42 protein-coding genes and 2 tRNA genes (2 of these 44 running past the window's edge) are annotated in these 57,671 nt (G+C 67.2%); 16 read left to right on the top strand and 28 right to left on the bottom strand.

The genetic code is table 11. From position 1 onward, the window contains the following. On the bottom strand, positions 1-9,414 hold the 5' portion of the coding sequence (locus tag HUW53_RS06795) for an autotransporter outer membrane beta-barrel domain-containing protein (protein ID WP_237344998.1). Its footprint begins 351 nt before the window's first position; the window shows 9,414 of its 9,765 coding nt (coding positions 1-9,414); it begins with the start codon at positions 9,412-9,414; its stop codon lies off the left edge, out of view. 1,372 nt (positions 9,415-10,786) lie between these two features. After that, positions 10,787-10,862 (bottom strand) — tRNA-Lys (locus HUW53_RS06800). 158 nt (positions 10,863-11,020) lie between these two features. Between HUW53_RS06800 and HUW53_RS06805 the strand changes: the two genes are divergently transcribed. After that, entirely contained in the window at positions 11,021-12,199 is a 1,179-nt protein-coding gene (locus HUW53_RS06805) for a M20 aminoacylase family protein (protein ID WP_237344999.1), read from the top strand. Between the two features lie 119 nt (positions 12,200-12,318). Here HUW53_RS06805 and HUW53_RS06810 read toward each other — a convergent pair whose 3' ends face one another. Next, on the bottom strand, positions 12,319-13,890 hold the full coding sequence (locus HUW53_RS06810) for a methyl-accepting chemotaxis protein (protein WP_237345000.1): 1,572 nt from the start codon (positions 13,888-13,890) through the stop codon (positions 12,319-12,321). Positions 13,891-14,433: 543 nt separating this feature from the next. Here HUW53_RS06810 and HUW53_RS06815 point away from each other — a divergent pair. Further along, a complete protein-coding gene (locus HUW53_RS06815) occupies positions 14,434-15,615 on the top strand; it encodes an MFS transporter (protein WP_237345001.1) in 1,182 nt (393 codons plus the stop codon). A 494-nt stretch (positions 15,616-16,109) separates the two neighbouring features. On the opposite strand, the gene HUW53_RS06820 is transcribed toward HUW53_RS06815, so the two are convergent. The 10 genes from HUW53_RS06820 to HUW53_RS06865 all read right to left on the bottom strand — a co-directional run bounded on the left by HUW53_RS06820 (position 16,110) and on the right by HUW53_RS06865 (position 29,310). Next, complete coding sequence (locus tag HUW53_RS06820) at positions 16,110-18,158, bottom strand: c-type cytochrome (RefSeq protein ID WP_394085366.1); 2,049 nt, start codon at positions 18,156-18,158, stop codon at positions 16,110-16,112. A 398-nt stretch (positions 18,159-18,556) separates the two neighbouring features. Next, entirely contained in the window at positions 18,557-19,465 is a 909-nt protein-coding gene (gene oxyR / locus HUW53_RS06825) for a DNA-binding transcriptional regulator OxyR (protein ID WP_237345002.1), read from the bottom strand. Positions 19,466-19,539: 74 nt separating this feature from the next. Next, positions 19,540-21,123 (bottom strand): alkyl hydroperoxide reductase subunit F, encoded by a 1,584-nt coding sequence (ahpF, locus tag HUW53_RS06830; protein WP_237345003.1) that lies wholly within the window; start codon positions 21,121-21,123, stop codon positions 19,540-19,542. Positions 21,124-21,249: 126 nt separating this feature from the next. Continuing rightward, the gene (gene ahpC, locus HUW53_RS06835; protein WP_237345004.1) at positions 21,250-21,813 is read right to left on the bottom strand and encodes an alkyl hydroperoxide reductase subunit C; all 564 of its coding nucleotides are present in this window, start codon (positions 21,811-21,813) and stop codon (positions 21,250-21,252) included. 275 nt (positions 21,814-22,088) lie between these two features. Beyond that, on the bottom strand, positions 22,089-23,018 hold the full coding sequence (locus tag HUW53_RS06840; RefSeq protein WP_237345005.1) for a DMT family transporter: 930 nt from the start codon (positions 23,016-23,018) through the stop codon (positions 22,089-22,091). 260 nt (positions 23,019-23,278) lie between these two features. After that, positions 23,279-24,649 (bottom strand): glutamate--cysteine ligase, encoded by a 1,371-nt coding sequence (locus HUW53_RS06845; protein WP_237345006.1) that lies wholly within the window; start codon positions 24,647-24,649, stop codon positions 23,279-23,281. Between the two features lie 222 nt (positions 24,650-24,871). After that, positions 24,872-25,855, bottom strand: coding sequence for an AI-2E family transporter (locus tag HUW53_RS06850; RefSeq protein ID WP_237345007.1), 984 nt, complete (start codon positions 25,853-25,855; stop codon positions 24,872-24,874). A gap of 143 nt (positions 25,856-25,998) precedes the next feature. Further along, positions 25,999-26,799 (bottom strand): SDR family NAD(P)-dependent oxidoreductase, encoded by an 801-nt coding sequence (locus tag HUW53_RS06855; protein ID WP_237345008.1) that lies wholly within the window; start codon positions 26,797-26,799, stop codon positions 25,999-26,001. Continuing rightward, positions 26,796-28,091 (bottom strand): capsule biosynthesis protein, encoded by a 1,296-nt coding sequence (locus HUW53_RS06860; protein WP_237345009.1) that lies wholly within the window; start codon positions 28,089-28,091, stop codon positions 26,796-26,798. The genes HUW53_RS06855 and HUW53_RS06860 overlap by 4 nt, the downstream gene beginning before the upstream one ends. A 109-nt stretch (positions 28,092-28,200) precedes the next feature. Beyond that, complete coding sequence (locus HUW53_RS06865) at positions 28,201-29,310, bottom strand: polysaccharide pyruvyl transferase family protein (protein ID WP_237345010.1); 1,110 nt, start codon at positions 29,308-29,310, stop codon at positions 28,201-28,203. A gap of 199 nt (positions 29,311-29,509) precedes the next feature. Between HUW53_RS06865 and gatB the strand changes: the two genes are divergently transcribed. Continuing rightward, positions 29,510-31,000 (top strand): Asp-tRNA(Asn)/Glu-tRNA(Gln) amidotransferase subunit GatB, encoded by a 1,491-nt coding sequence (gene gatB / locus HUW53_RS06870; protein WP_237345011.1) that lies wholly within the window; start codon positions 29,510-29,512, stop codon positions 30,998-31,000. Positions 31,001-31,059: 59 nt separating this feature from the next. Here the strand turns inward: gatB and lipB are convergent, their stop codons facing one another. Beyond that, complete coding sequence (lipB, locus tag HUW53_RS06875; RefSeq protein ID WP_370877782.1) at positions 31,060-31,788, bottom strand: lipoyl(octanoyl) transferase LipB; 729 nt, start codon at positions 31,786-31,788, stop codon at positions 31,060-31,062. A gap of 299 nt (positions 31,789-32,087) precedes the next feature. Here lipB and HUW53_RS06880 point away from each other — a divergent pair. Then, positions 32,088-32,172 (top strand) — tRNA-Leu (locus HUW53_RS06880). A gap of 375 nt (positions 32,173-32,547) precedes the next feature. Further along, positions 32,548-33,270 carry a hypothetical protein gene (locus HUW53_RS06885; RefSeq protein ID WP_237345012.1) on the top strand — a complete coding sequence of 241 codons (723 nt, stop codon included), beginning with the start codon at positions 32,548-32,550 and terminating at the stop codon, positions 33,268-33,270. A gap of 103 nt (positions 33,271-33,373) precedes the next feature. On the opposite strand, the gene HUW53_RS06890 is transcribed toward HUW53_RS06885, so the two are convergent. Beyond that, positions 33,374-34,186, bottom strand: coding sequence for a polysaccharide deacetylase family protein (locus HUW53_RS06890; protein WP_370877781.1), 813 nt, complete (start codon positions 34,184-34,186; stop codon positions 33,374-33,376). Positions 34,187-34,446: 260 nt separating this feature from the next. On the opposite strand from HUW53_RS06890, the gene mgtE reads away from it, so the two are divergent. The 5 genes from mgtE to HUW53_RS06915 all read left to right on the top strand — a co-directional run bounded on the left by mgtE (position 34,447) and on the right by HUW53_RS06915 (position 41,088). Then, positions 34,447-35,862, top strand: coding sequence for a magnesium transporter (gene mgtE, locus HUW53_RS06895; protein WP_237345013.1), 1,416 nt, complete (start codon positions 34,447-34,449; stop codon positions 35,860-35,862). A 176-nt stretch (positions 35,863-36,038) separates the two neighbouring features. Beyond that, positions 36,039-38,204 (top strand): putative bifunctional diguanylate cyclase/phosphodiesterase, encoded by a 2,166-nt coding sequence (locus HUW53_RS06900; protein ID WP_237345014.1) that lies wholly within the window; start codon positions 36,039-36,041, stop codon positions 38,202-38,204. A gap of 240 nt (positions 38,205-38,444) precedes the next feature. After that, positions 38,445-39,317, top strand: a complete 873-nt coding sequence (gene folD / locus HUW53_RS06905) for a bifunctional methylenetetrahydrofolate dehydrogenase/methenyltetrahydrofolate cyclohydrolase FolD (RefSeq protein WP_307499923.1) — start codon at positions 38,445-38,447, stop codon at positions 39,315-39,317. Between the two features lie 51 nt (positions 39,318-39,368). Continuing rightward, complete coding sequence (locus HUW53_RS06910) at positions 39,369-39,749, top strand: 4a-hydroxytetrahydrobiopterin dehydratase (RefSeq protein ID WP_237345015.1); 381 nt, start codon at positions 39,369-39,371, stop codon at positions 39,747-39,749. 265 nt (positions 39,750-40,014) lie between these two features. After that, positions 40,015-41,088: an NAD(P)H-dependent flavin oxidoreductase gene (locus HUW53_RS06915; RefSeq protein ID WP_237345016.1), complete on the top strand. Its 1,074-nt coding sequence runs from the start codon at positions 40,015-40,017 to the stop codon at positions 41,086-41,088. A 140-nt stretch (positions 41,089-41,228) separates the two neighbouring features. On the opposite strand, the gene HUW53_RS06920 is transcribed toward HUW53_RS06915, so the two are convergent. From HUW53_RS06920 to HUW53_RS06940, 5 genes are read right to left on the bottom strand one after another with little or no spacing between them, the layout of a single operon-like run. Further along, on the bottom strand, positions 41,229-41,948 hold the full coding sequence (locus HUW53_RS06920; protein WP_237345017.1) for a (5-formylfuran-3-yl)methyl phosphate synthase: 720 nt from the start codon (positions 41,946-41,948) through the stop codon (positions 41,229-41,231). Next, positions 41,945-42,505 (bottom strand): DUF447 domain-containing protein, encoded by a 561-nt coding sequence (locus HUW53_RS06925; protein ID WP_237345018.1) that lies wholly within the window; start codon positions 42,503-42,505, stop codon positions 41,945-41,947. The genes HUW53_RS06920 and HUW53_RS06925 overlap by 4 nt, the downstream gene beginning before the upstream one ends. Next, positions 42,498-43,928 carry a DUF6513 domain-containing protein gene (locus HUW53_RS06930; RefSeq protein ID WP_237345108.1) on the bottom strand — a complete coding sequence of 477 codons (1,431 nt, stop codon included), beginning with the start codon at positions 43,926-43,928 and terminating at the stop codon, positions 42,498-42,500. The genes HUW53_RS06925 and HUW53_RS06930 overlap by 8 nt, the downstream gene beginning before the upstream one ends. Positions 43,929-43,944: 16 nt before the next feature. Continuing rightward, on the bottom strand, positions 43,945-44,517 hold the full coding sequence (locus tag HUW53_RS06935; RefSeq protein ID WP_237345019.1) for a flavoprotein: 573 nt from the start codon (positions 44,515-44,517) through the stop codon (positions 43,945-43,947). 15 nt (positions 44,518-44,532) lie between these two features. Next, on the bottom strand, positions 44,533-45,177 hold the full coding sequence (locus HUW53_RS06940) for an amino acid kinase family protein (protein WP_237345020.1): 645 nt from the start codon (positions 45,175-45,177) through the stop codon (positions 44,533-44,535). Positions 45,178-45,398: 221 nt separating this feature from the next. Between HUW53_RS06940 and HUW53_RS06945 the strand changes: the two genes are divergently transcribed. From HUW53_RS06945 to HUW53_RS06965, 5 genes are all read left to right on the top strand, one after another. Beyond that, positions 45,399-45,866, top strand: coding sequence for a c-type cytochrome (locus HUW53_RS06945; RefSeq protein WP_237345021.1), 468 nt, complete (start codon positions 45,399-45,401; stop codon positions 45,864-45,866). A 436-nt stretch (positions 45,867-46,302) separates the two neighbouring features. Further along, positions 46,303-46,818, top strand: a complete 516-nt coding sequence (locus HUW53_RS06950) for a flavin reductase family protein (RefSeq protein ID WP_237345022.1) — start codon at positions 46,303-46,305, stop codon at positions 46,816-46,818. Between the two features lie 45 nt (positions 46,819-46,863). After that, positions 46,864-48,348 (top strand): 4-hydroxyphenylacetate 3-hydroxylase family protein, encoded by a 1,485-nt coding sequence (locus tag HUW53_RS06955; protein ID WP_237345023.1) that lies wholly within the window; start codon positions 46,864-46,866, stop codon positions 48,346-48,348. A gap of 40 nt (positions 48,349-48,388) precedes the next feature. After that, complete coding sequence (locus HUW53_RS06960; RefSeq protein WP_237345024.1) at positions 48,389-48,769, top strand: cupin domain-containing protein; 381 nt, start codon at positions 48,389-48,391, stop codon at positions 48,767-48,769. Positions 48,770-48,834: 65 nt separating this feature from the next. Next, the gene (locus HUW53_RS06965) at positions 48,835-50,208 is read left to right on the top strand and encodes an amidase (protein WP_237345025.1); all 1,374 of its coding nucleotides are present in this window, start codon (positions 48,835-48,837) and stop codon (positions 50,206-50,208) included. A gap of 299 nt (positions 50,209-50,507) precedes the next feature. On the opposite strand, the gene HUW53_RS06970 is transcribed toward HUW53_RS06965, so the two are convergent. The 8 genes from HUW53_RS06970 to HUW53_RS07005 all read right to left on the bottom strand — a co-directional run bounded on the left by HUW53_RS06970 (position 50,508) and on the right by HUW53_RS07005 (position 56,982). After that, positions 50,508-50,891, bottom strand: a complete 384-nt coding sequence (locus HUW53_RS06970) for a FlxA-like family protein (protein WP_237345026.1) — start codon at positions 50,889-50,891, stop codon at positions 50,508-50,510. Positions 50,892-51,018: 127 nt separating this feature from the next. Then, a complete protein-coding gene (locus HUW53_RS06975) occupies positions 51,019-51,690 on the bottom strand; it encodes a GntR family transcriptional regulator (protein ID WP_237345027.1) in 672 nt (223 codons plus the stop codon). 80 nt (positions 51,691-51,770) lie between these two features. After that, a complete protein-coding gene (locus HUW53_RS06980; RefSeq protein ID WP_237345028.1) occupies positions 51,771-52,457 on the bottom strand; it encodes a DUF2848 domain-containing protein in 687 nt (228 codons plus the stop codon). 93 nt (positions 52,458-52,550) lie between these two features. Continuing rightward, positions 52,551-53,723, bottom strand: coding sequence for an ABC transporter substrate-binding protein (locus HUW53_RS06985; RefSeq protein WP_237345029.1), 1,173 nt, complete (start codon positions 53,721-53,723; stop codon positions 52,551-52,553). A gap of 35 nt (positions 53,724-53,758) precedes the next feature. Then, positions 53,759-54,487: an ABC transporter ATP-binding protein gene (locus HUW53_RS06990; RefSeq protein ID WP_237345030.1), complete on the bottom strand. Its 729-nt coding sequence runs from the start codon at positions 54,485-54,487 to the stop codon at positions 53,759-53,761. 1 nt (position 54,488) lies between these two features. Beyond that, positions 54,489-55,250, bottom strand: coding sequence for an ABC transporter ATP-binding protein (locus HUW53_RS06995; protein WP_237345031.1), 762 nt, complete (start codon positions 55,248-55,250; stop codon positions 54,489-54,491). Next, positions 55,247-56,098, bottom strand: a complete 852-nt coding sequence (locus HUW53_RS07000) for a branched-chain amino acid ABC transporter permease (RefSeq protein WP_237345032.1) — start codon at positions 56,096-56,098, stop codon at positions 55,247-55,249. The genes HUW53_RS06995 and HUW53_RS07000 overlap by 4 nt, the downstream gene beginning before the upstream one ends. Next, a complete protein-coding gene (locus tag HUW53_RS07005) occupies positions 56,098-56,982 on the bottom strand; it encodes a branched-chain amino acid ABC transporter permease (RefSeq protein WP_237345033.1) in 885 nt (294 codons plus the stop codon). Before HUW53_RS07005 ends, HUW53_RS07000 begins: the two co-directional genes overlap by 1 nt. 457 nt (positions 56,983-57,439) lie before the next feature. Between HUW53_RS07005 and HUW53_RS07010 the strand changes: the two genes are divergently transcribed. Continuing rightward, positions 57,440-57,671, top strand: the beginning of a protein-coding gene (locus HUW53_RS07010) for a TauD/TfdA dioxygenase family protein (protein ID WP_237345034.1). The gene runs 671 nt beyond the window's last position; only the first 232 of its 903 coding nucleotides appear in the window; it begins with the start codon at positions 57,440-57,442; its stop codon lies off the right edge, out of view.

The following is a 57,671-nucleotide window of genomic DNA, read 5'->3' on the forward strand; positions in this document are numbered from 1 at the left end:
GCCCAGCCGGCCAAAGCTCTCATCGGCCCCGCCGAGCCACAGGCCCATCGGCTGGAACGCGGCGAACGGCGTCAGGTTGAGACCCGCTGCGGCCAGGGCAAACCGATAGCCCATCTCAATCCGCGCGCCAAAGAGGGTGCCGTCGAAGCCCGTGTCGGCCGAATAGCTCGATTGGAACAGTGTGCGGTCGAAGCCGGCGTGGGCATAGCCGAGGGTGGCGATGGCCGAGACGTAGCTCGCTCCCGACGTGTACATGCCATAGAGGCTGGCGCCGCCGTAATTGGTTGTGACGCTTGCGTTCTCGCCTGCCACCGAGAGGCTGGCGGTGGAGAGTGTCACGGCCGCTCCCAACAGCACGGGCAAATCAGCCCATTCTCCATCCAGCCCGACGCTGCCACCGAAGGTGGAGCCCGAGAGGTTGCCACCGGTGGTGAGGCTGCCAGCGGTGCCTGCCCAGAGATAACGGGCCGCGCTGATCGCCGCGTCGTCGTCGCCTTGCGGCCCCGACGCAACAGGTGCGCCGCCGCCGGCACTGGAAGCCGAGCGCAGCCCCGAGCGCCAAAGGTCGAGTTGGCTGGTCACTGAGGCGATCGTGTTCGAGGCTGCATTGACCATGGTCTGAGGCACCATGGAAACGGCGCCGCCGCCGACCGTCTCGTAAGCCGATTCAAGATCCGCCGTTGTGCCCACATTCAGCAGTTGGGGCACGATTTCCTGAAACACGGACGATGAGCCGCGCGCCTGGATCGTGCTCACCAGCGCACCGATCACCTGCCCCTGGTTGGAGAGGCCGGCGGGCGTGAAATCCACGCTGGTGCCGAGTGTCAGGCCGGATGTGGAGGTCGAGAGCGTGAAATCCACAATGGCCGTATCGCCGGCGGTCCGAAGGTTCGAGGCCGACACCCCACCGAGCGCGGTCAGGATGGTCTGGTCAAAATGGCCTGACACGACACGGCCGGTGTTGGAGAGGCTGCCGCGCACCGTTCCGGAAAGATCGGCGTGGCCGGTGATGTCCAGCCGGTCGGTGCGGCCGGCGAGGAGATCGGTGCGCACCGAAAGCACGCCACTTTGCGTCTGAATGAAATTGCCGGCGATCGAGGTGCCGCCGAAGGTCAGCGCGGCGGAACGCAGGGTGCCGGAGTTGGTGAGCGTACCGCTGACGCCGCCGAGATCCAGCGTGGAGCCGGCCCAGATCGTACCCCCCACTTGGTTCTCGACGCGGTTTGCCTCACCCTGTGCGAGCGAGAAATTGCCGATGATCGTGCCGGCGTTGACCACCTCCGCGAAGCCCCCGCTGGCCTTGATGACCAACCCTTCGCCGCCCTCGACGGTGGCGAGCGTGCCGGCACTGTGGATGTGAGTCTCGGTTCCGTCGCTGGTGATGGCGGTGCCGCCGGCCCCACCGATGACGTTCGCCCCTGCCGCGACGGTGATGTCGGGGTCGCCACTGCCCTGGGCGTAGATGGCTGTAGCTCCCGTGCCCGTTGTCACCACCGAGCCGCCCGTCTCGATATTCACCACCACTACGCCGGTTACCTCCTCCATGGTGGTGCCATTCATGACGAGCCCGCCACCATAGCTCGCCGACTGGGCGATGATGCCGTTGGCTCCCGTGCCCGACGTGGTGATGGGCGCGCTCACATTGACGGTAACGGCGCCACCGTTACCGGCCCCCCCGGACGGGGCGGTGTAGGTGAGGGCGGTGTCGTTCGTCACCGCCACGCCACCGCCACCGCCGATGGACTGGGCCAGAACGCCCACCGCATTGGTGCCGCTGGTGGTGACGGCGGCGCCCACGTCCACGTTCACGCTGCCGCCGTCGCCGGACGTGCCCGCGAAGCTGACGGTGGAATTGGAACGGCCGAGGCCGCCGCCGCCGCCGATGGACTGCGCGACGATGCCGATGGACGAGGACCCGGTGGTGATGATCTGGCTCGATGTGGTGACGCTCACCGTTCCGCCGTTCCCGCCGGAGCTGCCGCCCAGGATCAGCGAGTCCGCCTTCATGGTGGCGATGCCGCCGCCGCCGCCGATGGACTGCGCGACGATGCCATAGGCGGCGTTACCGGTGGTGGAGATGGTCCAGCCGCCGATGGCGGACACGGACACGCTGGCACCATTGCCGCCTGCCGACCCGCCCAGAGTCACGGAGCCCGCAAAGGACAGGCTCGCCTGATCCGCCGTCGGCAGGCCTGCCATGCCGCCACCGCCGCCGATGGACTGGGCGACGATGCCTATGGCAAGCCCGCCGCTGGTGCTGACGTTGGTGCTGACGTTCAGCGTCACCGCGCCGCCATCACCGCTGGTGCCGCCGCTGGCGCCCAGCACGGTCGTGTGCTGTGTGTTGACCGATGTCGTCCCGTCGCCGATCAGCAGGACGCCCGCGAACCCGCCGCCGCCGGCGACGGACTGGGCGACGATGCCGTGCGATTCCTCGCCCGTGGTCGCAACAGACCGATAAGTGTCGACGCTCACCTGCCCGGCATCGGCAGACAAGCCATCCGTTCCGCCAAGGGACAAGGTCACATTCCGGCTGGCAAGGCTACCGGTCACCGCCGCGATTCCGGAAGCGACCCCGCCGCCCCCGGCGATCGACTGGACCAGCACCGCCGGGGCAAAATCGCCGGTGGTGGAGGTGGTTACCCAATTTTCGAGACTGACCGCTCCGCCGGCTCCGCCGCTGCTGCCCCCCAGGAGAAGGGTGCTTTGATAAGCGGCGCTGCCGGACCCGTTGGCCTCCGAGGCCATGGCCGCGCTGCTGCCGGCGGTCCCGCCGCCGCCACCGACGGACTGCACCAGCAGCCCGATGGCGCCCGCTCCCGACGTGGCAACCACCGCGTCATCGGTCATCACGCTGACATTTCCACCCGCACCAACGCCCCCGCCGAGCGCGAACGTGGTGGTGACGCTGCCCGCGCCGGTGGCGCCGTCATTGCTCACGTCGGCGATGCCGCCGCCGCCGCCGATGGACTGCGCGACCAGGGCGTAGGCATTCACCCCCGTGGTGACAAGGCTCGGCCCCCCGTCCGGGCTGTCGCTGAAATTCGCGAAGACCCCGCCCCCGTTCCCGCTCGCGGAGCCGCTGGCGCCGAGGGTCAGGGTGGCGGTCACCGTGCCCAGGGCCGCGCTCGTGGTGGTGGCGACAGAGGCGATGCCGCCGCCCCCGCCCACCGACTGGGCGACCAGGGCGGCCGCATTGGCGCCCGCCGTGGAGACACTTTCGAGCATGTTCGCGGAGACATTGCCGCCATCACCGTCGCCGCCAGAGGCGCCCAGGGCCAGCGTCGTCGCCGCGTCTCCGTTGGACCCGCTGGAAAAGGCCGCGCCGGCGACACCGCCGCCCCCGCCCACGGATTGCGCGAGGATGCCGGCCGCCCCCGCCCCCGTCGTGATCACGTTCGCCGACGCGGTCGCGGAGACGATGCCCGCGTTCAATCCGCTCCCGCCCGAAGCGCCCAGGGTCATCTCCATGGACGCATCGCCGCTGGTGGCCGTGGTCGAACTGACGTCCCCGACGAGGCCGCCGCCGCCGCCCACGGATTGCGCGAGGATGCCGTGCGCGAGCGCCCCCGAGGTGGAAATGGCGCCGCTCTGGGTGACGGTCACGGCATTGCCCGTGCTGTCCGTGGCGGATGAAGTGCCCAGCGTGAAGCTGAGCAGATAGGTCGCATTGGCCGTATTCGTCGTGCCGGAGCCGCTGATGCCGCCGCCACCGCCCAGCGACTGGGCGACGATGCCCACCGCTTGCGCCCCCAATGTGGTGATGGGCGTCGCCGAAGTGACCGTCACGAGCCCGCCCGAGCCACCATTGCCCGATGAGCCCTGAGCAATGGCGACGCCAATGCCCGCATCGGTGATGACGCTGGACCCCGTGGTGGCCGAATAGGTTTCTCCGCCCGTGCCGGTGACATATTGATAGGTATTCGCCGTCGAGGTGACGAAGGAGCCGGCAGAGCCGCCGCCTCCGCCTACGGATTGCGCGACGATGCCATAGGACTGGGCGCCGGATGTCCAGATGCCCGGTGTCACGCCGAAGGCATCCACCCCTGCCGTCACGTTCACCGTCACCGTGCCGCCGTCACCGCCGCCCGTGCCCGAGCCGCCGAGCCCCAGGGCGAGGGACGCGGTGGTCACCCCGCCCAGCGAGGAGGCGGCGTTGCCGCCATTGCCGCCGCCGCCGCCAACGGACTGGGCCAGGATGGCCGCCGAATTGTTGCCCAGGGTCACCAGGGTGCCCTGGGTGTCCACGCTCACCGTGCCACCGGGCGCCGCGCTGCCGCCGTCGCCGCCGAGCGACATGGAGGTGCTGAATTCGTTGGCGGAGGAATGGTATCGCGAAGAGCCGCCATTGCCGCCGCCACCGCCCACCGACTGCGCAACGATGGCCGGGGAATTGTCGGGGTCTTCCACCGCCGCCTCAGTATCGCTGGTCAGCGGCGTTCCCGTCACGATCACCGCGTAATTGGTGATGCTCACCGCCCCACCATATCCGGCGCCGCCGCCGGAGCCGCCAATGCTGAGCCCGACCGCATCGCCGGTGGAGTCGATATAGGTCTGCGATCCCTTGCCCTGCTTGTTGTCGAAGGCCACCCCCGACGATGACCCGGCGCCTTCGAGCTGGCCGGCGAAGTTCAGCCCGAGCGCGGTGTAGGCTTTAGCCTCTGTGGTGGACAGGGTCACCTTGACTTGGGTTATGGTCGACACGCTGGTGGAGCCGCCATTGCCGCCACCGCCGCCCACCGACTGGGCGAAGATGCCAGGCGCCGAGGCGCCAAGGGTGTTGATGTAGGAACCTAAGCCTTCGGCACCCGACACGACGGTGACCGCGCCACCGACCCCGCCACTGCCACCCGTGCCGCCGATCGCCATCGCCGCAACGCCCCGCTGGCGCGACGATGTGCTGTTGGAGTTGCCGCCCTTCACCGAACTGACGGCCGAGCCGCCATTGCCGCCGCCGCCGCCCACCGACTGGGCGATGATGCCGGCCGATTGGGTGCCCAGCGTCTGGATGTTGCTACCGGATTGCACATAGACCGTGCCGCCATTGCCGCCGTCGCCGCCGGACCCGCCAATGGTCAGCGACGCCCCATAGGTCTTGCCCGCGGAATTGGCGACACCATTGCCACCATTACCGCCGCCGCCGCCCACCGATTGGGCGAACACCGCTGGGGACAGAGTTCCAGACGTCTGGATGGACATGGCACTGACGGTGACCGCGTTGCCATCGCCCCCGGCGCCCGCCGCGCCGCCGACGGAAAGCGAGGCGGCCGTGACATTCTTGGACTTGCTGGTGCTTTGCGTGGGCGTCGCGCCGAAATAGCTGGACGCGATCCAATAGGCATAATCGGTGTCTTCCACGGCCTCGCTGCCTGCCGAACCCGCCGCCGCGATGATGACCTGCGCGGCGGCGCTGGTCAGGAGGCTGTTGGCGTCGGTCGTGCTGGCCCCGCCATTGCCGCCGCCGCCACCGATGGACTGGGCGATGATGCCAGCCGAATAATCGCCATAGGTGACGATGGGATTGGCCTGATCCACCTCCACGGTGCCGCCATTGCCGCCGCCGGTGCCGTCCCCGCCAATGGCGATCTCGGCGGTGTAATTGGAGCTGTATTTCTTGTATTGGCTGTAGGCTTCCGAAGCCCCGCCATTGCCGCCGCCGCCGCCCACGGACTGGGCGATGATCGCCGGCGACTGGTCGCCATAGGTCACGATGCCGCCGCTCAACCTCCCCACGGTGAAGGACACCAGGACCGCGCCGCCATCGCCGCCCGCGCCGCCCGTGCCGCCGATGGCCAGGGACAGGGACACCTCGTTTGCGGTGGACATGGAATCGGCGGAGCCGCCATTGCCGCCCGATCCGCCGATGGACTGGGCAAGGATACCGGGCGCGAAGGATGTCAGTGTGGTGGTGTCAGAGGTCAGTGCCGTGCCCGTCTGGATGTAGCCATTCCCGTTGTAGTCCGGGGCCACGGTGACGGTCACGTCGCCCGCATTTCCACCCGACGCTCCGTCGCCGCCCAGCGTGAGCGACATGGAGTAACCCGACGCGCTCGGGGTATAGGAGGTGCCCTCAACGCCCACGCTGGAGAGGCTTTCGGCACGGCTCTCGCCCCCGTTGCCACCCGCTCCGCCGATGGACTGGGCCACGATGCCGGCGGAGAGCAGCCCCTGCGTATAGATGTTGCTGTTGGTGGAGACGCTGACATCCCCGGCATTTTGCCCGGAGCCGCCCGTGCCGCCGAAGGCAGAGGCATCGCCGATGCTCATCTCGCCGCCGTTGCCGACACCATAGGCACCAGCGAGCGCATAACCGCCCGACCCGCCCGACCCGCCAATGGATTGAGCCAGGACGCCGATGGACTGATCCTGAGCGGTGGTGATCACGCCGCTGAGAGTAACGGTGACGTCATCGGAGGCTCCGCCGGTTCCACCGCCGGCGCCGATGGCAAAGCTGGCCGCCGACTGCATGGCCAGCGTCGCACCCGCGCTGAAGCCGCCATTGCCGCCATTGCCGCCAATGGACTGCGCGACCACACCGGGCGACAGCAGGCCATCGGTGGTGACCGCACCCGTGACGGTGACGGTGGTTGTCCCCGCGACCTTGCCGCCCGCACCGCCCGTGCCACCGACACTGAGCGTGACCGCCGCGTCATCACCCACCTGTGCCGCCACGTCCCAGCCGCCATTGCCCCCCGCTCCACCAATGGACTGGGCGAGCACGCCGGGGGATTGACTGCCGGCCGTGCTGATCGAGGCTGCGATGACCCCGACGCCGTAGGAGATGCCGCCGGCCCCGCCGCCGCCACCGATGCTGATCGAGGCCGCGGTCCCACCGGACAGGCCGCCGGCAACGGCAAGCCCGCCGTTTCCGCCCGCCCCGCCGATGCTCTGGTCGATCACGCCGGCCGAGAGGGCGCCTGACGTGGTGACCGATCCGTACGTGTAAGCATAAGCGACCCCGCTGGTGCCGCCCGTGCCGCCGCTGCCGCCAAGAGCGAGCGAAAGGCTGCCGCTGGCCATGGAGCCGCTGACCGCGAAGCCGCCATTGCCCCCCGAGCCGCCCAGCGCCTGCACCACGACGCCCGGCGCATTCCCCGCCGTGCCCGCCTCCGAGATGATATTGCCGTAGCTGAGAACCCCGACCTCGTTGCCGAGCGAGCCGGCGCCGCCGCCGCCGCCAATGGCGAGGCTCGCGCCGTTGGAATCCGAGATGTTGCCGGCGATGGCGAAGCCGCCGGCGCCGCCGCCGCCGCCGATGGATTGGGCGAGCACCACCGGCGCCCCGCCGCCATAGGCCGCGAGCTGGCCGTAATTATAGACGTTGACGGTCCCCGCCGCGCCGCCGCTGCCGCCCGTGCCGCCGATGGACACGGCTGCGCCGGACGTGAGGGACACATCAGCGTCCACCGAAACCCCACCCACGCCGCCACCGCCGCCAATGGACTGGGCGATCAGGGCACTGGCGCCATAGCCATAAGTGGTGATATTCGCCGAGCCGTAGGCTGAATTGACCGAGCTGTCCTCGTTATAGACAAGGACGGTGCCGCCGGTGCCGCCCGACCCGCCCGAGCCGCCGATGGCAAGGCCCACCGAATAGTCTTCCCCGCCCGCCGTCACCGCGATCGCTTCGCCGCCCGCGCCGCCACCACCGCCGACGGATTGCGCGACGAGGCCGTGCGAGCGCTCACCATAGGTGGTGATGACGCCGCCGGGATTGTCGGCGACCACGGATCCACCGTTCCCTCCGGTGCCGCCCGACCCGCCCAGGGCCAGCGCCACCGTGCCGCCGCTGGACAGGCTGCCGGTGATCGCGGCGCCCGCCGCGCCACCACCCCCGCCGATGGACTGGCCCATGATGCCGGCGGAATCATCGCCATAGGTGAGAATTTGCACGCCGTTCGTGGCGGCATAAATCGAGCCGGCCGACCCGCCGGTGCCGCCCGATCCGCCGTCGGAGCCGCCAAGCGACACGCTGAACTCACCGAAGGCCGAGGCGGACAGGCTCACCGCGTAGCCGCCATTGCCGCCGCCCCCGCCAATGGATTGGGCGAGAATGCCCGGCGAGCTGGAGCCGAGGGTCGCGATCGTCGAGGATGGAAAGGGACCGCCAATGGTGGGGTCAGCAAAGGTCAGCGAGGCGCACGCATTGTTGGCGGAGGTGTGCCCGGTATAGGTGTCGCAGTTCGTCGCCACCGCACCGCCGGAGCCGCCCGAACCACCGGAACCACCATGGCTGATGGACGTCGCGGCGCCGGCCACCGTCATGCTGAAGGCCACCGCGCCGCCGGCATTGCCGCCGCCGCCGCCGATGGATTGGGCGAGGATGCCGGCCGAGTTGATTTCCGCCGTGGAGATGGACCCCACATTGTCCACCACGACCGCCTCGGCGCTGCCGCCGCCGCCGCCCGAGCCGCCCAGCGCCACCGAGGCCCCGGCCACCGCCGAGGCCGAACCGGAGAGGCCAAAGCCACCGTTGCCGCCGCCACCACCGAGCGACTGGGCGAGGATGCCGTAGGACCCGCCGGCCGTCGTGGACGATGCGACGATGCCGTTGCAGGTTCCCGTACAGATGTTACCTTCATTCACCACCAACACTTGGCCGCTGGTGCCGCCTCCTCCGCCCGAGCCGCCGATGGCCACGGCCAATCCAGGCGCGCCGCTGAAGGCCATGCCCCCGGCGCCGCCGGCGCCGCCCACGGACTGGGCTACGATGGCGGCGGAGGAGGCCCCGGTGACCGTGATGTCATCATAATTGATGACCAACACCTGCCCGGCATTGCCCGCCGGCCCGCCCGAGCCGCCGAGCGCGACGAGCCCGGCGGCCACGCCCGCATCGCCGCCGCCGCCGCCCACGGACTGGGCGAAGATGCCATGGGAGCCGGCCGCCCATGTGGTGATCGTCGCCGTATGCGCCGTGCTGTTCGGACCCAGGGTGCTGACGCTGACGCCGGAGCTGTCTCCGCCATATCCGCCGCCGCCGCTCACCCCGCCGAACCAACCCGACGCCGAGCCGCCATCGCCGCCAACGCCGCCGATACTTTGCACGAAGACGGCCGTGGCCGTCGCCGACGACACGGAGGCGTAATTCAGGAGCTGGACGTTACCACCCGTTCCGCCGGCGCCCGCCTCGCCGCCATCGCCGGAACTCAGCGAGCTGTCCTCATCGCCGCCATCGCCGCCCTGGCCGCCAATGCTTTGCAGCCAGATGCCATAGGCGCTGGAGCCGGTGGTCGCGATCGGCAGGGCATTCTGGAGAAGGACGTCGCCGCCGTCCCCCCCCTTTCCGCCACCGCCGCCACTATAACTGGTGGAACCGGTGTCGCCGCCATTCCCGCCCTTCCCCCCCTGGGAATAGGCGACGATGCCGGAATAGGTGAAATAATAAGTCCCTGAGGGGACCGCACTGAAAGACACGCCATAAAGCTGCGTGATTAGGTTGACATCTCCGCCGGTGCCTCCTGAGCCGCCGGGGTAGCCACCATAGCCGCAGTCGGCTCCCGAGCCGCCATTGCCGCCCTTTCCGCCGACAGAGCTGGCAGAAACGAAGGTTCCGTCATAGGTCGAGCCAGCAGCCCCAGTGTATCCTATACTGGCATTTACGACGTCCCCTGTTCCTCCGGTGTCTCCGCCCCCCGGCTTATCCAAGCAAGCATCGCTCATGCTCGCGTCTTTGCCATCTTTGCCGTTCGATCCGATTAAGGCAATGCTAGCGTAAGGCGTTGCGACGGAAGGCGTCTGCGCGGAAGCATGGACACTCAAGGCACCCACAGCCACCGAGGCCAAGAGTGTTGCTCGGGCGGACGCCAGAATGGCCCGCCCCTGACGCAGGTTGTCATAAATCATCGCAATAGCCGCCCTTGCCCGGAGTTGCTGACTTGGCGCTAGCCAGATCGACGCTGTCCGCTCAAGTGAGTTTTAAAGCGGGAAGCCAATTCTCGGGACAATGTATATTTTTGACCGCAGTGCACACATCAATATAATAAGTTGACTAAATATATTTTGCATTCAAATTTCTTCTCAAAAAGATTTAAGTTTGTCGGCTTATGAAATTGTGATTATTCGTGCGCAATGTGTCGCACTGTAAGCGGCTGGTTGGGTTGCGGCCCTCCCATGTTCCGCCCTTCATTCCGATGCCGTCGGAGACTTCGGATGATATCGGCGCTGTGGTGGTGGGGCGCAATAAGCGGCCGGCGAACCGGTCGGCGGACGCCGCCGGTTGTCTGGGGCCATCGGGGCCTGTGGCCAGCCCTACCATCCGGCTGCGATCAGCCGTGTCCGCGCGCCGAACGGAGCATCCGAGCGTTCGTTGCGGGGACACCGGCGGAACACACAAGGTGGAGTGTCGAACTGTCGGCCTGAAGGAGCCCTTGTGCCGCCGCCAAACATGCGCAGATCCGGTTCAACGTCGGTGATCGCCGATGGCGAGGATTCTCTCTGCGTTTCGCTGTGTTCCGTCACGGACGATGCCGCTGTGTTCCGTCACGGGCGATGCCGCTGGGTTGACGCGCGTGGCGGGCGGAGCGGGGGGGATATGCCGGCGATATCTGCCCTTAACCGAAACGAAGCTCCGCGATGGCGGTGGGAGGTCTCGGCTTAGAGTCTTTTCAAGAGAGATAGATTCTGGTTCGCATAAAAATGCGAGATGCAAATATTTAGAGCGGTCGCGGCCAGCCAGTGCGAGCGGAAAACGCTTTAGCGTGCGGCCGATATCCTTCAGCGTCTGCCAGGGCCGGGCCTTCGCGAACGGATATCCTTAATTCTTCAATCGTTAGATAATCGATTCATGTGGTGAGCCCGTCGGGATTCGAACCCGAGACCCCATGATTAAAAGTCACGTGCTCTACCGGCTGAGCTACGGGCTCACTGTTGGCAGTGGTTAGGCCGGCAGCGGCTCGGGGTCAAGGCCGCCGCGCCGGGGTTGGCTGATCCGGCGAAAGGCCCTGTGAACATCCTCAGGTCCGTTGACCCCGCGCGCCATGGTGCGCACCATGGCCAAACACCCCTCGGGCCTGGGATCGGTATGCCGCTCAACAACCGCATCGCCGCACGCGTGGAAGACATCGTCCAATGGCGTCGGCACCTGCATCGCCATCCGGAGCTCGAATACGACCTGCCGGAAACCAGCCGTTTCGTGGCCGAGCAATTGCGCGCCTTCGGGTGCGACGAGGTCGTGACCGGCATCGGCGGCACCGGCGTGGTGGCGGTGATCCGCGGCCAGGGCGAGGGGGCGCGCATGATCGGCCTCAGGGCCGACATGGATGCCTTGCCGGTCACGGAGGAGACCGGGGCGGAGCACGCCTCGCTGACCCCCGGCCGCATGCACGCCTGCGGACACGACGGTCACACCGCCATGCTGCTGGGCGCCGCACGCCATCTTGCGGAGACGCGCGGCTTCACCGGGACCGCAGTGCTGATCTTCCAGCCCGCCGAGGAGGCCGGTGCCGGCGCCAAGGCCATGATCGACGATGGCCTGTTCCAGCGCTTTCCGGTGGACGAGGTTTACAGCCTGCACAATCTGCCCGGCCTGCCGGTGGGCCATGTGGGCGTGCGGGACGGCGGGATCATGGCCTCGGCCGATCGGATCGAGATCGATATCCTGGGCTGCGGTGCGCACGCCGCGCGCCCCAATGAGGGGGTCGATGTGGTGCTGACCGGCGCCGCCATCGTCACCGCCCTGCAGCAGGTGGCCGCGCGCAATGTGGACCCCCAGAAGTCCGCCGTGGTGTCCATCAGCGTGTTCCAGGCCGGCGAGGTGGACAATGTGCTGCCGCCCATCGCGCGCCTGATCGGCACCGCGCGCACCCTCGACGGGGATGTGCGCGTTCAGGTGAAGGCGCGGGTCCGCGCCATTGCCGAGGGGATCGCGGCGGCCTATGGCGCGCAGGCGCAGGTGCGCTTCATGGAGGGATATCCGGTGACGCGGAATCATCCCGCCCAGGCGGCATTCGCGGCCGAGGTGGCGCGCGAGGTCTGCGGCGACCATGCGGTCGATGCGAACGCCGAGCCCATGCTCGCGGCGGAGGATTTCGCGTTCATGCTGGAGCGGAAGCCGGGCGCCTATCTCTTCCTCGGCAACGGGCCCTCCGCCGGCCTGCATCACCCGGCCTATGACTTTGCCGATGCGGCCATCGCTTATGGCGCTTCGTTTTGGGTGCGGCTGGTGGAACGGGCCTTGCCCTGTACCGCGCAAGATCGCTGAGGGGGCAGCCCCGCACCGGGGGACCCCATGTCGCCGAGACCGGGTCGCGGTTCCCGCTCTCGGCGTCTGAAGGGGCCAGCCCTTGGGCGTCGGCGCGCGTGGCGTGCCGCCGCCGCTCCTCAGGCTGCGGCAAAGCTGGTGACGAAGCTGTCCACCGCCGCGCGCAGTTCGTGCGCCTGCTCGGAAAGGCCGCTGGAGAGCGTCATCAATTGCGTGGATGCGGCGCCTGTCATGCTCGCCGCCTGGCCGACGCCGCCGATATTGTGCATCACCTGGTGGGTGCCGGTGGCCGCGCGCTGGCAATTGTGCGCGATCTCGCCGGTTGCCGCGCTTTGCTGTTCCACGGAGCCCGAGATCGCCTCGGCGATCTGCTTGACCGTGGCGATGGTGCGGGCGATGCCCCCCATGGATTCGACCGAGCTCTGCGTGGCTTGCTGAATCTCCTCCACTTTGGAACGAATATCCTCGGTGGCCTTGGCGGTCTGGTGGGCGAGCTGCTTCACTTCCGCGGCGACGACTGCGAAGCCCTTTCCGGCCTCGCCGGCGCGCGCGGCTTCGATGGTGGCGTTGAGGGCCAGAAGGTTCGTCTGCTCGGCGATGCTCTTGATGAGATCGATCACGTCCCCGATGTCGGAGGCGGCCTTCGCGAGTTCGGAGATGCGGACGTTGGAGCTTTCCGCCTCGGTGTAGGCGGTCTCCGTGATCTGCACGGAGCTTGCCACCTGTCCGTTGATCTCGCGGATGGAGGCCGCCATTTCTTCCGAGGATGCCGCCACCGTCTCGACGTTCGAAGAGGCTTCCTCGGCGGCGCCGGACACCGCCTGGGCCTGGCGCGTGGTTTCCTCAGCGGTGGCCGAGAGGCTCTTGGCGGCGTCAGCCACCTCGCGGGAGGAACCGGCGAATCCGGTGGCGAGGCGCTGCATGTGTTCCACAAATTCCTTTGCGAGGGCCTCGCGGCGGGCCAATGCCTCATGCTCGGCCCGCTCGCGGGCGCTTTGGGAGGCCTTCAGCTGTTCGCCCTCGCGCATCCGGTCGCGCATGTAGACCACGCTCTTGCCGATGGCGCCGATCTCGTCGCGGCGTCTCGCGGTGGCGATCTCGATGTCGAGATTGCCGTCGCCGATGGTCCGAAGCTCGGTGGACAAGGCGTCCAAAGGGCGGAACATGGAGCGCGCGAACAGATAGGACGCGACACCGAGGATCAGAAGAATGACGACGATGACCCCGGCCAACACGCGCAATTGCGCGTAAAAGGTTGCGTCGATGTCATCCACGTAAACGCCGGCGGATACGACCCAGTCCCAGGGTGAGAAGGCCATGGCATAAGCGATTTTCTGGCGCGGTGTGGGGTCCGTGCCCGCCTTGGGGAAATAATATGTCGTATAGCCGCCGCCGGAATTGCCGTTCTCGATCATCTGGCGGGCGTAGAAGGTGCCATAGGCATCTTTCCGCTCCAGGGCATCGCTGCCCTCGAGGTCCCGACGGGTGCCATGAAGCGCGATGACGCCTTCGGCATAGACGAAGAGGTAGTTGGTGCCGTCAAAACGGGTCGCGTGGATCAGGTCCGCCGCGCGCTTGCGCGCGTCCGCCGCCGTGATGGTGCCGTCGCGGACCGCTTGCTCGAGGCCCTTGAGCTGTGACACCGCCGCTTCGACGATGTGATACACCTCACTCTTGCGTTCGTTGACCATGCTGGCGCGCAAATCAGCAAGAAATATACCAGTGATTGCGATAAGCCCCGCCATGAAGGTTCCGACCAGCAAGAACAGCCGAATTTTCAATGAAATTGATCCCACCGCAGACCATCCCGATCTTAATCGCCTGATAGGTCTTATCTATGATGAGGGTGCGCCAAAATGTATAGATGGAAAAACGCCGATATCGGCAATTTCAAAAATATAGATGTCAATCCGACACAGAGAAAAAATAGGTTCAGGTCAATATGGAATTGAGGATATATTGACAAACTGTGGGGATGAGTGCAGCCGCGGCGTGGCAGGTCGTCTGCTATATTGCGGATGGCCGGGTCAAGGTCCTACTTATGGTATAATTACAAAATTGCCCCTGGTGGGGGAGTTGCGGCAGCAGCGCGGGCGGGTTGGGGGAGCGGTTGTGCCCGTGGAGAGCGGGGCCTTGCCTGTATTGCGGAGGGTGTGCTTTTCGGCGCGGGGACATGCGGGCTGTCTGAGCCGCCGACGCCGCGCGGTCCCGATGCTTGCCGACAGGAGAGAAATATGACCGCGCGTGAGACGCAGGCGGCCGGTGCGGGACCCGGCGCGACCCTGGCCATGGCTGCCGCTGCGGGCGTGGCTGTCGCGAACATCTACTACAATCAGCCGATGCTGGCGGTGATCGGGCAGGACCTGCCCGGCCGCCTCATCGGCACGATTCCGACCGCGACGCAGCTTGGCTATGCGGTGGGCCTGTTCATGCTGGTGCCGCTCGGGGATCTGGTGGAACGGCGCCGCCTGATCGTGCTGCAATTTGTCGTGCTGGCGGCGGCGCTGGTGGTCGCGGCGGTGGCGCCCAATGCGCTGGTGCTCGCGCTGGCGTCGTTTGCGGTCGGGCTCGCCGCCACCGTTGCCCAACAGGTCGTGCCGCTGGCGGCGCATCTGGCGGCGCCCGAGCGGCGCGGCGCCACCGTTGGCATGGTGATGGCCGGGCTGTTGAGCGGCATCCTGCTCAGTCGGACGCTGGCGGGCTTCGTGGCCACCCATGGGGGGTGGCGCGAGATGTTCTGGCTTGCGGTGCCCCTGTCCTTGGGCGCGGCGGTGCTCATGGCGATGATGCTGCCCCGGAGCCGGCCCGACGCCACGCTCGGCTATGGCGGGCTGCTGCGCTCTGTTTTCGAGCTCTGGCGCGAGTTTCCGGCCCTGCGGCTGGCCGCGGTTACCCAGGCTGCCTTGTTCGGAGCCTTCACCGTGTTCTGGACCATCCTTCCGTTCCGGCTGGCTTCGCCCGGATTTGATCTTGGAGCCGACATCGCGGGCCTGTTCGGCCTCGTCGGTGCCGTCGGCATCCTCGCGGCACCATTGGCGGGCCATTTCGCGGATCGCCATGGACCGGCACGCGCGGTGATGCTGGGGGTCACGGTGACGCTGGCGTCCTGGCTGCTGTTCGGGATCTGGGGGGCGATCGGCGGCCTCGTGGTTGGCTGCGTCCTGCTTGATTTCGGGATTCAGAGCGCGCTCGTGTCCCAGCAGCACATCATCTACGCGCTGCGCCCGCAGGCGCGTGCGCGAATCAACACCGTATTCATGGGCATCATGTTCACCGGCGGTGCCTTGGGGTCGGCGCTCGCTCTGCTGGCGTGGGCGAGCGCGGGGTGGACGGCTGTCTGTGCGCTGGGCATCGGCTTCGGCGCCATCGCCACGGTCCTGCAACTGAAGGCGCAACTTGCCCGACGCAGGACCTGAACCGCGACCAAGCCACGTCCAGCCCGGCGACGGCCGAGGGTGCCGAGCTATCGGTGTGTTGTTCCGCCCCGCGCGCCAGGGGGAGGCGGGGGCATCGGGGAGGCCGGGGGTGCATCGCTGGCGGATGTCCGCCGGCTGGTCACGCTCTCATGTCGTGGCGGCCCATGCCACACGCATCGCCGACAAACCGGTCCCGGACTCTCCCTTCACGGGCGCACCCATCCCAAAGGCCCGCGCGCGTTGCGGTCGGGCCCGATGGGCGGGTTGGGGGAGTGTTGCCGTAACGTGATGTCCAGTGGTTGCCCTCAAGAGGGCGTTCGTTCCGCCCACGGCCACCATCGGGCGGGGGATCCTCCCGCTTTGGGGTGGGAAGCGACGCTGCGGGGGCGCGTTGGCCTCGACATGAAATCGCCCGGGCCGTGGGACCCGGGCGATTGGTTTGCAAGCTGCGTCACTGGCCCGTCCGCGCCTCCAGGAGGCGCGGACGGAGGGGGTCAGTAGCGGGCGTCGGAGGGCCGGCCGCCCTTCGGCCAGTCGTTGACCTTGCCGGGGAAGTCCGGGCGCGGCATGTGGGTGAAGTATTCCGCCACGTCCACGGCGTCCTGATCAGAAAGGCCACCTTGGCCGAGCGGGAACTTCTCGTGGAAGCCGATGGGCATGTTGCGCTTCACAAAGGCGGCCGCGGTGTAGGTGCGGGCCATGCCGGCGCCGATGTTGAAGGACTTGTCGCCCCACAGCGGCGGATAGATGAAGGCGCCATTCGCGTCCTGAAGGCCCTCGCCATCGGCGCCGTGGCAGACGGCGCATTGGGTCGTGTAGACCTGCTTTCCGTTGTCGACGTTGGGCTTGATCGCCTTGTCGATCTTGCCTACGCCGCGGCCCTCCACCTTGTCCTCGGGCTTGGTGGCGCCCTTCATCCAGTTGAAATAGGCGACCATGGCCTTCATGTCGTCGCCGTCCTTCGCAAGCGGCTTGCCGTTCATGGAGCGCAGGAAGCAGCCGTTGATGCGGTCTTCCAGGGTGATCTCCCGGCCGGCACGCGGCGCATAGCTCGGGAACATGGCCGAGACGCCCACATAAGGGGAGCCGTCCGCGACGGTGCCGCCGTTGAGATGGCAGCTGGTGCAGTTCAGCACGTCGCCCACATTCTTCGGCAACAGGGTGTGGGTCTCGGTGTTGAGGCGCATGCCCCATACGAGCTGCTTTGCGTTGGCTTCGTTCAGCAGGTTGGCAAGGCGCGGCGTCTCGAACTTGGACATGTCGATCTTGGGATCGAGCAGCGCACGGGCCTTCTTCACCTGGTCCGCGCTCACCGGCGAGGCGGTGTTGCCCCAATTGGTGCGGATGAAGGTGAGGATGTCCGCCACTTCCTGGTCATCCAGCCGGGCGAAGCTCGGCATGGTGAAGACACGGGGATAGGCGTTGGTTTCCGCCGTCTTCCAGCCGGTGAGGGTGATGTGCATCAGCGTCGCGGCATCATTGGCCGTGACGGTTGGGTTGCCGGCCAGGGGCGGGAAGACCTTGGGCACGCCGGCACCGTTCAGGCGGTGGCAGTCGGTGCAGAACTGCGCGTAGCCGAGCCCGCCCCGCGTCGTGAACATGGCCTCGGGCACCGCATCGTTGTTCGGCAGCGGCGTCACCTCGTGCGGATGGTCCGTAGGCAGCGACTTCAGATAGGTGGCGATGGCGGTCAGGTCATCGGCGCTGAAGTGCTGCGTGGAGTTGTGGATCACCTCCGTCATGGAGCCGGACACGGTCGCGAAGCGGTTCTGGCCGCTTTTCAGCAGTTCGACCGTGTCGGGAACAGTCCATAGATCGCGCAGGTTGATGGCGTTCCATTCCTCCACCTTGGCGCCGGAGACGAACTTGTCGCCGTTCGGCCCGCGGTTGGACATGGCGACTTCCTGGAAGCCGATGCCGCGCGGGGTGTGGCACGCGCCGCAATGGCCGAGGCCCTCGACCAGATAGGCGCCGCGATTCCACACTGCGTCCTTGGTTGGGTCGGCCACGAAGGGGCGGCTGTCCAGGAATGCCAGGTTCCAGAAGGCAAGGCCCCAGCGCTGATTGAAGGGGAAGCCGATGCCGGGCGCCTTGTTGGGCTGCGCCACCGGCTCCACGCCCTGCATGAGGTACGCATAGAGCGCGTACATGTCGTCTGGCGTGATCTTCGCGTAGGATGGATAGGGCATGGCCGGGTACAGATGCGCCCCGTCCGCCGTCACCCCCTTGCGCATGGTGCGGTCGAACGCGCCGAAGCTGTACTGGCCGATGCCGGTCTTCGGATCCGGCGTGATGTTGGTGGAGTAGAGCACGCCGAAGGGGGTTTCCAGCGGCAGGCCGCCGGCCATCGGACGGCCACCGGGAGCGGTGTGGCAGGCGACGCAATCGCCCAATTCGGCCATGTATTTGCCGCGCGCGATCAGTTCCGTGTCCGTGGTCTTGGGCAGCGCGCGGCCGGCATCAGGGATGCGCGGCGGGGTGACCACCCACCAGAAAAAGCCCGCGCCGGCGATGGCCGCCGCAGCCACAAGCGCCCCCGCCACCTTCCATTTCGATCTGCGTCTGCCTGAAACGTCGCTGTCCATCGTCTCGCCTCCGGGTGCGGGCGGAAGCGTGCTTCGATGCGTCCATGGCCGTCCCGTCGGGCATCCCGGCCCACAGGCAGTTTGCAACGCATCGAGGCCTGCCACCGCGGCGTACCTGCCACCTTCATCGACCGGGGACTGTATCGTCGCATTGACGTGCCGCAACTGTGAAATGTGGCGAGCACCCGTCCTGAGTGGTGGTCGGAGACCGCCCGCTTGTGTGTGGACGGTCCTTTGCACATGCCGGCGCCGTGATGGCGCTGGCGGTCACGATTGCGTGTGCAGTGCACTATGGCGGACCACGCGGACGGGCGCGCCCTCTGTTCAGGCGTCGCCCTTCGTCGCCTGAAAGGACGTCAGTTGGCGCGCTTCAGCAGGTTTTCCGGCAGTTTGCGGCAGAGATCCGCCACCTGCTTCAGCAGCGGCGCCATGGCCGATGTCTTTCGCCACAACAGGCCGATCTGACGGCTGGGATGGGAATCGATGAAGTCGAGAAAATGGATGTTATCCGACGGCCGCGACTGGCTCTGAATGGCCAGCATGGGCAAAAGCGTGATACCGGCCCCCGCCACCACCATCTGCCGCAGGGTTTCAAGGCTGGTGGCGCGGAACTCGCTCTTTTCCCGTGCGCCCGAGAGCTGGCACACTTCCAGCGCCTGGTCGCGCAGGCAATGGCCATCTTCCAGCAGCATCAGATTGTGTTGGCCGAGCTCGTCCAGATGGAGGGAACGGCGCTTGGCCAGGGGATGATCGGCGGGAACCGCCAGCAGGAACGGTTCCTCGAACAGAAACTCGCTGTGCAGGTGATGATCGTGGACCGGCAGCGCCAGGAATGCGGCGTCGAGCGTCCCCGCATTGAGCCGCGCCAGGAGATCCGCGCTCTTCTCCTCGAATAGCATCAGCTCCAACTGTGGAAAGCGCGCCCGGATCAGGGGCACCACATGGGGCAGCAGATAGGGTCCGAGGGTGGGGAACACGCCCAGCTTCAGCGTGCCGCCTTCGGCGGAGCGGCTGCGGCGGGCGCCTTCCTTCATCTGGTCCACTTCATTGAGAATCCGCCGGGCCCGTTCCACGGCGTCGCGGCCGGCGGCGGTCAGCATTACCCGGCGCGGCGTGCGCTCCACCAGGGGCACGCCCAATTCCTCTTCCAGCTTGCGGATCTGCATGGACAGCGTGGGCTGGCTCACCAGGCACACTTCCGCGGCACGGCGGAAATTCCGATGGTCCGCCAAGGCGATGAGATATTGCAGCTCGCGCAGGGTCATCTCGTCTCGATGTGCGCCGCCCACCGGATGGACCGGTGGGCGGCAGTGAGGGGCAAGCCATTCCCCGGTGTGGATCAGGCCGCCTTGCTCTCCGGCTCGCCGGGCGCCGAGGAACGGATGAGGTAGTCGAACGCGCCCAGCGATGCCTTGGCACCCTCGCCCATGGCGATGATGATCTGCTTGTAGGGCACGGTTGTGCAATCACCGGCCGCGAACACGCCCGGCACCGAGGTCTGGCCGCGCTCGTCCACCACGATTTCGCCGCGGGGGGAAAGCTCCAGGCTGCCCTTCAGCCATTCGGTGTTCGGCAGCAGGCCGATCTGGACGAAGATGCCCTCCAGCTCCAGGGTCTGGATCTGGCCGGAGACGCGGTTCTCATAAGTGAGGCCGGTCACCTTCTGCCCGTCGCCGAGCACCTCGGTGGTGCGGGCCGACAGCTTGACATCCACATTGGGCAGGCTCGCCAGCTTGCGCTGGAGCACCTCGTCGGCGCGCAGCTTGGTGTCGAACTCGAAGAGGGTCACATGGGCCACCACGCCGGCGAGGTCGATGGCCGCCTCCACGCCGGAATTGCCGCCGCCGATCACCGCCACCCGCTTGCCCTTGAACAGGGGGCCGTCGCAATGGGGGCAATAGGCGACGCCCTTGGCGCGGTACTTGTCCTCGCCGGGCACGCCCATCTGCCGCCAGCGGGCGCCGGTGGCGAGGATGACGCTCTTGGCCTTCAGCGCGGCACCGTTGGCGAGCTCGATCGAGATGAAATCGTCGCCGGGCACCAGCTTCTGGGCCTTCTGGAGATTCATGATCTCCACCTCATACTCGCGCACATGCTGTTCCAGCGCCGTGGCGAGCTTCGGGCCCTCGGTGTAGGGCACGGAAATGAAGTTCTCGATGGCCATGGTGTCCAGCACCTGGCCGCCGAAGCGCTCGGCCGCGACACCGGTGCGGATGCCCTTGCGCGCCGCATAGATCGCCGCCGCGGCGCCGGCCGGACCGCCGCCCACCACCAGCACCTCGAACGGATCGAGGGTGGCGAGGCGCTTGGCCTCCCGCTCCACCGCGCCGGTGTCGAGCTTGGCGACGATCTCCTCGACGCCCATGCGGCCCTGGCCGAACACTTCGCCGTTCAGATAGACGGTGGGCACCGACATCACCTGGCGTGCGTCCACTTCCTTTTGGAAGAGGGCGCCGTCGATGGCCGCGTGCTGGATCTTCGGGTTCAGCACGGCCATGAGGTTCAGGGCCTGCACCACATCCGGGCAATTCTGGCAGGACTGGGAGAAATAGGTTTCGAACTTGAAGTCGCCGTCGAGGCCCTTGATCTGGTCGATGATCGCCTGCTCGACCTTCGGCGGATAACCGCCGGTCTGGAGCAGGGCGAGGATGAGCGAGGTGAATTCGTGGCCCATGGGCAGGCCGGCGAACGCCAGATGAATGTCCTCGCCCGGGCTCGTCAGCGCGAAGGAGGGCACGCGCGCATCTGAGGCGCCGCGGCTCTCGGTGACGGTGATCTTGTCGGAGAGCTGCACCAGGTCGTTCAGAAGGTCCAGGGTTTCCCTGGACTTGGCGCCGTCGTCCACGAACGCGGTGATCTCGATCGGGCGGACCACGCGCTCCAGATAGGTCTTGAGTTGAGCCTTCATCGTGTCGTCGAGCATGGCAATCCTCCGATGAACCGAATGGAGTGAAACCCGGCCTCCCGCCGGGAGAAGCAGCCTTCCCCATGGAGAGGGAAGGCTGCCATGCGCACGATCAAAGGAGCGTGCGCGTCGCGTTGCGGCAGATCAGATCTTGCCGACGAGGTCGAGGGACGGAGCGAGGGTCTTCTCGCCTTCCTGCCACTTGGCGGGGCACACCTCACCGGGGTGGGACGCGACGTACTGGGCGGCCTTCACCTTGCGCAGCAGGTCGGAGGCATCACGGCCGATGCCCTCGGCGGTGATTTCCGTGGCCTGGATCACGCCATTCGGGTCGACGATGAAGGTGCCGCGGTCGGCAAGGCCCTGGCCGGGGCGCAGCACTTCAAAGTTGGTGGAGATCTCGTGGTTGGGATCGCCGAGCATGGTGTACTTGATCTTGGCGATGGTGTCGGAGGTGTCGTGCCACGCCTTGTGGGTGAAGTGGGTGTCGGTGGACACCGAGTAGATCTCCACGCCGAGCTTCTGGAACTCAGCATAGTGATCGGCCACGTCGCCAAGCTCGGTCGGGCAGACGAAGGTGAAGTCGGCCGGGTAGAAGAAGAACACGGACCACTTGCCCGCAAGGTCGGCGTCGCTCACCTCGATGAACTTGCCATCCTTGAAAGCCTGGGCCTTGAAGGGCTTGATCTTGGTATTCACGAGAGACATGACATTTCCTTGGGTCAGGTTGCGGTGCAGAAGGGCCGAAAGCCTTCGCGACGCAACATATGGGGATGGTCCGGATAAGCAAAATAGATAAATTCGTCATTTTTGATAGGCTGAAGCTATCAAAAATGCCATAAAATCCTGTATCTGAAGGGATTTGTCGCGCTGTCGCAGGGCGGATGTCCCTGTCGATCGCCCCATTGTGCTATGCGGCAGAATGGCGCGGTTTGCCGGGGTGGGCAGATGCGCGGCCCGCACGCTGGCGCGCCGGGGCGGGGTCAGCGCGCGGGCGCCCCATCCCGGCGCGGCAGCAGCACCAGAAGCGCGCCGGTGAGCACCAGGGCGATGCCCAGGGCCGCGCCGAGGGTCCAATGAAAGGCTTCGAACCAGGTGGACAGGGCCAGCGCCACCAGCGGGAACAGCACGGTCACATAGCCCGCGCGGCTGGCGCCGATGCGGCGGATGAGGGCGAAGTAGATCGCGAATCCGGACAATGTCTGCGCCGCCACAAGATAGAGCAGGGAGCCCACATAGCGTGCCGTCCAATCGATCGTGAACGGCGCGCCGCGGAGGATCGCCACCACCAGCATGATGGCGAAGCCATAGAAAAAGCCCCATGCGGTCATGGAAACGAGCGGGTAGCCCCGCCGTCCCGCCAGACCGGACACCAGGCTGCCGACCGAGAAGCAGAACGTGCCGGCCAGGGACAGCAGCAGCCCGACGCCCGCGCCCTCAACGCCTTCCCCGGAGGCGAGGGTGGGGCCGAACACCAGGGCAAGGCCCGCCACACCCACCACCGCGCCCGCCACCACCTGCCGGTGCAGGGGTTGGCCCAGCACCGCCGCGCCGATGAGGGGAATCATCACCGCCGCCAGCGCGAACACCACCGACAGCAAACCGGATGGCAAATGATAGCCGGCATAATAAAAGGTGATGAAGTTGAGGGAAAACAGGGTCACGCCCAGCACGGCGAACACCAGATGGTCGCGCCAATGGAACAGCAGCCGCTCACCCCGCACCGCCACCACGATGAACATGACCACGGTGGCGATGAGGAAGCGCCAGACCAGGGATACCTCGGGCACCACCACGCCGAGCTGCATTCGCAACGGCAGCCAGCCGCTTCCAAAAATGAGGATGGTGGCCGCGTAAAGCAGCAGATCCACCGGTCCTATGGTGGCGGAAGGAGGCGCTGGCGCCTTTGGCATCGGGCTGCTCCGGAAGCGGTCTGGAATCGTAAGGTTCCAGTATTAATAGGAGGATTCGCCGAGCCACGCGCGGCGTTTCGCGCGACGGGGCTCCGATCGCCCGGCGGACCGCGGCCTATGGGGGCGTTTGTCGAGCGCACACGCGTTTGCTGCCCGCCGGCCGGCGCTTCGGATCGGCGACGATGCCCCTTGGGACCGGCCGGCGGCCCGTATCATTCCACCATGCACTTATCGCATGGCAGATAAGCTAACGGCGAAGATCAGTAGGCGAGGGTGGTGAAGGCCGGCTCCACGGAACCGTCCCAATCCCCCTGGAAGTGGTCGAGCAGAATCTCGGCCGGCGCGCGCCCGGAGAAGACGGTTTCCTCCAACGGCGCCAGAAAGCGCGTTTCGTCCCGACCCTGGCGGTCGAGGAAGCCACGGCGCGCGAGGCCGGCGGAGGAAAGGGCAAGGGCCTGCCGCGCCACCTCCTTTAGCTTGTGGCCTCGGATTTCCGAATGGAGGGCGAGCCGGGGCACATCATCCCGCAGACGCTGGCGGTCCTCGGCGGTCCAGTCCTTCACGAGGTCGAAGGCGGCGTCGAGGCTGTCCCGGTCATAGAGCAGGCCCACCCAGAACGCGGGCAAGGCGCACAATTTCGCCCAGGGGCCGGCATCGGCGCCGCGCATTTCCAGGAAGCGCTTCAGCCGGACCTCGGGGAAGATGGTGGACAGGTGGTTCACCCAATCGGACAGGGTCGCCACTTCGCCGGGCAGTACCGGATGGCGCCCGGCCAGGAGATCGCGGAAGGAGGTTCCCGCCACGTCGATATAGGTGTCGCCGCGCTTCACGAAATACATGGGCACGTCGAGGGCATAATCCACATAGGCCTCGAAGCCGAAGCCGTCCTCGAAGGCAAACGGCAGCATGCCGGAGCGGGCGTTGTCGGTGTCGCGCCAGATCTCCGAGCGGAATGACAGGAAGCCGTTCGGCTTGCCCTCGGTGAAGGGCGAGTTGGCGAACAAAGCCGTGGCCACCGGCTGCAAAGCGAGCCCCACCCGCATCTTCTTGACCATGTCGGCTTCGCTGGAGAAGTCGAGGTTCACCTGCACGGTGCAGGTGCGGAACATCATGTCGAGGCCGAACTTGCCCACCTTGGGCATGTAGTTGGCCATGATCTTGTAGCGGCCCTTGGGCATCACCGGGGTTTCGGAGCGGCTCCACTTGGGGCTCATGCCGATGCCGAGGAAGCCGATGCCGAGCGGCTCGGCCACTTCCCGCACCTGGGCGAGGTGGGCATTCAACTCGGCGCAGGTCTCGTGGATGGTCGAGACCGGCGCGCCCGAAAGCTCGAACTGGCCGCCCGGCTCCAGGGAGATGGCGCCGCCGCCGGTCACGTCGGCAAGGCCGATGATGTGCTCGCCCTCCATGATCGGCTCCCAGCCGAGCAGAAGGCGCATGCCCTCCAACAGCTTGCGGATGCCTTTCGGCCCCTCGTAGGGCACCGGCTCGTGGCGGGCCAGGGTGAAGGGGATCTTTTCGTGCTCGGTGCCGATGCGGAAAGAGCTTTCCGGCTTATTGCCCTGTTCGATCCAGGCGATCAGTTCGTCGCGGGAGGTGATGGGGGTCGCGTCGAGCGTATCGCGGGCCATACGGACATCTCTTCAGCACATCAGGTGCACTTCGGGGGGTGCACTTGGGCGGTGCACTTTGGGGCGCGCGACCATACACGGCTGTTCGTCGGAGGCAAACGGGATGCGTGCCGGATCCCGCTCCGCGGTACCTTGCCGCTCCGCTCCCGCTCGCCGCGGCACGAGTGATGCAGTGCCAGGCTCCCTTTTTGCGGGGGCGGTCGGCGACGCCGGTTGGCGGCTTCAGGCTTTGCTCTGTGCCGGGTGGTGATCGCGGAGCGAGGCGAACACCAGCACCGTGAGCGGGGTGGCGAGCAGGATGCCGAGCGGGCCGAACAGGCTGCCGAAGAGCACCACCGCGAACAGTGTCACCGCCGGCGGCAGCGAGACCATGCGCTGCTGCAGCACGGGGGTGATGAGATTGCTCTCGGTCTGCTGCACCGCGACGAACATGGCGAGTGTCCACAATGCCGAATCAAGACCCAGCGTCAGCGCGATGAGCAGGGCTGGAATGGCCGCCACCACCGGCCCCACCATGGGCACGAACTCCGCCAGCGAGGCAAACAGCGCGAGCGCGAGCGCCGATGGGATGCCGAGAACGGTCAGGCCGATGAAGGTGAGCACCCCGACCACGATCATGGCGATGACCTGCGCCTTCAGGAAGCTGCGCAGATCCTCGGCGATCAGCGTCATGCGGCTCAGGATGCGCGGGCGCTCGTGCTCGGACCACAGCGCAAGGAACAGCTTGCGATAGAGCGCGGGGTCGACGGCGAAATAAAGCCCGCCCACCACCACCAGAAACAGGCCCACCAGCACCTGAACCAGATTGGTGGTGAAGCTCTGGAGCGCGGTGATGATGACCGAGCTCGGCGGGGCCGCGGCCTCCGCCCGCTGCAGCAGTTCCGGCATCATCTCGCTCAAATGAAAGCGGCTTTCGAACTCCTTCCAGCCGGTGGGCAGGTCCTGGATCAACTGGCTGACCTGGGTCTGGATGGTGGAGCCGAACTGGTAGCCCACCAGCACCAGCCCGGCCAACACCATCAGAGCCACCGGAAACACCGCATATTGCTCGCGAATGCGGGTCAGGCGGGCGAACGGCGTCGCCAGGCTGTGCAGGCCGACCGCCACCAGAATCGCCGCGAACACCATCAGGAAGACGCTGACCACCTGCCAGGCGAAATAGAAGCCGCCCACCACGAGAACGCCGATGGCCACCCTGCGTGCCACGCTCCGGTCCGACACCATGCGCGCCCTTCCCTTCTGCGCCCCCCACGGGCGTGGTCGCAGTTTAGCCGATGCTGACGAAGGGGAGATGGCGTTTCGCCCCGCCTGACGGTCGCTTCCGCTGGGCCGCCAGCCTAAAAGCCCCCTTAATGGACGCTCAGCCGGAACAAGAGGTCGCGCACGGCCTCCCGGAGCGGCCGCGGCGCCAGCTTGCCGAGGCCGATCAGCGCCACCAGGGGCCAGGGGAAGTCCACGCGTCCGCGGCCGCGTGCCGCCGCCTCGGCGATATGGCGGGCGGCCTTCTCGGCGCTCCACTCCAGCGGACGCCAGCCCTCGTAGTGGCTGCTCATGCCGGTGGCGATGAAGCCGGGGCAGGCAACCGTGACCTGGATGCCGAACCGGCGCAGCCATGGCCGCGCGGCCTCGCCCCAGGCGAGCAGCCCGGCCTTGCTGGCGCAATAGGCGGGCTGGTCCGCCAACGGCTCCAGCGCCGCCAGGGACGAGACGAGAATCACGGCGCCGTGCCGCCGCGCCTGCATGGCGGGCAGCAGCGGCACCACGCTGGCAAGGGCGCCTGAAAGGTTGGTCTCGATCTGGGCCAGCACCGTGTCGAGGGGCTCGGGCGCGCCATCGGGACCGACGCTGGCCTCCACGCCCGCATTGGCGACCACGAGGTCCACCGGATGGGCGGCGTCGTGGGCCAGCAGCGCCGCCCGGAGGTCGTGAGCATTCCGCACGTCGCAGGACAGTGTCGCCACGTCCGCGCCCCGTGCCGCGCAGTCGGCGGCGATGGCATCGAGCCGGCGGGCGTCGCGGGCGATCAGCAGCAACCGCACGCCGGGCGCAGCATAATGCCGCGCGAAGGCGGCGCCGAGCCCGCCCGAGGCGCCGGTGACGGCCACATGGCTGGGGCGCGCGGCAGGACGCCCGGCGGGACGTGAAGTCATGGTGTGACGCTCGCCACGGCCGGCGCCGGTGTGGCGATGATGCGATCCGAGGCGCCGGCGACGGCGGCCGCGATGCCCTCCGGCGAGAAGAAGCCGCCGTTGATCTGGGTCCGCTCCAGCAGCACCCGGCGGTAGGCCCACCATAGCTTGGGGTCCGGGGGCTCGCCCATGGTCCAGAACTCGTCGAGACTGCCCTGAAACGCGAGGCCGGGGATCTTGTAGGTGGCGCGGCCGAGCACCATCAGCGGCACCCCATGGCTGAGGGCGAAGGTGGCCGAGGTGGAGTTGACGACCAGGGTGCCCTCCGACTCCGAGATGAAGGGCACGATATCGCCGCTCTCCACGAAGGTGAGCCGGTCGGCGAAGCCGTGGCGCGCGGCCATCGCCTCGATCTGCCCGCGCCGGTCCGTGAGCGGCACGTCGAAGGGATGCCGCTTCACCATCAGCCGGCAATCGCGCGGCGCGGCGCGAGCGAAGGATGCGAACACGGCCTCGGCGGCTTCCGTCATGTCGCGGAAGTCCGAATGGACGCGGATCTGGAAGTCGCCGTCGAGCTGGAGCGGAAGCACGAAGTAGGGTGCACCGGACTCCACCAGCGCGTTCAGTTCTCCCTCATCCCGCTTCGCGATTTTGCGCTGGCGCGCGAATTGCCGCAGCCAGCCCGCATATTCCGCCACCGGATGCAGCACCGCATGGTGCCGGTAATGGGGATAGGCGATGGCGCCGACCAGCCGGTTGGCGTTCCAGGCCACGTCCCACAGCGCCCGCAGGGCGAACCGGTCGTGATAGATGTGCACCTTCGGCGGCAGGCCGAGGCGGTCGGCTTCGTCGAGCAGAAGCTGCGGATCCCGCGGGAAGTCGGAGTGGTCGTTGACCCCATGATGCTCGAGGGTGATCCAATGGGGCCGCAGATAGCCCTCCTCGAACAGGTGCAGCCGCACGCCAAGCGCGCGCGCCTTGAGGATCGCCTGCGCGTGATAGTCGCGGCAGTCGCCGAACAGCACGAGGTCCGTGACGCCGTTCGTGCGCATGAGGTCGTCGACATAGTGCGGCCACCGCTCGCGCCGGCCGCGGTAGGAAATGGCCTTGCCCGGCCAGAACACCCATTCGCCCGCGCACAGATGCACCTTGATGACGCGCGCGCCGCGCGCCTGAAGAGCGAGGCCCAGCCCCCAATGAAATTGCGAGGCGGCGCCCTGAAGCATCAGCACGACCCGGCCTCGCGCATCGGTGTCGTGCACGGGGGGAATGCCGGAGGCCTTCAGGCGGTGCGCCTGCTGTGGACCTCTCATCTGTTCTCTCTCTCCTCCCCGCCGGACCGGCCTGGTGCGCCCCCGGCACATCCGCACCGCTCCTGCGCCGCGCCCGGCCTCAGGGGCGTCTTGTTACCGTTGCAGCCCTTCAGGCGAGCGCGATGGGCTTCAGCCATGGCCACGTCCGCTTCCTCTTAGAGGCATTTTGCAGCTGTGCAACGTCATGTTGAAGCTGAAGCGTGCGTACCAGGGGATGGCTCCAGATCTCTGTTCCCGGCGCCGGCCGCAGTGGCGCGGCGCCGAAGGGGAAGGCCGCCATGAGGCGATCGCCGTCGAGATCGAGGGGTGTCCAGGCGCGGTCGATGGCATCAATGACGTCGTCCCAATCGGTCGTGGTGCGGCGCGGTTGGACATAGCCGAGACGCCGTTTGACCCCAAGTCCGCCGTAGAGGTCCGCGACCCTGGGGTTAACGAGGGTCTCGGGGTCGAGGCTGATGTCGCCCAATCCGGGCTTCAGCCCCGATGCCGCAAAATAGAGGCAGGGAATGCCATAGGCCTCGGCAATGACCAATCCGTGCAGGCTCATGGAGACGATCCGCTCGCAGGCCAGGATTTCATCCACCTTGGCCTTGAGCGACAGCATGTCGATGGGTGTGACCGTGGTGATGAGGCGTACCGCGCCGGCCAGGGTCTCGGGCACCACATAGCGCTGAAACTCGGGAAGGGGATGGGGCTCGTAGGCCCGGTCGGCGAGATCGGACAGGTGCAGCACCACGCCCAGGGCCCATTTCTTCTTCACCTGCGGCCGATAGAAGCGCGGGAGCAGCCAGACCGGATCGCCAAATACGTTTGGCCCGCCCGCGCCGCCGAGCAGGAGGCGCTGCGAGAGGGGACCTCGGGTGGCGTGAATCACCATGCGGGTGTCGGTGGGCCGCTCATAGGGCCGGCGCGCGCTCAGGGGGGCGGAGGGATTGGCCCAGCGCGAGCAGCCGGCGCCCCATACATGCACCTCGCCGCCGCGGAAGCCGTGGGCGATGGTGCCGACCGCCGCGAGGCGCAGCTCGGACGACTCATAGGCGACCCGGCGCACCGGCCGCCCGCCCACCAGCGCCACCATCACCGGGCTCATGGCGTCGCCGAAGTTCAGATAATCGGCTTTGAGCGATGCGCCGGCCCAGCCCAGCGGGATCGGCTCCGGCCTGTCGCTCCCGTGCGGCTCGCTCAGGTGGGGGGATGCTTGCGCGTCTTGATCCGGCATTTTCCTCTTGTAGCATGCGCGCGTTCACATGCCATTCGGGAACGACAGAGGCGCTGCGCGCGGCTCGCAACCCGCCGGGGCCGTCCCCATCTGAAGGAAGCGTTCGCCACCGCGCCGCGATGGTTGCCACGACGGCGGCTCGCGGAGTAGGGGAACACAAGACGAATGCGGCACCGCCGCGATACGGACTAGGACGACGATGACGGTTCACACGCGCCCCGCCGACGCCAAGAAGCTCATTCCCGGCGCGACCGGTGACTGGGAAGTGGTGATCGGCATGGAGGTCCATGCTCAGGTCGCCTCCAACGCCAAGCTTTTTTCCGGTGCCGCCACCGCCTTCGGTGGCGAGCCCAATGACCATGTGTCGCTCGTCGACGCGGCGATGCCGGGCATGCTGCCGGTCATCAACAAGGCGTGCGTGGCCCAGGCGGTGCGCACCGGCCTCGGCCTCAAGGCCCAGATCAACCTGCACTCGGTATTCGACCGGAAGAATTATTTCTATCCGGACCTGCCCCAGGGTTACCAGATCAGCCAGTTCAAATACCCCATCGTGGGCGAGGGCGAGGTGATCGTGGATCTGCTCGACGGCGAGAGCATCGCGGTGGGCATCGAGCGCCTGCATCTCGAGCAGGACGCCGGCAAGTCCATCCATGACCTGTCCCCCACCCAGAGCTTCGTCGACCTCAACCGGTCGGGCGTGGCGCTGATGGAGATCGTGTCGCGTCCGGACCTGCGCTCCTCGGAAGAGGCGAAGGCCTATGTGACCAAGCTGCGCACCATCCTGCGCTATCTGGGCACCTGCGACGGCGACATGGAAAAGGGCAACCTGCGCGCCGACGTGAACGTTTCCGTGCGCCGGCCGGGCAGGCCGCTCGGCACTCGCTGCGAGATCAAGAACGTCAATTCCATCCGCTTCATCGGCCAGGCCATCGAGGTGGAGGCCCGCCGGCAGATCGAGATCCTGGAGGACGGCGGCAAGATCGACCAGGAGACCCGCCTGTTCGATCCGGGCAAGGGCGAGACGCGGTCCATGCGCTCCAAGGAGGAGGCGCACGACTACCGTTATTTCCCAGATCCGGACCTGCTGCCCCTGGACCTGAAGGCGGAGTTCGTGGACGGGCTGAAGGCCGACCTGCCCGAGCTGCCGGATGAGAAAAAGGCGCGCTTCATCGCCGATTACGGCCTTTCGCCCTATGACGCGAGCGTGCTGGTGGCCGAGCGCGAGACGGCGGACTTCTTCGAGAAGGTCGCCAGGGGTGAGGCTTCCGGGCGCGACGGCAAGGCCGCGGCCAATTTCATCATCAACGAGCTGTTCGGCCGCCTGAACAAGGAAGGCAAGGATCTGGCCACCTCTCCGGTGTCACCGGAGCAGATCGGCGCGATCCTCGACCTGATCGCGGAAAAGACCATCTCGTCCAAGATCGCCAAGGACCTGTTCGAGATCATCTTCACCGAGGGGGGCGACCCCCGCGTGGTGGTGGAGGCGCGCGGCCTGAAGCAGGTGACCGATACCGGCGCCATCGAGAAGGTGGTCGACGAGATCATCGCCAAGAATCCGGACAAGGTGGCCCAGGTTCAGGCCAAGCCCACCATGCTCGGCTGGTTCGTCGGCCAGGCCATGAAGGCCTCCGGCGGCAAGGCCAACCCGCAGGCGTTGAACGACATCCTGAAGGCAAAGCTCGGGATCTGATCCTCGGGCATCGGGGGCAGGCCGGCGCCGGGGCAGCTTCCGGCGTCCCGCCGCCCCGGTCAGGGCCGTTCGGGCGGCGGCGACAGGATCGTGCGCCCGAACACCTCCTCGAACCCCACGCGCAGCACCGCATCCACCTCGGGCATGCTCACCGGCAGGCCGAGATCGGCTAGGCTCGTCACGCCGTGTTCACGCACGCCGCACGGCACGATGCCGCCGAAATGGGACAGGTCCGGCTCCACGTTCAGCGAGATGCCGTGGAAGGTCACCCACCGCCGCACGCGGATGCCGATGGCGGCGATCTTGTCCTCGTCCCCATGGCGGCGCACCCACACCCCGACCCGGTCTTCCCGCCGCTCGCCGGTGACGTTGAAGGCCGAGAGCGTGCCGATGAGCCACGCCTCCAGCGCGCTCACATAGCGCCGTACGTCCGGCGCGCGGCGGTGGAGGTCCAGCATCACATAAGCCACCCGCTGGCCGGGGCCGTGATAGGTGAACTGCCCGCCGCGCCCGGCTTCGAAGACCGGAAAGCGAGCCTCCACCAGATCCTCCGGCCGGGCGCTGGTGCCGGCGGTGTAGAGGGGCGGATGCTCCAGCAGCCACACCGCTTCGCCCGCCGTGCCATCGGCGATGGCGGCCACGCGGGCCTCCATGGTCGCGCGCGCGACCTCATAGGGCACGAGGCCGTCGCTGATCATCCATTGGACCGGCGGGTTTGACGGGTCCTGCGGCAGGAAGGTGGCGTCGAGGGTGGCGCGCGGCACGGGCTGGGACATGCCCGTGGGCATATACCATCCGTGCGCGGCGTCTAGAGTGATTTCAGATGAGGCTGCTTTGCCGGCGTGATTCCCGATCCGATCATGGTCTCCAGCCCGGTCCGCTGGCCCCCTCTCAACCCGGTGGGGCCGTTGGCATCCGCAGCAAAGCGTTGCGGTACAACAGATCGCGTGCCCGCCATCCACAGGCTCCGGCGCCGGCGGGCGGAAGCTGCATGAAGTTCTTGTGGCACCCGAGTCGATCTGTTAGACGATGGCTCCCCGCCGGAAACGGCCCCTTCAAACGGGTCCCGGCGGTGCCATCCCTGACTGCGGTCGTGGCGGAATTGGTAGACGCGCTAGCTTGAGGTGCTAGTGGGGAGACCCGTGGAGGTTCGAGTCCTCTCGTCCGCACCAGTGGATTGAAGGCATAACGAAAAGGCCGGTTTCGGAGATACTCCGAACCGGCCTTTTCGTTATCCGGGCCCGTCGTTATCCGGGCCCGTCGTTATCCGGGCCCGTCGTTATCCGGGCCCGTCGTTATCCGGGCCCGTCGTTATCCGGGCCCGTCGTTATCCGGGGTGCGGGGCCGATGCCGGGCGTCGTTCGCGGGGGCCTCTCCGGTTTCATCTCGCAGCGGAAACCGAGTGTTGGCGCTATGTTGCTGAAGGTTTCTGTCCGTTTCTCCGCAGGTGCGGGCAAGCCTGATGCAAGCTCCTGGACACATCGTGCCGGCGTTACCGTGGAACCAGCATGGCGCCATAGGTATCGCATGCACGACAGGCACATATCATGACCATCTCGTCCATCGGTCAGAACAGCGCCTCCTCGCTTCAAGAGCTGTACAAGCAGCGGCGGGAGGCAGCACAGCAAAGTGAAACCCAATCCAGCGATACGGCGGCGGCCCAGGCGTTTTCAGAGCCGACGCTGACCATCCAGACCCTTGAGTCCACCTCGGACAGCGGCGATTCCAGCGATTTTTCCTATGGCAGTCTCGCGAGTTCCGATCTCACCAGCATGCTGGCAAGTCTCGGCGCCAGCAGCGAGAGCAGCGACGCGACGCAAACCGATGATTCCGCATCATTCGAGATGATGCCGCCGCCTCCGCCGCCCCCGCCGGCTGACGCGACGATGGATACCTCGACCACGGATACGTCCACCACCGACAGCTCCAGCACGGACACCACGACGACCTCCAGCGACACGACCTCGACGAGCAGCCTCGCCGATGATCTGAGCGCGCTGGCGGACGCCATCGATTCCGGTGATGCGAGCAGCCTGCAGGCGGCGTTGCAGACCCTCCAGCAGGATCTCCAGTCGGGCCTCGGCACGCAGGCGGCCGACAACAGCAGCGAGGCACCGCCTCCGCCGCCTCCGCCGCCGGTGGACGCTTCAAGCAGCGACACGAGCGCGACGAGCAGTTCCACGGCCTCGGCGACCACGACCACCAGCAGCGACACCACCGCGACAAGCAGCGCCTCGGAACTGCTGGACCTGCTGAACCAGTTCAGCTGATTTGAGCATGGGATCGTCTTCTTGTGCCGGGCAGGGGCGAGCTGCCCGGCGCGGGATGGACGGTCCCCAGGCTTGACCTCCCGCGGAGCGAAGCGGCGCGCCCTCAGCGCGCCGTTTGCTTTTGTGCCGGCACGATGTGCACCACCTTGTAGCCCCGCTCCTTCAGGGTTCGCAGGAAGGCGGGAATCATCTCCGCCGTCTGGGCCTTGGTGTCGTGGAACAGCACGATGCCGCCGCCGGCCGAGTCGAGCCGCTTCAGCACCAGCGCCAGCTCCTCATCGGGCGTCATCTTGTTCCAGTCGCTGGCCCAGAAGTCCGCGCCGAACACCGCGAACCCGGAACGGTCGAGATCATCGAGCAGCTCCGGCGTCGAGGCAAAGCCCGGGAAGCGGAAGAACGGCACGCGCGGCACGGCCCCGCCCGTGCCGTAGGCGGCGGCCTCGTCGGCGGCGACGCCGTTGCGGATTTCGGCGACGGCGGCTTCGAACGGCAGCTTCGCCAGGGTCGCGGCCGGGTGCGTCATGGAATGATGCGCCACCGTGTGCCCTTCCGCCAGCTCGCGGCGCACCAGGGCCGGGCGGGCCTTCGCATTGTCGCCGATGAGGAAGAAGGTGGCGCGCACGCATTCGGCCTTGAGCGCGTCGAGAATGGCGGGGGTGGTCTTTGGCCAGGGGCCGTCGTCGAAGGTGAGCACCACTTCGCGCGGCGCCAGCGGCAGCGTACCGGGGAAGGATTTGGTGCCCACCCGCACGCCCTTGGGATCGATCTCCAGCACCCGTTCGGTGCCGAGGGCATCGGGATGTCCGGGGCAGTCCCCCGCCATGGCCTGCGTCGCCATGGCCACAAGGCCTACAGATGTAAGGGCAAGGGCGCCAAGGATGCCGCGCGCTGCCGCCCTTCGGTAGCCGTGAACCATTTTGCGCACTCCTTTCCCGTCCCGGCGGGCTTCGGACGCGGGCTTAGGCGGCGGTCAGGGCGAAATGAAGGTGTTGCAATCGCGTCTCGCTTCACTTTTGTTGCAATGCCCTCCCATTGGCGCCTCGGTTTGGCGCTTCCCTAAACCGTGGGGGCACTCTAGAGGCAAAGCAGCGCTCCGCAGTGACGGCGTCGCCGACACGTCGGCCGCGACCGGCGGCGGCGGCCCATTTCCCCTTTTCGTCCGGACCGGGAGCAGTCATGCGCGAGGATATCGATCCCGCCGACGCGGAACGCGTCGATCACCTGCCATCGGTGCGTGACGAGGCGGACAATATCGCCGAGGCGTTTCGCCTCTCGGTGGCCTCCGCCATCAACGAGCGGGATCTCGATCGGCTCCGGGCGCTCACCCGCAGCCTGCACGAAGCCGACATGGGCGACTTGCTGGAATCCCTCGACGGGGATGAGCGGCGGCGCCTGATCGAGCTGCTCGGCGACGACTTCGACTTTACCGCCTTGACCGAGCTCGACGAGACGGTGCGCGTGCAGATCCTGCACGGCCTGTCGCCCAGGACCGTGGCGCGCGGCATGCGCGGGCTCGATTCGGACGATGCCGTTTACATCCTGGAGGACCTGTCCGAGGAGGATGTCGCCGCCATCCTCGAGCACATGCCGGCGCCCGAGCGGGTGGCGTTGCTGCGCTCCCTCGACTATCCCGAGGAAAGCGCCGGCCGGCGCATGCAGACCGAGTTCATCGCCGTGCCCCCGTTCTGGACGGTGGGCCGCACCATCGACTACATGCGCGAGACCGAGGGGCTGCCGGAGACCTTCTACGAGGTGTTCGTGGTGGACCCGGCCTATCGCCTGGTCGGGGCGGTGTCGCTCGACCGGCTGCTGCGCACCAAGCGGCAGGTGCTCATCACCCAGGTGAAGACGGCCCACGTCCAGGTGGTCAATGCCGCCGAGGATCAGGAGGAAGTGGCCCGCACGTTCGAGCACTACAATCTTGTCTCCGCCCCGGTGGTGGACGATGCGAACCGCCTCGTGGGCGTCATGACCATCGACGACGTGGTGGACGTGATCCAGGAGGAGGCGGACGAGGATCTGCGCGCCCTCGCCGGCGTGGGTTCGGACGAGGAACTGTCCGACACGGTGGCCTACACGGCGCGCAGCCGGCTGCCGTGGCTGGTGGTGAATTTGGGTACGGCCTTCGTCTCGGCCTCCATCATCTCGCTGTTCGAGGGGACCATCGAGAAAATGGTGGCGCTCGCCGTGCTGATGCCCATTGTCGCCTCCATGGGCGGCAATGCCGGTACCCAGACCATGACGGTGGCGGTGCGCGCCCTCGCCACCAAGGACCTGTCCACGCACAATGCCCGGCGCATCGTCTCGCGCGAGCTTCTGGTCGGTCTTTTCAACGGGACCGCGCTTGCCTGCCTGCTCGGCGGGATCGCCGCGCTGTGGTTCGCCAACCTGCACCTGGGCTTTGTCATCTCGGCGGCGCTGGTGCTGAACATGGCGGCGGCGGGCCTGTTCGGCATCCTCATTCCGCTGGGGATCTCGCGGCTGCGGCTCGATCCGGCGGTGGCGTCGGGCGTGTTCGTGACCATGGTCACGGACTGCGTTGGGTTCATGGCGTTCCTGGGGCTCGCCACATGGTGGTTTGGCGGGCCGTAGCAATTTTCCCGGCGCGACCTCTGGATCACTTGCGCAGCCCTTGGAACTGTCGAACATTCGCGTGGGGTGTGACGCGGCCGTGCTCATGCGTGGGCCGCGCGGACGATCGGGGTGACAGGGGGATAATCATTCTACCGCGCGAGAATGCCGTTGCGCATCGATCCTTGATTCTTGGGGTGGTGACCCTCGTGGTGCTGTTCGTGGCATCGGCGGTGGCGTTGGGTTACGCCGTCATGAACCATGACAAGATGGTGGCCGCGCGTGAAAGCGAGGCGGTGAGAAGCTCCATCCACGACCGGGCGGCCGCCATGAAGGATGCGATGGCGGCGGCGATGACGGAGCGCGATGTGCTGGCGCACATTGCGCTGAAGGATTTCGAAAATCTCCATCGGCGCTTCGGCCAGCGTCTGCACGAGGCGGCCAGTCTCGAATACGTCTACATCCTCGATGCCGAGGGCAACATCGTCTACGCCTCCGAAAACGGCCAGCAGGGGCCCGGCGCGGCGGCCCGGGCGCTGGCCCCGGCGTTGCGGCGGCTGACCGAGGAATTGCGCGCCGCGCCGCCGAGTCGCGGACGTGAAGGGTTGTCCATCGGAGACGGCGAGGGGGTTCTGCTCAGCGCCTACGTTCTTCGTGCGCAAAGCGAGGCGGTGCCCCATCCTCAGCCGCTCATGGTGCTGGGGGCGGACGTCCTGGATGCGGAGTTGCTCGCGTCGCTGGCGCGATCGGCGGCGCTTGAAGGCGGCGCCATCACCGTGTCCGACGGGCCGGGCAGTCCGGGACGGAATGCCGTGTCGGCGACCAATCTGCTCGACGGCTCCCTGGTGCAGCTCACCTGGCGCAGCGACCGGCCGGCGGCTTCGCTGCTCCTGACCGCCACGCCCTTGCTGCTGGTGGTGGCGGTGGTGCTGTGCGCGATCTTCTTCGTGCTGATGCTGCGCGCCCGCCGCCTCGCCGCGGCGCTGTCGGAAAGCGAATCGCGCGCTCAGGAGTTGGTCAAATGCGATCAACTCACGGGCCTGTTCAGCCGGAACCATTTTACCGTCCTGCTGGATCAGGCGCTGAGGGCGCCGATGGCGACGCCGTATCTGGCGGTGGTCTTCGTGGATCTGGATGGGTTCAAGGCCGTCAACGACACCCACGGCCATGCGGTGGGAGATGCCTTGCTTCAGGTGGTTGGCCGGCGGCTGCGCGGGTGCTTGGGCGAGCGTGGAGCGGTGGCGCGGATCGGTGGCGACGAGTTCGTGCTGTATGCGGGCTACACGACCGAGGCGGAGTTTGGCAGCCTCGTGGCGAGCCTTTACGGCGTGCTCAGCATTCCGGTCCAGGTGGAGGCTCTCGATCTGCGTGTGGATGCCTCCATGGGGGCCGCTCGGGCGCCACAGAACGGGTCGACCTCGGGTGAGCTGATGCGGCTCGCGGATATCGCGCTTTACCGGGCCAAGGCGGATGGTGGCGGCATCTTCCGGAATTTCGAGCCGGCGTTCGAGCAGGAGCAGCTGCGGATTCGCCGCACGGAGCAGGAACTGCTGAGGGCGCTGGAGCGCGGCGAACTGACGGTGCTCTATCAGCCTCAGGTCGACGTGGAGACCGAACGCATAGTCGGCTTCGAGGCGCTGGTACGCTGGGATCATCCCACCCGCGGGCGTCTGCTGCCCGGGGTCTTCGTGCCCATCGCCGAACGCTCGCGCCTCATCACCCGCATTGATGCATTTGTTCTGCGACGGGCGTGCGCCGATGCCAAGTTGCTCACCGGGGTGACGCTCTCGGTCAACCTGTCTCCCATTAATCTGCGCGCCGCCGGCATCGCGGATGACATCCTGGCCACGCTTCGGGAGACCGGCTTCGACCCCAACCGCCTGGAGCTGGAGATCACCGAGAGCGCGCTGATCGATCCGGGCGCGGCCATGCCCTTGAACCGCCTGCGTGAGAGCGGCATCCGCCTCGCGCTCGATGACTTCGGCACCGGCCATGCCTCGCTGGTGCATGTGCGGCGCTACCCCATCACCAAGATCAAGGTGGACCGGTCCTTCATCATGAACCTGGGCATCCAGCGGGATGCGGCCTCGATCGTGGAATATGTCGTGCGTCTGGGGCGGTCGCTGGGGGTGACGGTGACGGCTGAAGGTGTGGAGACACGAGAGCAACTGCGGTTCCTCCGGGCGTTCGGCGCGCACCATGCCCAGGGCTATCTGTTTTCTCCACCGCTGCCCCTGGAGGCGGCCGTGAAGCTGCTGGAGTGCCAGCGTTCCGGCGGCGCCGGCTCCGAAAGCGACACCGGCCCCGCTGCCAGCAGGCCCGCCGCCAGTGCCGACAGCGTTCCTGCGGCTTCGGTCGATTGAGAAGGGCTCAAGAATTTCTTTTAAAGAAAACTTTTTTCTGTATAAAGTCTGCATCTCGCCTCTGGGCCGGTTTCCGGTGGTTTTGTCTTGCGTCCGCGCGGCGGGTGGCCAAGAAGGCGGGTGAAGCGTGCGCACAATCGAGCCTGCCGCGATGGCTTGCGGCCGGCGCGGGGGTGCTCATCGCCATGAGCCGCAGCCTCAGTTCGCCCTGGCCGGCGTCAAACGACGGGACCGTCTTCCGTGATCGAAACCAAGCCCATTGATGGAAAAGCCTTCGCCGCCAACCTGCGCGCCCGGATCGCCGAACAGGTTGCAGACCTCGTCCGCACGCGCGGCGTCACGCCGGGCCTTGCGGTGGTCCTGGTGGGGGAGGACCCGGCCAGCCAGGTCTATGTGCGCAACAAGGCGGCCCAGACTCTGGAAGCCGGCATGGCCTCGTTCGAGCACAAGCTGCCCGCCGACACCGCCGAGGCGGATCTGCTCGCGCTGGTGGCCAGGCTGAACGCCGATCCCGCCGTCAACGGCATCCTGGTCCAGCTTCCCCTGCCGGGCCACATCGATTCCACCAAGGTGCTGGCGGCGATCGAGCCGGCCAAGGACGTGGACGGCTTCCATGTGGTCAATGCCGGCCGCCTCGCCGTGGGTCTCGACGCGCTGGTGCCGTGCACGCCGCTGGGCTGCGTGATGCTCCTGAAGCATCACCTCGGCAATCTCTCCGGCCTCAAGGCGGTGGTGGTGGGGCGCTCCAACATCGTCGGCAAGCCGGCCGCCCAACTCCTGCTGAAAGAAGATTGCACCGTCACCATCGCCCATTCGCGCACCCGTGACTTGCCCGGCGAGTGCCGTCAGGCGGATATTCTGGTGGCGGCGGTGGGTCGTCCGGAGATGGTGCGCGGGGATTGGATCAAGCCCGGCGCGACAGTGATCGACGTGGGCATCAACCGGGTCCCGAAGGAAGACGGCAAGACCCGCCTCGTGGGCGACGTGGCCTATGGGGAGGCGCAGGGTATCGCCGGGCTCATCACTCCGGTGCCGGGCGGCGTCGGCCCCATGACCATCGCCTGCCTGCTCCAGAACACGCTGACTGCCACGCGTCGCCAGAACGGGTTGTGAGCGGGGCGGGAGCGATCTCGCTCCAAGGGCGCCTAGACCGGAGCTTGCACCATGACCATCGATCGGAAACAGACCTTCACGCCGCTGGAGATCGAGGAGCGGCTGAAGGCGGATCTGCCCCACTGGCGCTATGAGGACGGTTGGATCCGCAGGACCTACCGTACCAACAGCTGGAAGGGCACGCTGATGGTCATCAACACGGTGGGCCACCTCGCCGAGGCGGCGTGGCACCACCCGGACCTCACAGCCTCCTATGCCTGGGTGGAGGTGCGGCTGATGTCCCATGACGCAAAGGGCATCACCGTGCGCGACTTCGCCCTCGCGCAGAAGATCGAGGAGGTGGTGCAGTGGCAACCCGGCGCCGGCACCGACGCGCCGCTGGAGGGCACGCCGGCCGGCGACCTGCGTTTCGCCTACATCAAGTACGATTGAGGCCCATGCGCCTGCGGGGCCAGCGCCGTGCCGGCCCCGCGTCGTGCCGGGCGCGGCGGCTTGGCCCCTCGCGGGGGTGCGCTCCGGCCAAGGCAAGACCGGCTGGCCGGGGCGTGCGGAGGCCGGTGCCGGTGTGACGAGCGTTGTTCGCACCCGCGTCATGGCCCCGCGGCCCGACGCGTGTCGGATTCAGCTTTTCGCGCGGTGCTGGACTGAGGCGGGCGGGCCGCCCTAAGAAGGCGGCAACGAACCGGAAACTGCCGTCATGACCTCGCTGCTTCATCGTCTCGGCTTGGCGATCCCCCTCATTCAGGCGCCGATGGCGGGAACCTCCACCCCGGCGCTTGCCGCGGCGGTGGCCTCGGCCGGGGGGCTCGGCTCCATCGCCCTTGGCGCCGCCGATGCCGAAGGCGGACGCGCGATGATTGCCGCGACTCGCGCGCTGACGGAGAAGTCCTTCAACGTCAACGTGTTCTGCCATGCCCCGGCGGTGCGTGACGCGGGCTGCGAGGCGGCGTGGCTCAAGGCTCTTGAACCCGCATTCCAGCGTTTCGGGGCGGCGCCCCCACCGGCAATCCACGAAATCTACAAGAGCTTCCGTGCGGACGACGCCATGGTCGAGATGCTGGTGGCGGAGCGGCCGGCCGTGGTGAGCTTTCACTTCGGCCTGCCGGACGCGGAGGTGATCGGCCGGCTGAAGGCGGCGGGCACCGTGCTCCTGGCCACCGCAACCAGCCTCGCCGAGGGGCGCCACGTGGCGCGGGCGGGCCTGGATGCGGTGGTGGCCCAGGGCTATGAGGCCGGCGGCCATCGTGGCCAGTTCGATCCGCAGGCGCCCGACGACCGGCTGTCCACCCTGGCGCTGGTCCAGCTTCTGGCGCGGGAGCTGCCCATTCCCGTGATCGCGGCCGGGGGCATCATGACCGGCGGCGGCATCGCGGCGGCGCTGGCGGCGGGGGCAAGCGCCGCGCAGCTCGGCACCGCGTTCATTGCCTGCCCGGAGAGCGCGGCGGACGGGGCGCACCGCGCCGCGTTGTTCAGCGATGCGGCGCTCCACACGGTGATGACCGATGCCATTTCGGGCCGTCCGGCGCGCTGCCTCGCCAATGGCTTCACCGCGCTCGCCGCCACCCTCGACACGCCGCGCGCCGCCTATCCGGTGGCCTATGATGCCGGCAAGGCCCTCAATGGGGCGGCGAAGGCGGCCGGCGACGGGACGTTCGGCGCGCAGTGGGCGGGGCAGGGCGCGCCGCTGGCCCGTGCCCTGCCAGCGGCGGAATTGTGCGACCTCCTGATGCGCGAATACGCCTCGGTGCGGGCGGCGCTGGCGGTGCGGTGACGCGATATCTCCGTGCCGGAGACGCGCATCGTGTTTTTTTCGTTTCCAGCCCGCTTCGGGCGACAGCCCGCCCACCAGCGGATTCGCCCCGGCTGTCGGAGCCGGCCGCGATCCGAAGGGGGAGGAGCTTCACCGCGCCCTCAGACGGCCACCACATGCGCCCCGCGCACGGCGCGGGCCACCGCCGCCAGCCGCTGGGGATCGAGCGCGCCGGTGCGGCCTTCGGCGCACAGGGCGCCGCGAAAGCCGAGATAGTCCGGCCCCACGGCCGCCAGGGGTGCCACGTCCGCCAGCTTCAGCGCGCCGGCGAGGCCGGTCATGAGGCCATGCGCGCGGGCGATGTCCACGAAGCGGGCGAGGGCGGCCGCGTCGAGGTGGTGGCGCAGGCCGCCGGCGGTCTTGTCCGCCGTGTCCAGCATCACGCCCGCGAATCCCGCCGCTGCAAACGCCGGCACGAGACTGGTATCGGGGGCTTGATCGGCGAACAGCACGGCGATGAGCCGCGCATCGCGCGCGATCGGGGCAAGGGCGAATAGGCAGGGCGCCAGCGCCGCTTCCGCCCCCTGTGCCGGCAGGGCGAAGCCGATCTTCACCAGCGGCACGCCGGTTGCGGCGGTACGGGTCGCGGCCTGCGCCAAGGTCGCGGCGTCGAGGGGATGATCGCCCACGGTGGCGCTGAGGTTGGAACCGTTGCCGTGCTCACGCCAGCGCGCCAGCGCCAGCTCGATCATGGCGATCGGCCAAGCGCCGAGCGCCCCTTCCGCCGGATTCTTCAGGTCCACGATGTCCACGCCGAAGGCGAGGGCCGTCTCCATTTCCTCGAGGTTCGCCACGGAGGCGAGAAAACCCGGCGTGCTCATGAGGCCTCCCGCGTGAGGTGGGTAGCCACGGCGTCGGTCAGCCAGCCCCAGGCTTCGCGCTCAAGGGGGCCGGCGGTCTTCTCGACGGCGATGGAAAGGTGCGCCATCTCGCGTTCCACCTGATCGCGCGGCAGCATGTGGAGGCGCGACACCAGAACGGCGGCTTCCACCACGGCGGCGGTGGCGCGGTTGAGGCCATGGAACAGGCGGTGGCTCTCCTCTTTCACCACCCGGCAGAAGACGCGCGGGCGCGCGGGGTCATCCTCCACCCGGTCCACGACGAATTCGGCATGGGCCAGCGTCTCGGCCAGCCGAACGGTCGCCCCCGCGGGGACGGTGGGCCAGTCGCGACGGCGGCCGGTGACGCAGCCGGCGAACAGGCGGGCGTCGTCGGTATAATTGATGGCGCCTCGGCCGGTCGCCACGAGATTGTCGAGGGTGCGCGAGGGGCGGAACGGCAGGAGCAGGTAGCCGCTCTCCAGGACGGTTGCTCCCATGGGCGCCACGTGGGGCTCACCGGTGGGCGAGGCCGTGGTGACGATGGTCTCCCTAATCACTTTGTGCGCCTTTCTGTGCGGCTTGCTTCTTATCGGAGAGCGTCGATCCGGCCTCCTTGAAAGTCAACTTGTGGGCCTCGTCCACCTGGCCGCCGGTCGATCCCGCGACGCCCCAGCGCAGGGGCTCGTCCTGGGCGTAGCGTTTGCCGAGCTGGAACGCGATTTCCGCCCGCGCGGTCTCCACCCCCAGGTAAAAAGCATGGGCGCCGTCCGCTTCCACTTTCAGATGAGGAAACAGCGCGAACGGCTCCGCCGCCACATGATGGCCGTCGCGATTGTAGACGTGGATGCCGTCTTGCGTCACTTCGATGCGGTAGGCGCGGTCGGTCACCTCGCCGGCGAGCCGCGCCACTTCCTGCGGCGTGGTGGTGAACGGCTTGCGGTCGCGCAGGGCCATCAGCCCGCCGCCGAAGCCCTGGGGCAGGGAACGCGCTTCGCGGGCGGCGTAGAATTCGCGCCGTGCCCGGTCGAACTCGCGCACCGCGGTGCGGCAATGGGGGCTCACCTGCACCGCCAGCACCGCGTTCAGGTGCAATTCCGAGATGACGCCCATGAGGATGGCGTTGATGCCGGTGGTGTCGGCGTCCGTCAGCTCGGTGACGTTGCCGATGCCCATGAGAATGGGAATGTCCGGCTTCAGCCGCCGGAGTTCGGCATAGCGCACCAGGGACGAGGTGAAGCCGAAATGGATGGGGTCGAGGATGGGGTCGGCCAGAAAGGCCTGTCCCCGCGCCTCGCAGGTCTCGATGGCGCGCAGCAGCGAGGGCAGGTCACCCTGTTTGGCCGGCACCAGCACCGGCACCGCCGGGCCTTCCTTGGCGATATCGAGCGTGGTCTCGTTGAGGCTGAGCAGAAAATCCGCCCCGGCGCGGGTGGCGCGGGCCAGCTCCCTCGTGTCGAACGAATCGACACTCACCGGGAACCCCTCGGCCTTCAGCGCGGCGATGGCCTCCTCCAGCTGTGGAAAGGGCTCGTCCGGCAGCGCGCCAAGGTCGATCACGTCGGCGCCCTCGGCGGTGAGCTGCCGGGCGCGCGCCACGAGGCCCTCCACCGAAAGACGGGTGGCGTCCACGATCTCCGCGAACAGCAGCACCTCTTGCCGGGAAAGGTCGGCCTGGCCCTTGCCCTTCCCGAAATAGTCGGGAATGTCCGCCGCCTCCTCGGGCCCGCGCGCGAACGGGATGCCGAAATGGGCGGCCAGCCGGTCAAGATCGCCCCGGAACCGGCCGGGCATTACCACGCGGTCGATGCCTTCGGGCAGCTTCAGCCGCCGTTCCACGATTTCGGCGGTCATCAGCGCGGCCACCTTGACGCCGATGTTGATGACCACCGGATGCAAGGCCTCGTCCGCGATCGCCTCCGCGATGCGGGCGATGCGCGGCTCGGCCAGCGATCCGGTGATGAGCGCGACCCGCTCGGCCATCGGTTCGCCCACCACGTCAGCTCGCGGGGGCGATGAGGCCGGCGGCGGCGAGTTCCGCGCGCCGGCGGGCGATGGCCACTTTCAGGTCGGCGAGGCTCTCGGCTACGTCGGTGGCCTCGAAGTCCTTGAGTTTCTGCGTGTTTTCAAGGTCGATGCGGCGCGGATAGACCGGCACCGGGCCTTCCGGCGCCATGGTGATGAGCTCCGGCGCGCTGTCGCAGGCGAAGACGATGCAGTGCACCCGGCACTTGCCGGCCTGGGCGAAGCAATTGGTGACGAGGGAATCGGAGATGCCGCAGACCGCCTTCGCCACCGTGTTGGAGGTGGCGGGGGAGACCACGAGCGTGTGATATTCGCCGTGATAGAACCGGCCCACCGAGGCGGACGAGGCGCTGTCGTCGCGATAGATATTCACGGTGTCCGGCAACGGCTCCTTGTCCTGCCGGTACATGCGCAGCACCTCGGCGGCGGCGGCCGAGATGAAGAGGTCCACGTCTCCCAGTTCGCGGATGATCTCCATGCTCTCCGTGAAGAAATGGCCGGAGCCCGTCAGGGCCCAGGCCCAGCGGGGATGGGTCACTTTTTTCATCGGGGCCTTCGCCCTTCAAGGTTCGTGGGTCCTGCCCGCCGCTTCATATGGGGCAAGGACGGTGTCGAGGGTGGACGCGTCGTCCGCGGCGGCAAGCACAATATCGCCTTCGTAGCCGAGCGCCATGCCCTCGAAGGCGCCATCCACGAGACCGAGGCGGCTCCAGGTGGCGACATCCTCCGCCCGCGTGCCGGAACGGGGCGGGACGGCGGCCCCCTCGGCCTTCACCAGCAGCAGACGCGGGGCACCGAGCGCGCCCGCCAGCCACAGGGCGAGGCTGTCGGAGGTCACGTCCCAGCTCTCGGCGATCTCAAGATGACCGGTGAGCAGCGCCGCCGGAAACCACACGGCGGCACCGGGGCCGGCGGCGGCAAGCCCGGCCAGGGTGCGGGCGCCGCGCAGGCCGGGGGCGAGATCCTGGAGCATGCAGGCGGTCTGCTCCATGGCGAGGAGAGCCATGCGGTGGGCGGCGCCGTCGCTGAAGCCCAGGCGCGGCTGAGCGTCGCGCACCGCATCGGCGAAAACGCCGCCGCCCGGCACCAGCACCAGGCCGGCCAAAGGCGCAAGGCGCTCCAGCAGCACGCGCGGTGGCGCTTCGCGCATGAGGCTGCCGCCAAGCTTGACCACGAGGGGCGGAAGGCATGGGGGGAGGGGGCTCAAGGTCGCATCCGTCTAACGATTTGAGTCATGATAATGAAAAAGCATGATCCGTCCCGGATCGGATTGTCCGTTCGCGCGTGCGGTATACTCACGCACGCAGTCCCCAGCGGCTGAACGGCAATGCCGGTCCGGCTCAGCCCGTCTGGCGCCGAGGTGCCGGCGCGGGTGAAACGACACGGCGCGCTGCGGCGGTCCACCGCGCCTAGATTGAGGAATACGTCATGCGTCTCATTTTGGCTTCGATGCTCCTCATCGCCGCGACGGGCGCGGCACTTGCCGAGTCCGAGCCGGCCAAGGAGGCCGCGCCCGCCGCAAGCGAGGCCGCGCCGGCCGCCGTTGCCGCCACCGCCGAAGCGGGCGATCCCGCGAAGGGCGAGACTGTCTTCAAGAAGTGCATGGCCTGCCACGCCATCGGTCCGGGCGCCAAGACCAAGGTCGGTCCGCCCCTGAACGGCATCGTCGGCGCCAAGTGGGCGCACTTCGAGGGCTATCCCTATTCGGAGGATATCAAGGCCGGCGCCGCCGCCGGCAAGGTCTGGGACCTTGCCACCCTCGACAATTACGTGACCAATCCCAAGGTGCTCGCACCCAAGGGCAAGATGGCGTTTCCCGGCCTCAAGGACGCGGCCGATCGCGCCAATCTGATTGCGTTCCTCTCCCAGTTCGACGCGGACGGCAACAAGAAGTGAGTGCTGCGGCCGCGCGCCGGGCGCGCGGCCGTTTCTGAAATCGCGCACCCGCCTGCCAGGGCTCTCCCAGACCACGGATTCGGCGTGGACTGAGCGGCGGGAGCCGCCGCCTTTCGCCCCCATGTCCGGCAACCCGCGCCCGGCAACCCATGTCGGGCAACCCGTGCCCGGCAACCCGCCGCGCGGCCGCGGGCCGGCGCTGGTGCCCCCTTCCTCATATTTTCGATGCCCTCGGCCTCGAGCTCGGTTGCGCCCACACGCGTGCCTTGATGCACGCGTGATCCTCCGCGCGCGCCGCCGGGGAGGGGCCCTGCTCACCATCGCGTGATGCGCCGACGGGCATCTCGACGTCGCCTTTTCGGGAACGGGGCTTGATCCCATACCTGTTTCATAATAGCTTTCTTACAAAGCTAATTACGCATCGGCGAGCCCCGAGATGTCGAGCCCCGACTTTCCTCCTCTGGATTCGCGCACCTTCCGACAGGTGCTGGGCCAGTTTGCCACCGGCGTTGCCGTGGTGACCGCCAGCGCCGCCGATGGCACGCGCATCGGCATGACCATGAGTTCCTTCAATTCGGTGTCGCTGGACCCGCCGCTGGTGCTGTTCTCGGTGGATCGGCGCGCCCACTCGCTGCCGGCCATGCGCGAGGCTCGCGGCTTCGGCATCAATATCCTGGGTGAAGGCCAGCGCGCCCTGTCCGATCGCTTCGCCCGCGCGCTCGACGATAAATGGAACGCGGTGGACCATCACCTTGGCGCCCATGACGTGCCGCTGCTGGCGGGCGCCCTCGCGCACCTCGAATGCGCGCCCCACGCCATCCATGAGGGCGGTGACCACGAGATCTTCATTGCCCGCGTGCTGCGCGTATCTGCTGCCAGCGCCGAGGCCCCTCTCATCTTCTTTCGTGGGCGTTATCATGCGCTCGCGTCCACCGACATGCCGCAGCGCTGAGGCCCGGCCTCGGACCCCTGCGGCCAACATCGAAGGACTTTCCAGATGATCAAGACCGGAGCCCAGCACACCGCCAGCCTGAAGGATGGTCGCGAGGTTTTCCTCGATGGCAAGCTGGTGAAGGACGTGACCACCCACCCCGCCTACACGCGTGCGGTGGCCTCGGTGGCGAAGATGTTCGACTTTCACAGCGCGCCGGAAAACGCCGAGCTGATGACCTTCGCCACCGAGACCGGCACCCGCGCCAACCGCATCTGGCAGCTTCCGAAGAGCTATGAGGATCTCGTGACCCGCCGCAAGGGTCTGGAGGCCTGGACCGAGCTGCACGCCGGCTTCCTTGGCCGTGCGCCGGACCATGTGGCCTCCTGCATCGCCGGGATGTACATGGGGCTCGACCAGTTCGAGGCCTATGACAAGGCCCGCGCCAATGCGCTCGCGGATTATTACCGCTACGCCCGCGACAACGACCTCTATCTCACTTACGTCATCATCAATCCGCAGGCCGACCGCTCCAAGAACGCGGCGGGGCAGGCCGACCCGTTCCTCTCCGCCGCCATCGTGGACCGCGACGCCGAGGGCATCACCGTGCGCGGCGCCAAGATGCTGGCCACTGGCGGCATCATGGCCAATGAGGTGTTCGTCACCTGCATCCAGCCGCTCCAGCCGGGCGAGGAGAAATATGCCCTGTCCTTCGCCATTCCGATGAATGCGAAGGGCCTGAAGGTGCTCTCCCGCAAGTCCTATGAGGCGGCATCTCCCTCCGTGTTCGACAATCCGCTGGCGAGCCGCTTCGACGAGAACGACGCGGTGCTGTATTTCGACGATGTGAAGGTGCCGTGGGACCGTATCTTCATTGTCGACGATATCGCCATGACGGCGAAGCAGTTCCACGCGACCCCGGCCCATGTCTACCAGAACTATCAGGCGCAGATCCGCCTTTCGGTGAAGGTGCGGTTCCTGGCGGGCCTCGCCCGGCGCATCGCCGAGGTGAATGGCATCCTCAATTTCCCGCAGGTGCGCGAGATCCTGGGCCAGCTCGCCGCCGAGGTGGGCATGGTGGAGGCCTTCGTGACCGCCATGGAGGCCAAGGGCACCCACTACGGGCCTTATTTCATCCCCGATCGGCATACTCTTTATGCCGCCCAGACCATGGCGCAGCAGCTCTATGGCAAGCTCATCACCACTTTGCGGGAGCTGGCCGGCGGCGGCCTCATCATGCTGCCCTCGTCGGTGCATGATTACGAGAATCCGGAACTTGCGGCCCTCATTCGCAAGACCCAGCAGTCGCCGGTGGCGAGCGCGGACGAGCGGGTGAAGTTCTTCAAGCTGGCCTGGGACGCGGTGGGCTCGGAGTTTGCGTCCCGCCACGCCCAGTATGAGATGTTCTATGCGGGCGCGAGCTTCGTGGTGAAGAACCACTCGTTCCGCACCTACGATTGGGCGCGGGCCGGCAACCTCGTGGATCGCATGCTGTCGAGCTATGACCTTGCCGACGAGGTGTCCGCGGCGCCCGCCCAGGCGGCGGAGTGAGGCTGTCGCGCGCAAGACGTTTCAAGTAAGGACTGCCCCAATGGCCATCAACAAGATCCACGACGAGTTCAAGGCGGTCGATCTTTCGACCGGCTGGGAGGTGCCGCCGGGCTACCCTTCCGGCATCCAGCAGAAGGTTCTTTCCGGAATCCTGGACGAAAAGAACAAGAGCGGCTCGCGCACCCGCATCTTGCGGTTTAGCCCCGGCATCTACACAACGAAGCCGTTCGTGCATGATTATTGGGAAGAGGTGTTTCTGTTCTCCGGTGATCTCACGGTAGGTAATGACGAGAAGGGGGAGGGCGGGGAAGCCTTCCAGCCCTTCACCTATGCTGTGCGGCCGCCGGGTGCCTTCCATGGACCCTTCAAATCCGAGAAGGGCTGCATGCTGCTCGAAATTCACTATTACGATCCAGTCTGATCCGCTTCGCCACCCCGGCCCGCCCCGTGTCCCTGACGGGGCGGGCTTCTCATTGTGGTAACCTCATGTCTGCTCTGCCCCTCCTGTCTTCGCCCACGCCCACCCTCGCCGTTCTCGCCGCGGATCTTGCCGCGGGCCGCACGACCGCGCGCGCCCTCACCGAGGCGTGCCTCGCCCGCATCCAGGACCCCGATGGGGAGGGCGCCCGCGCCTTTGTCTCCGTGGATGCCGAGGGTGCCGTTGCCGTTGCCGATGCCCAGGACGCGCTGCGCAAGGCGGGCGCCGCGACCTCGCCATTTGCCGGCATTCCGATTGCGGTGAAGGATCTGTTCGACATCGCGGGGCAGGTGACCGCCGCCGGCTCCCGCGTGCTGGCCGATGCCGCGCCCGCCACCCGCGATGCGCCGGCCGTGGCGCGGCTGCGCCGGGCCGGGTTCGTGATCGTCGGTCGCAACACCATGAGCGAGTTCGCCTATTCGGGCCTCGGCATGAACCCCCATTCCGGCGATCCCCGCGCCCCGTTCGAGCGCGCCATCGGCCGGGTGTCCGGCGGCTCCACCTCCGGTGGCGCGGTGGCGGTGGCGGATGGCATGGCCCATGCGGCGCTGGGCACGGACACCGGCGGCTCCTGCCGCATTCCGGCGGCGTTCTGCGGCATCACCGGGTTCAAGCCGACCGCGCGCCGGGTCCCGCGGGAAGGAGCTTTCCCGCTCTCCGCAACCCTGGACAGCGTGGGGCCGCTCGCCCGCTCCGTGGCCTGTTGCGCGGCTCTCGATGCGCTTCTTTCCGGCGCCGAGCCGGCACCGCTGGTGGCGCGCGCCGTGACGGGCCTGCGCCTGCTGGTGCCCACCACCATTGCCCTGGACGGGCTGGAAGGCGAGGTGGCGTCGACTTTCGCGGCGGCGCTGACTCGTCTTTCGGCGGCCGGTGCCCAGATCATCGAGGCGCCGTTCCCCGAGTTCGCCGACATCGCCCCCATGAACGCCAAGGGTGGCTTCACGGCGGCGGAGAGCTATGCCACGCATCGCAAGCTGCTGGAGGAGAAAGGCGATGCCTATGATCCCCGCGTCCTGGTGCGCATCCGCCGGGGCGCGGAGCAATCGGCGGCCGACTATCTCGACCTTGTGGCCGCCCGCGCGGCACTGGTGGAACATGCGACGGCGCGCCTTGCGCCGTTCGATGCGCTGCTGCTGCCCACCGCGCCCATCCTGCCGCCGCGCATCGCCGACCTCGCCACCGACGATGCGGCTTATGGGAAGGTGAATCTTGCCGCCCTGCGCAACCCCACCCTCATCAACATGATCGACGGCTGCGCCATCTCGCTGCCCCTGTCGGGCACGGGGGGCGCGCCGGTGGGGTTGATGGTGGCGGGTGCGGGGGGGCAGGACGCCGCGCTGCTGGCCATCGCGGCGGGCATCGAGGCCACCCTCAAAGGCTGAATGGGCTGGGGCTGAATGGGCTGACGGCGCTGGGCGCCCGCGCGCCCGGCTTCCATCGGGCGCCACCTCGTGTGCGCATGGAACGCGGCGGCACTCTGAAGCTGAATGTGGCGCGCTCGGGGGTCCTGCGCGCGTCGGCGGCGTTTCCGGTGCGCCTTAGCCGGAGTGAGGGAACTGGCCGGGAGGTGTTGCGGGTGTGAATCTGCCTTCGGCGCGGGCCGCCCGCCCTTTGAATGCGGCCCTTGCTGTGGCGGATGTCACGCATGGGACGGCGAAACGCCGCTCCGCAGGCGGAAGGTTCAGCCGTTGCTCTGATTGAGGATCGAAAGGTCGGTCTTGGCGAGTGGCGCGTAAGGATTGGTCTCGTCGTCCGAGCTCTGGGACGTGGACGAATCGCTCGAATTTGACGCACTCGTGGTGCTCTGAGCGTTTTGCGCATTGAGGCGCGCCGTGAGATTGGCGATCTGAGCCTGAATCTGCTTGAGGCTTTCTTCGGCCTTCTGGACGGTCTTTTCCTTTTCGTCTTCAGTCAGCTCATCCGAACTGTTCGCATCGTCAATCTCTTTTTGCAATGCCTCCGCATTGGCCTTCAGCTTGGCGATGGTGGAAGAGAGGTCGGTGGATGCGCTGCTCGTCGAGCTGCTGCTGAGAAGTGATGTTGAGACGGAAGAAACGGAAACCATAATTCACCTCCGCATGGCATATGCGGGGCGCATTTTCTAATAAATGGCTGGCGTCAAACTGTATTTCCGAATGTTCGCGCCATGTTGCCGAAGATTGCTCGACCGCGGACCGCGCGGCCGGCTCCGCTCAGAGCTGGCGGTTGAGATTGTCGGCGAAGGAGCGGATATGGGTGCGCACCGCCGCTTCGGCGGCGTCCGGATCGCGGGAGCGCAGGGCTTCCACGATGGCGGCGTGCTCCACCACCACCCGGTGATGATGCTCCGGTGCGCGCAGGGAGACGAACCACACCCGTTGCGCTTTCTCGTGCAAGCTTTTCAGGATCTCGGCAAGCACCGGATTGCCCGCCGCCGCCGAGATGATGGCATGGAACTCGCGGTCGAGGGCCATCAGCTCCGCGATATCGCGCTTGGCGGCGGCGTCGATGCCCAGGGCCACGTTGGTGGCGAGGGCGGCCAGATGCCCGGGCTCCGCCCGCTCCGCGGCGAGGCGGGCGCAGAAGCATTCGTTGAGCAGGCGCACTTCCACCATGTCGTGCACCTCATCCTGGGAGATGGGGCGCACCACGATGCCCTTGCGCGGCAGCACCTCCACCAGGCTATCCCGCATGAGCCGGTCGAACGCCTGGCGTACCGGTGTGCGGCCGATGTTGAGCGCGGCGGAGACGGCCGCCTCGCTCAGCACTTCTCCGGGGCGGAACACGCACATGATGATGCGCGCCTTGATGAGCTCATAGGCTTCGTCACGCAGCGAACGGGCCGGCGTCGCAGCATCGGACGGCCCCACGGATATCTCCTGCATGGCGTTTGCCACCGGCGTTCCCATTATCGTCTCATTTCTGAATACGCCGGCCGCCGCGTGGTGACCGGCGAGATTGCCGGTTAGCCCGCCACCGGCAGGGTCATCACGTCGTAGCCGTGGCGGATGGCGCGGCCGAGCACCGGGTCCACCAGCTCATATTCGAAGCGCTCGGCGGGCCGGATGCCGCCATGGGCGGCGAGGGTGCCGCAGTACATCACCGCGCCGTCGGTGAACGGGGCGCCATAGCCGGAGAGGATGTCCGCGGGCGGCAGCATGGAAGCGACCGAGCCTTCCTGATACAGCACCTTCTTGCCGTCGAAGACCGCGTATGAGCGCAGGATGAGGTCGTCCCAATGGGGCGCCACTTCGTCCAGGGCCCACAGGTCCGGCGCGATCGGCTTGTCGCACATCTGCTTGGACGCCGTGATGTTGTAGGTTTCGACCTTGCGGTCGGTGTGATCGGAGCCGACGCCGAGGTAATAGCGACCGCCCACCGCCACGATCACGAACTCCACCTCGCCGGAGGAGTCGGCGCCCACGCACTCGATGGCGTCCGCGCCGGTCAGCCGCGCGGCGCCGACCCGATAATAGATGGGCGTGGAGGCGGGGCGCGGCACGCCCAGGGCTTCGAGTTCGGCGATGTGCTTTTCCAGCGCGGCCTTGTCGCGGCCGGTCCAGCCGGCGATGACCGCCGTGCGGATCAGCAGCGTGTCTTCATAGCTGCGGCCGTCGGCATGAATGGTGAAGGTGAGGGCGGTGCCTGACATCAGGTTTCCTCGAACAGATCGTGCAAAAAGGAGAGGGTGCCGGCGCCCCAGGTCAGGGCAGAATGGGGCGCCGGCCTTACGCGTCGGCCGAGGTCAGTTCGGCAGCCGCGTGTCGAGAAGGGTCCACTTGCCGCCCTTCACCTCGATCACATAGACCGGCTTCACGGCATCGCCGTCGGTGAAGGAGATGGAGCCCTCCATGGCGGGGTAGTCCTTCAGCGTGGAGAGCTGGTCCCGGATGGCGGTGCGCTCGGCGGCGACCTTCGCCTTGTCGCCGGTGACGCCGGCCCGCTTCATGGCCTCTGCGTAGAGGTAGACGATGTCATAGACCGACGCGTCCATCTGGTTGGGGTCGGTGCGAAGGCCCGCGGCCTTGGTCCGGGTGGCGAACTTGTCCGTGAAGGCCTTGGTCTTGTCGTTGGCATCGGCGAAGAAGGTGGTGCCGATGGTGAGGTTCTCACCGGCGCCGTCCATGCGCTTGGGCAGGTCAGGGTCGGCGATGGTGGTGCCGCCGATGACGCGGGTGGAAACACCCTGCCGCTTCAGCTCCTTGGCGAGGTTCACGGCGCCTTCGGGCGGGGAGCCGAGGCCGACGATGTCCGGGCTGATCTGCTTGAGCTGGGCCACCTGGGGCGACAGGTCGAAGGCGCCGAGCTGGAAGTCCACCGAGCCCTTCAGCGGAATGGAGAACTTTTCGAACTCGGCCGGCACCACCTTGGTGCCGATGGACTTGGACACCACATCGTCGGTGGCGTAGGCCGCCGCGCCCGAAGCCATGGGCAGCTTCTTGTCCTTGATGGCGCCGAGGACGGCATCGATCACCTTGCCTTCGTCGGTGGTGTTACGGAAGCCGTAGGTGAAGCCCTTGGTGAGGCCGGGGGCGGAGGAGGCCATGGACATCTGCGCCAGCCCCTCGCGCTCGCCCACCGGGAAGGTGGTGCGCACCTCGGAGGAGGAGAACGGGCCGATCACGGCCAAGGCGCCGGCGTCCTGGGCGAACGAGCGCAGGGCGGTGGTGGCCTGCTTGGGATCGCCGGCGGTGTCGAACTTCACCACCTTGATCTTCTTGCCGTTGATGCCACCCTTGGCATTGATTTCCTCGACCGCCATGTCGACGGCGATCTCGTTGGTATTGGCAAGGCTCACATAGGGGCCGCTCTTGGCCATCATATAGCCGAGGACCAGATCATCCTCGGCCCGCGCGGCGCCACTGGCGGTGAGCACCGCCGCCAGCATGGTGGCACCCAACAGAACCTGCTTCTTCATGCCCTCTACTCCTCTGAAAGGATTATGGTGACGGGTCAGGCGGGGGTGGCTTCGCCCGCGCCGAGATAGGCCGCTTGCAGGCGCGGGTCGTCGGCGAGCGTCTTGGGATCGCCCGCCATGGTCACGCGGCCGAGCTCCAGCACGGTCGCGCGATGCGCCACCGAGAGAGCCTTGCCGGTGTTTTGCTCCACCAGCAGCACGGCGAGGCCGTCGCGGTTGAGCTCCACGATCAGCTCGAACAGCTTCTGCACGAACAGCGGGGAGAGGCCGAGGGAGGGCTCGTCCAGCATCATGAGCCGGGGCTTGGCCATCATGGCGCGGCCGATGGCCAGCATCTGCTGCTCGCCGCCCGAGAGGCAGGAGGCCAGCATGTTCCGCCGCTCGGCCAGATTCGGGAAGCGGGCGTAGATGGCGTCCATCTCGCCGGCGATGGCGGTGCCGTCGCGGCGCATGTGCGCCCCGAGCTTCAAATTCTCTTCCACCGTCAGCGAGATGAGGATGCGCCGGCCCTCCGGCACCAGCACCAGCCCTTCGGCGATGCGCTTGTGCGGCTGGGCGCGGGTCACGTCCCGATCGGCGAAGGTGATGCCGCCGGATTTCAGCGGCACGGCGCCCAAAATGGCCTTGAGCAGGGTGCTCTTGCCGGCGCCGTTGGCCCCCAGAACGGTGACGATCTCGCCTTCCTTCACCTGCAAGGACACGTCCTTGAGGGCGTTCACGCGGCCGTAGGAGACGGAGATTCCGGAAACGTCGAGGAGCGCCATGTCACACCTCCTCCGCGCCGATATAGGCCTCGCGCACCTTGGCGTTCTGCCGCACCTGCGACAGCGGACCCTCGGCGATCTTCTCGCCGAAATTCAGCACCACCACGTTCTCGCAGATGCTGTCCACGAAGTGCATGTCGTGCTCCACCACCAAGAGGGTGATGCCCTTGGCCATCAGCGCTTTCAGGTGATCGCGCAAAGCGTTGGTCTCGGACGGGTTGAGGCCGGCGGCGGGCTCGTCCAGCATCAGCACGCTGGCCCCGGCAAGGGTGGCGCGCACAAGGTCGATGCGCTTCCTCACCCCATAGGGCAGGGCGCCCACGGTCTCGTTCGCCCATTCCTCCAGGCCGCTTTCGGCAAGGGCGGCCCTCGCCTCCACCTTCCAGCGATGGTTGGGAAACAGGCGGTAGGGGGTGAGCAGCGCGCGCAGCGAGGTATTGCGCACATGCTGGCCCACCAGCATGTTCTCCAGCACCGTCAGATGCGACATCAGCCGGATGTTCTGGAACGAGCGGGCGATGCCGGTCGAGATCCGCTTGCGCGACGGCATGTGGGTGATGTCCACGCCGTTCGCGGTGATGGTGCCGGCATCGACGCCATAGACCCCGCTCACCAGATTGAACACGGTGGTCTTGCCCGCGCCGTTGGGGCCGATGAGCGCGGTGGTGACACCCTTCGGCACCTCGAACGACAGGTCGGTGATGGCCCGGACCCCGGCGAAGGACTTGTTGAGCCCCTGGATGGACAGCGCTGCGGTCATCATGCGGCCTCCGAGCTTTCGGCGGCGGGCTTGCGACGGGCGAAGCGCAGCAGCGAGGTGGTCACCAGCCCTTGCGGCCGGATCGCCATGAAGACGATGATGAACACCGCGAACAGGGCATAGCGCCACTGGTCGGAGGCGCGCAGCAACTCCGGCGCCAGGGTGAAGAAGGCCGCGCCCACCAGCGGGCCCCACACCGTCTGGGTGCCGCCGAACAGAACGTAAAGCACCGTGAAAACGGACAGCAGCACGTTGAAATGCTGGGCTTCCACGAAGTTGTAATGGTGGGCATAGAACGCGCCGCCGAAGCCGGCCACCGCCGCGCCCAAGGCGAACGCCGCCACCTGGATGCCCCGCACCGACACGCCGAGCAGGTCGGCGACCGTCGGATCGCTCTTCACCGCCGTGAGATAGAGCGCGAAACGGGTGCGCGAGAGGTAGAGCATGAGCACCACCACCGCGGCGGCGGCGAGGAACACGCCGTTCGGCCCCACATAATCGCTGACCGGATAGCCGGCCGCGCCGCCCACCACCTCGAGGTTGAGGAACAGGGCCGAGATCACCTGCCCCAGGGCAAAGGTGGCCATGGCCAGATAGATGCCATGGGTGCGCAGCACCGGAATGCCGATGAGAAGACCGGTCAGGCCGGCAAGCCCCGCGCCCACCGGAATGGCCGCCCACATGGGCCAGGCATATTCGTTGGTGAGGAAGGCGGAGGCATAGGCGCCGATGGCCATGAAGCCGGCGATGCCGAGGTTCAACTGGCCCGCCGCCAGCGGCAGGTAAACCGCATAGGCGGCCATCACATTGAAGGCGAGGACGACGAGGACGCCGGTCAGATAGCCGCTCATCACAGCTTCTCCCGGGTGGCGGGGCGGCCGAGCAGCCCCTGCGGACGCAGAATGAGGATCACGAGCAGAAGCCCATAGACAGTGATGTTGACCACGTCGGCGCCGATGAAGCTGATGGACAGCACTTCCGCGAGGCCGATCAAGAGCCCGCCCAGCACCGCGCCCCAGATGGAGCCCATGCCGCCGACGATCATGGCGGCGACCCCCTTGAAGCCGACACCTTCGCCCATGAACGGCGACACCTGCTGGTAATTGACCGCGAACAGCAGCCCCGCCACCGCCGCCAGCAAGGCCGAGGCGATGAACAGCATGGGCACGAGCCGGCCGGTATCGATCCCCATGAGCACGGCCGTGTCGCGGTTTTCCGCAACGGTGCGGATGCAACGCCCGGTGGAGGTGGACGACAGGAACCAGGAGAGCCACAGCACCAGCAGCACCGAGAGCGCCAGAGAGCCCAGTTGCGCGATGCCGATCACCAGCCCGCCGAGACGCAGGTTGAGATCCGGCACCAGCGCCGGAAACGCCTGCTGGTCGGAGCCGAAATAGATCAGCATCAGGTTTTCCAGCAGCACCAGGAAGCCGAGGGAGGAGACCAGCGGCACTTCCGGATCGCCCCCCTGCATGGGCCGGTAGGCGAAGCGCTCCACCAGCAGGGACACCAGCGCCGCCACCGCCAGCGCGGCGGCAAAGGCGAACAGGGTCGGCCAGCCGAACTTGATGAAGCCGTAGGCGACCATGCCGCCGAGCATGAACAGGCCCGGCAGGGAGAAATTGAGAAAGTTCAGCACGCCGATGGCAAGCGTGAAAGCCACCGCCATCAGCATGTAGATGGCCCCGAGCATCAGGCCGTTGACGATCTGCTGAGCGAGCATGGAACCCCGCATGAAACGCGCTCTGGACGCGTAGGAAACGCTTGGGCGCGGCCGGGACCGGCACCGTGCGCGATGAACCGCCGGAGTGCGCGGGCGCCACCGCGCCCCGCTCCGAAATTAGGTAATAGACAAAGCTAATTCCGCATTCGGTTCAAGCTGAAATTTCAAGCGTATTTCAGAATGGTCTCAGGGAAGTGACAGCCTGCCACAACTGCCCCAGAGGAAATGGCTTTTCAGCCAGCCATGCGTCCCTGTGCGGAGCCGGGATGTGCCGCAATCGACCACAGCCTGTCTAAAATGCAAGCGTGCAGACTTATTTTTGGGCAATGGGACGGTCCTCTCCCCGTGGCGTCGGAGTCCCGTCCCGCGTTGCACCCGGCCAGGCATTGAATTTTAAAATTGACAAAAACAATCGATTTAATATTTTCAATCGGGCAACTGCCTGCCCCGCCTCCCTAGGAGCCCCTCCATGAGCGAGCATTCGGTACTCAATCTGCGGCCTCTCGGCGGCCGGATCGGCGCGGAAATCTCGGACCTTCGCGTCTCCGGCGATCTTCATCCCGCAACCGTCAAGGCGCTCCACGCCGCGATCTTGAAGTATAAGGTGGTGTTCTTCCGAGGGCAGGACCATCTGGACGACGCCACCCAGGAGGCGTTCGCCAAGCTGTTCGGTGGCCTCAACGAACACCCCACGCTTCCGT

Source organism: Xanthobacter agilis (genome assembly GCF_021730435.1).
Classification (GTDB): domain Bacteria; phylum Pseudomonadota; class Alphaproteobacteria; order Rhizobiales; family Xanthobacteraceae; genus Xanthobacter; species Xanthobacter agilis.

What these genes read in the sequence shown, in the direction of transcription:
- HUW53_RS06805 (WP_237344999.1), top strand. Translation starts at nt 11,021, where the DNA reads ATGCCGCTCAACAACCGCATCGCCGCACGCGTGGAAGACATCGTCCAA.
- HUW53_RS06810 (WP_237345000.1), bottom strand. Translation starts at nt 13,890, where the DNA reads ATGGTCAACGAACGCAAGAGTGAGGTGTATCACATCGTCGAAGCGGCG.
- HUW53_RS06815 (WP_237345001.1), top strand. Translation starts at nt 14,434, where the DNA reads ATGACCGCGCGTGAGACGCAGGCGGCCGGTGCGGGACCCGGCGCGACC.
- oxyR (WP_237345002.1), bottom strand. Translation starts at nt 19,465, where the DNA reads ATGACCCTGCGCGAGCTGCAATATCTCATCGCCTTGGCGGACCATCGG.
- ahpF (WP_237345003.1), bottom strand. Translation starts at nt 21,123, where the DNA reads ATGCTCGACGACACGATGAAGGCTCAACTCAAGACCTATCTGGAGCGC.
- ahpC (WP_237345004.1), bottom strand. Translation starts at nt 21,813, where the DNA reads ATGTCTCTCGTGAATACCAAGATCAAGCCCTTCAAGGCCCAGGCTTTC.
- HUW53_RS06840 (WP_237345005.1), bottom strand. Translation starts at nt 23,018, where the DNA reads ATGCCAAAGGCGCCAGCGCCTCCTTCCGCCACCATAGGACCGGTGGAT.
- HUW53_RS06845 (WP_237345006.1), bottom strand. Translation starts at nt 24,649, where the DNA reads ATGGCCCGCGATACGCTCGACGCGACCCCCATCACCTCCCGCGACGAA.
- HUW53_RS06855 (WP_237345008.1), bottom strand. Translation starts at nt 26,799, where the DNA reads ATGACTTCACGTCCCGCCGGGCGTCCTGCCGCGCGCCCCAGCCATGTG.
- HUW53_RS06860 (WP_237345009.1), bottom strand. Translation starts at nt 28,091, where the DNA reads ATGAGAGGTCCACAGCAGGCGCACCGCCTGAAGGCCTCCGGCATTCCC.
- HUW53_RS06865 (WP_237345010.1), bottom strand. Translation starts at nt 29,310, where the DNA reads ATGCCGGATCAAGACGCGCAAGCATCCCCCCACCTGAGCGAGCCGCAC.
- gatB (WP_237345011.1), top strand. Translation starts at nt 29,510, where the DNA reads ATGACGGTTCACACGCGCCCCGCCGACGCCAAGAAGCTCATTCCCGGC.
- lipB (WP_370877782.1), bottom strand. Translation starts at nt 31,788, where the DNA reads ATGCCCACGGGCATGTCCCAGCCCGTGCCGCGCGCCACCCTCGACGCC.
- HUW53_RS06885 (WP_237345012.1), top strand. Translation starts at nt 32,548, where the DNA reads ATGACCATCTCGTCCATCGGTCAGAACAGCGCCTCCTCGCTTCAAGAG.
- HUW53_RS06890 (WP_370877781.1), bottom strand. Translation starts at nt 34,186, where the DNA reads ATGGTTCACGGCTACCGAAGGGCGGCAGCGCGCGGCATCCTTGGCGCC.
- mgtE (WP_237345013.1), top strand. Translation starts at nt 34,447, where the DNA reads ATGCGCGAGGATATCGATCCCGCCGACGCGGAACGCGTCGATCACCTG.
- HUW53_RS06910 (WP_237345015.1), top strand. Translation starts at nt 39,369, where the DNA reads ATGACCATCGATCGGAAACAGACCTTCACGCCGCTGGAGATCGAGGAG.
- HUW53_RS06915 (WP_237345016.1), top strand. Translation starts at nt 40,015, where the DNA reads ATGACCTCGCTGCTTCATCGTCTCGGCTTGGCGATCCCCCTCATTCAG.
- HUW53_RS06920 (WP_237345017.1), bottom strand. Translation starts at nt 41,948, where the DNA reads ATGAGCACGCCGGGTTTTCTCGCCTCCGTGGCGAACCTCGAGGAAATG.
- HUW53_RS06930 (WP_237345108.1), bottom strand. Translation starts at nt 43,928, where the DNA reads ATGGCCGAGCGGGTCGCGCTCATCACCGGATCGCTGGCCGAGCCGCGC.
- HUW53_RS06935 (WP_237345019.1), bottom strand. Translation starts at nt 44,517, where the DNA reads ATGAAAAAAGTGACCCATCCCCGCTGGGCCTGGGCCCTGACGGGCTCC.
- HUW53_RS06945 (WP_237345021.1), top strand. Translation starts at nt 45,399, where the DNA reads ATGCGTCTCATTTTGGCTTCGATGCTCCTCATCGCCGCGACGGGCGCG.
- HUW53_RS06950 (WP_237345022.1), top strand. Translation starts at nt 46,303, where the DNA reads ATGTCGAGCCCCGACTTTCCTCCTCTGGATTCGCGCACCTTCCGACAG.
- HUW53_RS06955 (WP_237345023.1), top strand. Translation starts at nt 46,864, where the DNA reads ATGATCAAGACCGGAGCCCAGCACACCGCCAGCCTGAAGGATGGTCGC.
- HUW53_RS06960 (WP_237345024.1), top strand. Translation starts at nt 48,389, where the DNA reads ATGGCCATCAACAAGATCCACGACGAGTTCAAGGCGGTCGATCTTTCG.
- HUW53_RS06965 (WP_237345025.1), top strand. Translation starts at nt 48,835, where the DNA reads ATGTCTGCTCTGCCCCTCCTGTCTTCGCCCACGCCCACCCTCGCCGTT.
- HUW53_RS06970 (WP_237345026.1), bottom strand. Translation starts at nt 50,891, where the DNA reads ATGGTTTCCGTTTCTTCCGTCTCAACATCACTTCTCAGCAGCAGCTCG.
- HUW53_RS06975 (WP_237345027.1), bottom strand. Translation starts at nt 51,690, where the DNA reads ATGCAGGAGATATCCGTGGGGCCGTCCGATGCTGCGACGCCGGCCCGT.
- HUW53_RS06980 (WP_237345028.1), bottom strand. Translation starts at nt 52,457, where the DNA reads ATGTCAGGCACCGCCCTCACCTTCACCATTCATGCCGACGGCCGCAGC.
- HUW53_RS06985 (WP_237345029.1), bottom strand. Translation starts at nt 53,723, where the DNA reads ATGAAGAAGCAGGTTCTGTTGGGTGCCACCATGCTGGCGGCGGTGCTC.
- HUW53_RS06990 (WP_237345030.1), bottom strand. Translation starts at nt 54,487, where the DNA reads ATGGCGCTCCTCGACGTTTCCGGAATCTCCGTCTCCTACGGCCGCGTG.
- HUW53_RS06995 (WP_237345031.1), bottom strand. Translation starts at nt 55,250, where the DNA reads ATGATGACCGCAGCGCTGTCCATCCAGGGGCTCAACAAGTCCTTCGCC.
- HUW53_RS07000 (WP_237345032.1), bottom strand. Translation starts at nt 56,098, where the DNA reads ATGAGCGGCTATCTGACCGGCGTCCTCGTCGTCCTCGCCTTCAATGTG.
- HUW53_RS07005 (WP_237345033.1), bottom strand. Translation starts at nt 56,982, where the DNA reads ATGCGGGGTTCCATGCTCGCTCAGCAGATCGTCAACGGCCTGATGCTC.